The organism is Streptomyces sp. NPDC026589 (assembly GCF_040638385.1).
Classification (GTDB): domain Bacteria; phylum Actinomycetota; class Actinomycetes; order Streptomycetales; family Streptomycetaceae; genus Streptomyces.
This window is the reverse complement of the sequence record NZ_JBEZYG010000032.1, coordinates 1-57,671: the sequence shown is the minus strand read 5'-3', so window position 1 is coordinate 57,671 and position 57,671 is coordinate 1. Positions and strand designations below refer to the sequence as shown.

Sequence of the window (57,671 nt, the reverse complement as noted above, 5' to 3'; positions counted from 1 at the left end):
CGCCCGGGACTTCCTGCTGCGCTGACGCGGAGCGGTCGTCCGCGGACCACGGTGCGTGGATCAGGTGTGAGCGGCTCAGGCGTACCGGCTCAGGCGTACGTGGAGAGCACAGGGGGACAGGGAGGGGCCCGGGGACAGACGCCGGGCCCCTCCCGCACACCGGGCCACCGCTCCCCGTACCGCGCCCCCGCCTCACGGCGGCGCCGACCACAGCCTCAGCACGTCCAGCGCCAGCACCAGGTCGACCAGCTCACGCGGCCGGGACAGCGAGCGCGCGGTCAGCCGCTCCAGCCGCCGCAGCCGGTTGAACACCGTGTTGCGATGACACCGCAGCCGTACCGCGGCCCGCCCCACCGAACCCCCGCACTCCAGCCACACCTCCAACGTCCCCACCAGCACCGCACGCTCCGCCGGAACCAAGGCCAGCAGCGGACCGAACACCTCCGCGAGGAGCCGGGCCGACAGCTCCGGGCCGCTCACCAGCAGGGCCGTCGGCAGCCGCTCGTCGAGCCGTACGATCTCCCGGCTGCCGGGCGCGCACGTCAGCAGCGCCGTGCCCGCGAGCCGCCGTGCCGAGCCAAGCTGCCCCGGCGATCCCACCACCGGACTCATGCCTCCCGGCCCCGCACCGTGCTCACCGAGCCGCGCCACCGCCCCGGCCGGACCCGCCGCACCCAACAGCACCACCGCGACGTCCCCGTCCCCCGCGCCGCACCACCACCAGCGCGCCCCGTCCGCGTCCGCGCCCTCCGCCACCGCGGCCTCCGGCACGGGCGCGCCCAGCACCACCACCGCGTAACGCCCCCGTTCCGGCAGCCCGAGGCCGCGCGCCGCACGCTCCACCAGGTCCGGCGGCGCCCCGCCCGCCAGCAGCGGGCCGAGCAGCGCCCCGTACCGCGCCCCACACCGCATCCGCCGCTCCGTCCCCCGGTCCGGGCGTTCCTGATGACCGATGAGGATGCCAGCGGCCGGACGGGCGGGCGCCCGCCCGTCACCGCGTCTGTGCGCGTGCACAACGAGGTCCTTCGTTCGCTGGTCGTCCGCATCGAGTCGGTCCCGCGCCGTGGACGCACGTCCCACCCGGTGCTGGTCTGTGGCACCACCCCCACCAACCGGACGACACGACGAGCACGACACGACGAGCACGACAAGGCGGAAGGAGGAGGACGCATGGCAACGCTAGAGATCCGCGGGCTGTCCGTCGGCTACGGCCCGGTCCGGGCGCTGCGCGACATCTCCGTCGATGTGCCGGACGGCGGGATCACCGCCGTACTCGGCGGCAACGGCGCGGGCAAGACCACGCTGCTGCGGGCCGTTTCGCGGACCCTCGGCTTCCACCGGGGGACGGGCAGCGGAACCATCCGGTTCGACGGCCGCCCCCTGGAGGGGCTGCGGCCCGCCCAGGTGGTGGCCGCCGGAGTGGTCCAGGTGCCGGAGGGCCGGCAGGTCTTCGCCCGGATGACGGTGGCCGACAACCTGCGCGCGGGAGCCCTCGGGGCACGCGGCGGACGCAAGGGGGCGAGCACCGCGCTGGCCCGGGTCCACGAGCTGTTCCCGGTGCTCGCCGACCGCGCGCACCAGCGGGCCGGGCTGCTGTCCGGCGGCGAGCAGCAGATGCTGGCGATGGGCCGCGCCCTGATGGCGGGGCCCCGCATCCTTCTGCTGGACGAACCCTCGCTCGGCCTCGCCCCGCTGATGGCGGCCAGGATCGCCGAGACCGTGCAGGAGATCAACGCGGCCGGCACCTCCGTCATGCTCGTCGAGCAGAACGCGGCGATCGCGCTGCGGCTCGCCTCCACGGCGTACGTCCTCGACGTCGGCGAGGTCGCCCTGTCCGGGCCCGCCGACGAACTCGCCGCGTCCGACGAGGTCCGCCGCCGCTACCTCGGCGTCGTCGACGAGGACGCGGCGGCGGACGCCGACCCGGCCGCCCGGACCCGCCGCACCCTGAGCAGGTGGTCCGCGTGACCACCACCGCCACGGTCTCCGCGCACAGCACGACGGCCGCGCTCGCCGTCGAGGACGTCACCGTCCGATTCTCGGGGCTCACCGCCCTGGACGGCGTCTCCTTCACCGTCGAACCCGGCAGTGTGCACGCCGTCATCGGGCCCAACGGCGCGGGCAAGTCCACCTGCTTCAACGTCCTGTCCGGCGTCTACCGCGCCACCTCCGGACACGTCCGCCTCGGCGACACCGAACTCACCGGACTCCCGCCGCACACCATCGCGGGCCTCGGGGTCGCGCGCACCTTCCAGAACCTGGCGCTGCCCCCGCACGCGACCGTCGCCGACAGCCTCCTGCTCGGCCGCCACCGGCTGACCCGCTCCGGGTTCGTCGCCACCGGCCTGCGGCTGCCCTCCGCCGCCCGGGAGGAACGACGCCACCGCGACCGGGTCCGGGAGATCGCCGAATTCATCGGCCTGGAAAGGGAGTTGGAGCGCCCCGCCGGATCACTGCCGTACGGGCAGCAGAAGCTCGTCGAGCTGGGCCGCGCCCTGTGCATGGAGCCGAAGGTCCTGCTGCTGGACGAACCGATCGCCGGGATGACCGCGACCGAGCGCCGTCGCACCGCGGCCGTCGTGGCCGACGTACGCGACAGCCTCGGCATCTCCATCGTGCTGGTCGAGCACGACATGGGGGTGGTGATGCGGCTCGCGGACGCGGTGACCGTACTCGACTTCGGACGACGGATCGCCGGGGGCACCCCCGCCGAGGTCCAGAACGACCCGGCCGTCGTCCAGGCCTACTTGGGAGCACCTCAATGACCACCTTCGTCGAACTCCTCCTCGGCGGCCTGTCGATCGGCTCGGTCTACGCCCTCATCGCGCTCGGGTTCGTCGTCATCTTCAAAGCCACCGAAGTCGTCAACTTCGCCCACGCGTCCCTGTTGTTGGCGGGCGGTTACGTCACCGCCGTGCTCCACGACGACATCGGGTTCTGGCCCGCGCTGCTCGTCGGGATCGCGGGGGCGGCGACCGTCGGGGCCGGCATCGAGTTCTTCGTGATGCGCCGCTACCGGGGAAGCGACCACAGCGTCCTGGCCATCGTCACCATCGGCGTCGACATCCTCCTGATCACCGAACTCACCCGCCGGATGGGCACGGACGTGCTCGCCCTCGGAGACCCCTGGGACAACGAGGTCGTCACGGTCGGCGGCATCACCCTCGCCCAGACCCGGATCGCCGCGTTCCTCGCCGCCGGGCTGCTGATCACGGTGTTCCTGCTCGCCTTCCGCTACACCTCGTGGGGCGTGTCGATGCGGGCCGCCGCCGAGAACCCGCAGACGGCGGCGCTCATGGGCATCAAGCTGGGGCGGGTCTCGCTCGCCGCCTGGGCGGTCGCCGGAGCGCTCGCCGCCGTCGCCGCCCTCTTCCTCACCGTGTTCCCGACCCCGGGCCTGGAGCGCGCCACCTCGCTCGCCGCGCTCAAGGCGTTCCCCGCCGCGATCCTCGGCGGGCTCGACTCCACCACCGGGGCGCTCGCCGGGGGACTCATCGTCGGCGTCACCGAGTCGCTCGCCACCGGCTACCAGAGCGACCTCGCCTTCCTCGGCCGGGGCATCGGCGACCTGGCGCCCTACCTGGTGATGGTGGCGGTCCTGCTCATCCGGCCCGCAGGCCTCTTCGGCACGAAGGAGCTGGCCCGTGTCTGACACCACCGCCGAAGCCGCCGCCGCTCCCGAAGCCCCTGCCGCACCGGCCCCCGCGCCCATCCGCGCCGAGGGTCTCACCGACCGGCTGCGCCGCCCCCGTACGTACGCCGTCCTCATCGGCTCCCTGCTGCTCCTCGTCCTCCCCTTCTACCTGGACCGCTTCTGGCTCCAGGCCGGACTGTTCGCGATGGCGGCGGCGATCGGCGCCATCGGGCTCAACCTGCTCACCGGCGCCACCGGGCAGCTCTCCATGGGCCACGCGTTCTTCCTCGCCGTCGGCGCGTACGGCTACTGCGTCCTGGCGGGCGAGAGCAGCACGGAGAACGGCCACACGCTGACCGGGCTCGGGCTGCCCACCTGGCTGGCCGCGATCCTCGCCGTGCTGCTCGCCGGAGCGGCGGGCGGGCTCTTCAGCCCCATCGCCGGCCGGCTGCGCGGCGCCTACCTCGGTATCGCGACCCTCGCGCTGATCTTCATCGGGCAGCACGTCCTGTTCAACGCGGGCTCGCTGACCGGCGGTTACAACGGCCGGGCCGTACCACCGCTGTCCGTCTTCGGGTTCACCTTCGACGACACCGAACTCGTCGTCGCCGCCGTGCCGTTCGGCTCCTCGGAGAAGCTCTGGTACGCGGGCCTGGTCGTGCTCCTGCTGAGCGCGCTGTTCGCCCGGGGGGTGCTGCGCGGCCGGCCCGGACGGGCCATGAACGCCATCCGCGACCACCGGATCGCGGCCGGGGTGATGGGCGTGCCCGTGGCCCGCTACCGGGCCGGGGTCTTCGCCCTGTCCTCGATGTACGCGGGCCTCGCGGGCGTCCTGCTCGCCCTGGTCTTCCAGCGGACCGTGCCCGAGTACTTCGGCATGATCCTCTCCCTCGAATACCTCGCCATGATCGTCATCGGCGGGCTCGGCAGCGTCGGCGGAGCCGTGATCGGCGCGGCCTTCGTCACCCTGCTCCCGCAGGTGTTCACGCACTACAGCGACTCCCTGCCGCTGGTCTCCGCCCCCGGCACGGGCGGGCTGGCGCCCGGTGAGGCGTCCCGCTACCTGTACGGCGCCGCGGTGGTCGCGGTGGTCCTGTTCCTGCCCGGCGGCCTGGCCCGGCTCGGCCTCGTCCGCAAGAAGCCGGCGGCTCCGAAGAAGCCAGTGGCTCCGAAGAATCCAGGGGAGAAGTCATGAAACTCAGAGTGCTCACGGCCGTGGTCGCGACCCTCGCCGTCACCCTCGTCGGGTGCAGTGGCAAGGCGACCGACGGCAAGGCGACCGAGGAGGGCGAGGGCGGGATCAAGACGGGCCCCGGGGTCTCCTCCTCGACGATCTCCCTCGGCGTGCTGACCGACATGACCGGCGTCTACGCCTCACTGGGCAAGAGCGTCACCCAGGCGCAGCAGCTGTGGGTCGAGCAGACGAACAAGGAGGGCGGCATCTGCGACCGGAAGATCGAACTGACGGTCCGCGACCACGGCTACGACCCGCAGAAGGCGATCGCCGCGTACACCGAGCTGGAGCCGGAGGTGGTGGGCTTCGCCCAGTTCATCGGCTCCCCGTTCGTCGCCGCCGTCGAGCAGCGCGTCGACGGCCAGGACAAGGGCCTCGTGCTGCCGCAGGCCTGGTCGGCGAATCTGCTGGGCTCCCCGTACATCCGGGTCATCGGCGCCACCTACGACGTCGAGACGATCAACCTGATCGACTATCTCCTCGCCGAGAAGCGCATCGCCGAGGGCGACAGGATCGGTCATGTGTACTTCGAGGGCGACTACGGCGAGAACGCGCTCGTCGGCTCGAAGCACGCTGCGAAGGAGTCCGGTCTCACCGTCGTCGAGCAGAAGATCAAGCCGACCGACAACGACATGACGGCCCAGGTCGCCGCCCTCAAGCAGGCCGGGGTCAAGGCCGTGATCGTCAGCGCGGGCCCGCGCCAGGCGGCGTCGCTCGTCGGCGTCGCGGCGGCCACCGGCTTCGCCGTCCCGGTCGTCGGCAACAACTCGGCTTTCGCCCCGCAGCTGCTGAAGACCCAGGCGGCCCCCGCACTGCTCAAGGACTACTACGTCGCCGCCTCCACGCTCCCCATCGGGGACCCGGGAGACGGCCCCGCCAAGCTCGCGAAGGAGTACGCCGCCCAGTACCCGAAGGACGTGCTCGACAACGGCGTCGTCGCCGGGTACACGGCGGCCTCCCTGTTCGGCGAAGCCCTGTCGAAGGCCTGTGACGACAAGGACCTCACTCGCGAGGGCATCGGCAAGGCGCTGCTCACGATCAAGGGCTACGGAACCGAGTTCGGGGTCACCCACGACTTCTCCGACCCCGCGGCGCCGTCCACCCGGGAGAGCGTCATCATGAAGCCGGACGCCACGGCCCCCGGTGGTCTGAAGGTCATCCGCCCGGCGTCGGTCTCGCCGGCGGCGAAGTCCTTCCCCCTGAAGTGACACGCTGAGCACGGGCGTGGGTCGGACCGTCACCTCCTACACCGGTGACGGCCCGGCCCACACCCGTGTCCAGGAGGTGACGGATGTCCCCGTCCACCCCGCTGATCAGTGGCGCCGCCTCGTCGTACGAGACCGGCGCCTCGCGCGCCGCGTCCGTGCCGGTCGCGCCCAGGGCAGCCACCGGCAGCGGGTCCGGGTCCTCGGTGAACCGGCGCGCGGGAAGGTGAACGCCGGACATGAGGGACGACCGCGGATGGCCGGTTCTCGACCATCGGACGTGAGCGGGAATCGGTGGTGGCGCGGCGCCTGTGGGGGCTCCGGCTTCGGGCGGCCGCTCTTCCGGGACTCATGATCGGCGGAAAAATGGTCTGTACCACATGGATGGGCCGGTGATTAGCTCATTCCGGACCCCGCGCCTCCGGGCCAGGTCAGCCCAGCCTCCGAACCGTCCTGGCCCATACCACCCGCCCGCCGAGCCGCCCGCAACCCTCCGGAGGAACCGTGCCCACCGCCGCACCCCCGCCCTGGCGCACCGTCGTCATCTCACCGCACTTCGACGACGCCGCCCTCTCCCTCGCGGGACTGCTGCCCACCCTGCCCGGCCCCCTCGCGGTGGTCACCGTCCACGGCGGCTCCCCGGCCCCCGGCCTCCCGGTCTCGGGGTGGGACGCCTTCTGCGGGTTCAGCTCCGCCGTCGAGGCGTACCGGGCGCGGCGGGCCGAGGACGCCCGCTCCTGCGAGCTCCTGGGGGCCGAGCAGGTCCTCGTCGACCACCCCGACAACCCGTACGTCGGTGAGGGCGACGAGCCCGTCGGCCTCGACCCTCTGCTGCGCTCGCTGGCCCCCGGCACCCGGGTGCTCGTACCGCTCGCCACCAACCAGCCGGACCACGAGGCGGTCCGGCTGCGCACCCAGCGCGTCCTCGCCGCGGCCGGGGCCCCCGAGCCCTGGGTGTACGCCGACCTGCCCTACACCGGACACCTTCCCGAATGGGGCACCCCCGGGGCGGGCGAGGCACTGGCCGCGAGCGAGGACCGGGGGCGCGCCTACCAGGAGCTGAACCGCACCCACCGGCTCACCGTCCGCCATGAGCTGGTGCTCTCCGACGAGCAGTGGGCGGCCAAGCGCGAGGCGGTCCTGTGCCATGCCTCCCAGCTCGCCGCGCTCGCCCCCGTCCACGGAGCGGTCCTGTCCCGGACGGGCCCGCTGCGCGCCGAGCTGATCTGGAGCCTGGAGCCCCGCGACGACGGCTGACGCGGTGCCGGGGAACGCTCGCGGGCCCGACCGCCGCGTCAGCACCGGGGAACGCGCGAGGGCCCCGGATGCCGGGGAGCATCCGGGGCCCTCGCCCTGTTTCGCGTATCCGCCGCTACGGCAGCTGTGCCGCCCGCGCCTCGCGCCGGTTGTCACGGAACGTGTTCACCCGTCGCGCCGTGGCGAACAGCGGGATCACCGCGCCGAGCACCACCTGGAGCGCGCAGCCGGTCTGGAGCAGCAGCTGACCGCCGGGCGCGTCGAACGCCCATGCGGCGAGCAGCCCCATCGCGGCCACGATCCAGCCGAGCATGGCCACCGCGAGGACGCCCCGCGGCTTGGGGTACTCCACCCGGCTCACCATCAGCCACGCCACACCGACGATCGCCAGCAGGGTGGGCGGGAAGGGCAGCTCCAGGAGCACGATCGAGACGACCGTCAGCGCTCCGAAGGGGCTCGGCATGCCCTGGAACATGCCGTCCTTCAGCGTCACGCAGGAGAATCTCGCAAGCCTGAGCACCACCGCCAGCAACACGACGATCGCCGCCAGTGCCGACACCCGCTGATGGGCGTCGTCGGCGACCATGCCGTACACGAGCACGAAGTAGGCCGGTGCGAGCCCGAAGCTGATGAGGTCCGAGAGGTTGTCCAGCTCGGCGCCCATCGGCGAGGAGCGCAGCTTGCGCGCCACGAGACCGTCGAACAGGTCGAAGATCGCGGCCATCAGCATGAGGATCACGGCGGTGGCGGCCGAGTGCCGGGCCATGCCCGTCTCGTCGCTGCCCGTGAGGTGCGGGATCAGAATGCCCGTGGTGGTGAAGTACACCGCCATGAATCCGCACGTCGCGTTACCGAGCGTGAGCGTGTCCGCTATCGACAGCCGCATGGAGAGCGGCATGTCCTCCGCGCCGTCGACGTCGTTCTCGTCGTCGGCCTCCGGCACCCAGCCGGCCTTGGTATCAGGATCAATCACGGTCAATTCGAGTCACCCCCGCGGTGGTGGCCTGACCGACCTCGACCGCGACATCGATACCCTCCGGGAGGTAGATGTCCACGCGCGAGCCGAAGCGGATCAGGCCGATGCGCTCGCCCTGCTCCACCTTCGTGCCCTCGGGGAGGTACGGCACGATCCGACGGGCGACCGCTCCCGCGATCTGCACCATCTCGATGTCGCCGAGCTCGGTGTCGAAGTGCCAGACAACGCGCTCGTTGTTCTCGCTCTCCTTGTTGAACGCCGGAACGAAGCCGCCCGGGATGTGCTCGACCGACGTCACGGTGCCCGCCAGCGGAGCGCGGTTGACGTGAACGTTGAGAGGGCTCATGAAGATCGCGACGCGGGTGCGCCCGTCCTTCCACGGCATGATGCTCTGCACCACACCGTCGGCCGGGGAGATGACCCGGCCGTCAGTGATCTCGCGCTCGGGGTCACGGAAGAACCACAGCATGCCCGCCGCGAGCGCGGTGGTGGGCACGGCCACTGCTGCCCAGCGCCCCGACTTGCGGGCGCGGGCCAGGCTGAGGGCTGCGGTGGCGACGGTCGGCAGGAGCCACGGCGATGCTCCGCGGGCGATGCGGACCCCGCCGCGGGATGCGGAGGAAGTGCTGTCGGGCATGGATGACCTTCGTAGCGGATGATGCCGCGCTGGCAACGGGGGACGGCGGCTTTCCGGCGATGCTATCGGTTGCCGGGCGCAACTGGGCAAGCCAGCAGCCGAGTCGGACGGCGGAAAGGCACCCGTCGAGGGTGACCCGGTGTGACGTTCTTCGCCACCAAATCACCCTGAAAGGTACAATCAACCCTGGAATCGGTACTCCTCCAAGAGGCGCCGGCCAATGATCATTTTCTGGATCTCGGCGGTACCTTCACCGATCAGCAGCATCGGTGCCTCGCGGTAGAGGCGCTCGATCTCGTACTCCTTGGAGAAGCCGTAACCGCCGTGGATACGGAAGGCGTCCTCGACGACTTCCTTGCAGTACTCGGAGGCGAGGTACTTCGCCATCCCTGCCTCCAGGTCGTTTCGTTCCCCGGAGTCCTTTTTGCGTGCCGCATTGACCATCATCGCATGAGCGGCTTCGACCTTGGTGGCCATTTCGGCCAGTTTGAACTGGATCGCCTGGTGCTGGGCGATCGGTTTGCCGAAGGTGTGGCGCTGCTGTGCGTACGAGACGCCCAGCTCGAACGCACGTTGTGCGACACCGCAACCACGCGCGGCGACATTCACCCGCCCGACCTCGACGCCGTCCATCATTTGGTAAAACCCTCGGCCGGTCGTGCCCCCGAGGACGCGATTGGCCGGAATGCGCAGGTCGTCCATGATGAGCTCGGTCGTGTCGACGCCCTTGTAGCCCATCTTGTCGATCTTTCCGGGGATGGTCAGCCCGGGCCGGACCTCTCCGAAGCCGGGCTCCTTCTCGATGAGGAAGGTCGTCATCGACTTGTGGGGCGCGGTGCCCTCCGGGTGGCCTTCGTCACTTCGGCAGAGTACGGCCACCAGATTCGATGTTCCGCCGTTCGTCAGCCACATCTTCTGGCCGTTGAGAACGTAGGCGTCGCCGTCCCTGACGCCCTTCGACGAGATCGCCGAGACGTCCGAGCCGAGCGCCGGCTCCGACATCGAGAAGGCCCCGCGCACCTCGCCCAGCGCCATCCGCGGCAGGAAGGTGTCCTTCTGTTCCTGGGTGCCGTGCTGCTTGAGCATGTAGGCCACGATGAAATGCGTGTTGATGATGCCCGAGACGCTCATCCAGCCGCGCGCGATCTCCTCCACGCACAGCGCGTAGGTGAGCAGCGACTCACCCAGCCCCCCGTACTCCTCGGGGATCATCAGCCCGAACAGGCCGAGTTCCTTCAGCCCCTCGACGATCTCCGTGGGGTACTCGTCGCGGTGCTCCAGCTGGGTCGCGACCGGAATGATCTCCTTGTCGACGAAATCCCGGACCGTGGCAAGGATTTCCCGCTGGATGTCGTTCAGACCGGCGGTCTGGGCGAGTCGCGTCATGGCTGCTTCTCCTGTGGCTTCACGCGGATGGCCTTAAGGCTTCACACAGTTACTTGGCGGGCGTCGGGCGGCCGGGCTGCTCTCCGCCGCGCTCCTTGACGTACGTCTCGGTGGGGACCATCACCTTGCGCCGGAACACGCAGACGACGGTGCCGTCCTGCTTGTAGCCCTTGGTCTCCACGTACACGATGCCGCGGTCGTTCTTGGACTTCGACGGCGTCTTGTCCAGCACGGTCGTCTCGCCGTAGATCGTGTCGCCGTGGAAGGTCGGCGCGATGTGCTTCAGAGATTCGACCTCCAGGTTGGCGATCGCCTTTCCGGAGACGTCCGGCACCGACATGCCGAGCAGCAGTGAGTAGACGTAGTTGCCGACGACCACGTTCTTTCCGAAGTCGGTCGAGCTCTCCGCGTAGTTGCTGTCCATGTGCAGCGGGTGGTGATTCATGGTCAGCAGACAGAAGAGGTGGTCGTCGTATTCCGTGACCGTCTTTCCGGGCCAGTGTTTGTAGACTGCACCGACCTCGAACTCCTCAAAGGTGCGTCCGAACTGCATGATCAGGCCTCCGGGGCTTCGAACTTGGAGGTGCGCCGCATTCCGGCGGCCCGGCCCTTGCCCGCGACCACCAGCGCCATCTTGCGGCTCGCCTCGTCGATCATCTCGTCGCCGAGCATCGCGGAGCCCTTCTTGCCGCCCTCCTCGGAGGTGCACCAGTCGTAGGCGTCGAGGATCAGCTCGGCGTGGTCGTAGTCCTCCTGCGAGGGCGAGAACACCTCGTTCGCCGCGTCGACCTGACCCGGGTGCAGCACCCACTTGCCGTCGAAGCCGAGGGCGGCGGCGCGGCCGGCCACCTCGCGGTAGGCGTCCACGTCACGGATCTGGAGGAACGGGCCGTCGATCGCCTGGAGGTCGTGGGTACGGGCCGCCATCAGGATGCGCATCAGGATGTAGTGGTAGGCGTCCGCCGGGTAGCCGGGCGGCTGCTGGCCGACGACCAGGGTCTTCATGTTGATCGAGGCCATGAAGTCGGCCGGGCCGAAGATCAGCGTCTCCAGGCGGGGCGAGGCGGCGGCGATGTCGTCGATGTTCACCAGGCCCTTGGCGTTCTCGATCTGCGCCTCGATGCCGATCCTCCCGACCTCGAAGCCCATCGTCTTCTCGATCTGGGTCAGCAGCAGGTCCAGCGCCACGACCTGCTGGGCGTCCTGGACCTTCGGCAGCATGATGCAGTCGAGGTTCGGCCCCGCGCCCTCGACGACCGTGATGACGTCCCGGTACGTCCAGTGCGTCGTCCAGTCGTTGACCCGCACGGCCCGGGTCTTGCCGCTCCAGTCACCGTTGTTCAGCGCGTCCACGATGGTGTGGCGCGCGCCCTCCTTGGCGAGCGGCGCGCAGGCGTCCTCCAGGTCCAGGAAGACCTGGTCGGCGGGGAGGCCCTGGGCCTTCTCCAGGAAACGCGGGTTCGAGCCCGGGACCGCGAGACACGAACGGCGGGGGCGCAGCCGGTTCACGGACGGGGTAGGCGTGGTCATGCGGGGACCTCCAGAGGGTCGAGCTTGTTCGCTTTCCGGATCTCGTCGACGATACGGCCGATGATCTCGGTGATGCCGAAGTCCTTCGGGGTGAAGACGGCGGCCACACCGGCTTCGATGAGTGCGGCGGCGTCGGCCGGCGGGATGATGCCGCCCGCGATCACCGGGATGTCCGGGGCACCGGCCTCGCGGAGCCGGCGCAGGACGTCGGGCACCAGCTCGGCGTGCGAGCCGGAGAGGATCGACAGGCCCACGCAGTGCACGTCCTCGGCGATCGCCGCGTCGGTGATCTGCTCGGGGGTCAGCCGGATGCCCTGGTAGACGACCTCGAACCCGGCGTCCCTGGCCCGTACGGCGATCTGCTCGGCCCCGTTGGAGTGCCCGTCCAGGCCCGGCTTGCCGACCAGCAGCCGCAGCCGTCCCACGCCCAGGTCGGCGGAGGTGCGGGTGACCTTCTCGCGGACCAGGGCGAGCGTGCTGCCCGGTTCGGCGGTGACCGCCACCGGGGCCGAGGAGACCCCGGTGGGCGCGCGGAACTCGCCGAAGACGTCCCGCAGCGCCCAGGACCACTCGCCGGTGGTGACGCCCGCGCGGGCGCACGCGACGGTGGCCTCCATCATGTTCTCGGTGCCGGCCGCGGCCTTCTTCAGCGCGGCCAGCGCCTCGGAGGCGCGCGTCTCGTCGCGGTTGTCCCGCCACTCGTGCAGGGCGGCCACGACGCGGGCCTCGTTCTCGGGGTCGACCGTCATGATCGCGCCGTCGAGGTCGGCGGTGAGCGGGTTGGGCTCGGTGGACTCGTAGATGTTGACGCCGACGATCTTCTCCTCGCCGCCCTCGATCCGGGCCCGCCGTGCCGCGTGCGAGGAGACCAGCTCCGACTTGAGGTAGCCGGACTCGACGGCCGCCATCGCGCCGCCCATCTGCTGGATCCGGTCGATCTCCGCCAGCGACTCCTCGACCAGCGAGTCCACCTTGGCCTCGATGACGTGCGAACCGGCGAAGATGTCCTCGTACTCCAGCAGATCGCTCTCGTGCGCCAGTACCTGCTGGATCCGCAGCGACCACTGCTGGTCCCAGGGCCGGGGCAGCCCCAGCGCCTCGTTCCAGGCCGGCAGCTGCACGGCGCGGGCGCGGGCGTCCTTGGAGAGGGTGACGGCCAGCATCTCCAGGACGATGCGCTGGACGTTGTTCTCCGGTTGGGCCTCGGTCAGGCCGAGGGAGTTGACCTGGACGCCGTAGCGGAAACGGCGCTGCTTGGGGTCGGCGATGCCGTACCGCTCACGCGTGACGCGGTCCCAGATACGGCCGAAGGCGCGCATCTTGCACATCTCCTCGATGAAGCGGACGCCCGCGTTCACGAAGAACGAGATCCGGGCAACCACGTCCCCGAACTTCTCCTCGGGCACCTGGCCCGAGTCGCGGACCGCGTCGAGCACCGCGATGGCGGTGGACATGGCGTACGCGATCTCCTGGACCGGGGTGGCCCCCGCCTCCTGGAGGTGGTAGCTGCAGATGTTGATCGGGTTCCACTTGGGGATGCGGTCGACCGTGTACGTGATCATGTCCGTGGTCAGCCGCAGCGAGGGCACCGGCGGGAAGACGTGCGTCCCGCGCGAGAGGTACTCCTTCACGATGTCGTTCTGCGTGGTCCCCTGGAGCCTGTCGGGGTCGGCCCCCTGCTCCTCCGCGACCACCTGGTAGAGCGCCAGCAGCCACATGGCGGTCGCGTTGATCGTCATCGAGGTGTTCATCTGCTCCAGGGGGATGTCCTGGAACAGCCGCCGCATGTCACCGAGGTGCGAGACGGGAACACCGACACGGCCCACCTCGCCGCGGGCGAGAATGTGGTCCGGGTCGTATCCGGTCTGCGTGGGCAGATCGAAGGCGACCGAGAGACCCGTCTGGCCCTTGGCGAGGTTGCGGCGGTACAGCTCGTTGGACGCCTCGGCGGTCGAGTGACCGGCGTACGTCCGCATGAGCCAGGGCCGGTCCTTCTGACGTTCGTTCATCGGAGAACCTCAGACGTTGCGGAAGCGGTTGATGGCGTCGATGTGCTGCTCGCGCATGTCCTGGTCGCGCACGCCCAGGCCCTCGCGGGGGGCCAGGGCGAGGACGCCGACCTTGCCCTGGTGCAGGTTGCGGTGGACGTCGTACGCGGCCTGGCCGGTGTCTTCCAGGGAGTAGACCTTGGAGAGCGTGGGGTGGATCTTGCCCTTGGCGATCAGCCGGTTCGCCTCCCACGCCTCGCGGTAGTTGGCGAAGTGGGAGCCGATGATCCGCTTGAGCGACATCCACAGGTAGCGGTTGTCGTACTCGTGCATATAGCCCGAGGTGGAGGCGCAGGTGGTGATGGTGCCGCCCTTGCGGGTGACGTAGACCGAGGCGCCGAAGGTCTCGCGGCCGGGGTGCTCGAAGACGATGTCGATGTCCTCGCCGCCGGTGTACTCGCGGATGCGCTTGCCGAAACGCTTCCACTCCTTGGGGTCCTGGGTGTGCTCGTCCTTCCAGAACCTGTAGCCCTCGGCGTTGCGGTCGATGACCGCCTCGGCGCCCATGGCCCGGCAGATGTCGGCCTTCTCGGGGCTGGAGACGACACAGATCGGGTTGGCGCCGCCGGCCAGGGCGAACTGGGTGGCGTAGGAGCCGAGTCCGCCGCTGGCGCCCCAGATCAGCACGTTGTCGCCCTGCTTCATGCCCGCGCCGTTGCGCGAGACGAGCTGGCGGTACGCGGTCGAGTTGACCAGGCCCGGGGACGCGGCCTCCTCCCAGCTGAGGTGCTGGGGCTTGGGCATCAGCTGGTTGGACTTGACGAGCGCGATCTCGGCGAGGCCGCCGAAGTTGGTCTCGAAGCCCCAGATCCGCTGCTCGGGGTCGAGCATCGTGTCGTTGTGGCCGTCGGAGGACTCCAGCTCCACCGACAGACAGTGCGCGACGACCTCGTCGCCCGGGTTCCAGGCGTTCACGCCGGGGCCGGTGCGCAGGACGACGCCGGCCAGGTCGGAGCCGATGACGTGGTACGGCAGGTCATGGCGCTTGGTCAGCTCGCTGAGTCGCCCGTAGCGCTCCAGGAAGCTGAACGTCGACACCGGCTCGAAGATCGAGGTCCAGACGGAGTTGTAGTTCACCGAACTGGCCATCACGGCGACGAGGGCCTCGCCGGGGCCGAGTTCGGGGACCGGGACGTCGTCCAGGTGGATCGACTCGCGCGGGTCCTTGTCGCGGGTTTCGAGCCCCGCGAACATCTCCGCCTCGTCCTTGTGCACGGTGATCGCGCGGTAGGACTCGGGGAGGGACAGGGCCGCGAAGTCCGCGGCGGTGCTGTCCTCGGATTGGATCGCGTCCAGGATTTCCTTCACGGTGTTGCCTCCGGTGATGCGGCGTCGAGGGAACGCTTGAGGGGCCCTGCTGGCAGGGGGGGGGAGCGGTGTGGAGGTGGTTGCCGTCGGTTCGGCGGGTGGAGCTCGGCTTTGCCCGGTGGAGCAGAAGGGTGCCTGTGACGCAGGCGTCCGGGCGCGCAGCACGGTGGTTGCGGGGACAGCCGGCGTACGTGTGAGGTCTCAGCACGCCGACCGCCCGGACTCCTTCAACGTATGGCACTCCGTGACACCTGACAAGGCACCCAGTGCCAATAATTTCCCTCACTTGTCATCCCGTGGGCACGCATGAGCAACACGATGGGCGTTACGGGACGTTCTGTCCTGCTGGCAGGCGGTTACCCGGCCGGGCGGTACACATACGGCGTCGTCGTGCCGAGCGCCGCGAAGCCGAGCCGGACCAGGATCGGGGCCGACATGTCCGTCGCGTCGACCTGGAGGTAGCGGTAGCCGCGCTCGGCGGCCACGGCGGCCCGGTGGGCGACCAGGGCCCGGTACAGGCCCCTGCCGCGCCACTCGGCGACCGTTCCGCCGCCCCAGAGCCCGGCGAAACCCGTGCCCGGGTACAGCTCCATACGGGCCGAGCTGACCGGCTCCCCGCCGGCCATCGCCACCAGCGCCACGAAGTCGTCCGGAGCCCGCTCCAGCCGCGTCAGCACCTGGTGGCGCAACCGGCCCGCGTCCGTACCGAACGCCCGCTCGTGGGCCAGCGCCATCAGCTCGGCCCCGGCCGCGTCGGTCACCGGGCGCAGGGTGACGCCCTCCGGCAACCCGGCCCCGGGCATGGAGGTCAGCGTCTCGACCGGGGCGACCAGCAGGGTCTCCGGCGGATCCGGTACGAAACCGGCCGCCCGCAGCCGGTCGCCCAGGTCGGCCGGCCGGTCATGGGAGTAGAGCTTCCACTCGAACTCCCCGTGGCCGAGCGCGGTGTAGTGCCCGATCTGGGCCCTGATCGCCGCGTCGGCCCCCGTGGCGTCCAGCTCCGGGTCCGACCAGACGATCCCGTTCCAGTCGTCCGGGCCGCCGACCTGGCGCACCAGGGGCCCGGCGCGCTCCACGCGTACGCCGGGCCCGTCCGGGCGGGCGTGCTCGCGCATCGCGCGGTCGTACAGGTCGCGTACTTCGTCGGTTCGCATCCGCGCACCTCAGCACAGCGGCGATCGGCGAACCAACGGATTTCGGCCCCGCTCGCCCGGGCCGGTGTTCCCGGACGCGTCGAAAGCCCAGCTCGGGGCAGGTGTACGAGACCAAGTGATCTTGAAGTGGACAGAGAGCAGGGGTGGGGCGCCGATGGGGATACCGATACGCAGACGGAGCGACCGGCAGGGGGGTACTGCCTTCGACCTCCGGCGCACCACGTTCGGCTTCGCCCTGCTCGCCCTGGTCCTCGCGGGCGGGGGGCTGGCCCTGCGGGCGGCCTGGCGGAGCGCCGGCCGCCACCCGGTCGTCGCCGTGCTCCTGGCCGCCCTGGTCCTCGTCGCCGCCTTCGTGGTGCTGCGCCGCCGTCGTCGGGCGCGGCGGGTCGCGGAGACCGTCACGGATGCCGCTTACGGGATCGTCGACGCGGGTCTGGCGGAGCTGGACGCCGCGGAGGAGGCCCGCGCGGAAGCCCGCGAAGAGGGCCGGGCCCGGGATCGCGCGGCGCCCCCGGAGGCCGCCGAGCCGGTCGACCACGCGGAGCTGGACCCGTACGCCTTCGAGGAGGCCGTGGCCGCACTCTGCCGACGCGACGGCTGCGCGGACGCCGAAGTGGTGGGCGGCGCGGGCGACCTCGGCGCCGACGTCCTGGCCACCACCCCGGACGGTCGCCGCCTGGTCGTCCAGTGCAAGCGCTACGGGCCGGGGAACCGGGTCGGCTCCCAGGACCTCCAGCGCTTCGGCGGCACCTGCTACGCGGTCCACGAGGCGGATGTAGCACTCGTCGTGTCCACCGGAGGCTTCACCGAACCCGCGCTCGACTACGCGGAGCAGTGCGCCATCCTCTGCTACGGCCCCGAGGAACTGGCCGCCTGGAGTGAGGGCACCGCGCCGCCGCCCTGGGAGGCGGCGGCGGAGGTCGCCGCCGAGCAGGACGCCCGGCTCAGCGGTCCTTGAGCGCCTGCTGGATCGTCCGCATGACCTCGTCGAGGGGGGCGTCGGTGCGCGCCACCGCGACGAGCACCTCGCCGTCCGCGGCCACCGTCGCGGCCGGGGCGCGCTCGGGCTCGGCCCCTGCGGTCCGGCCCGCTCCGATGCCCGTGCCGAAGGTGTCGCGCACGATGGCGAAGGCGCGGTCGAGCTGGGCCTCCACATCGCCCTGCCCGCCCGCCCGCAGCCAGCGGCGCAGCACATGGTTGTGCGCGGTGACCACGGCGGACGCGGCGACCTCGGCGAGCAGCGGGTCGTCGTTGCCCACATGGTGGTCGCGCTCGTCGAAGTGGCCCAGGAGATAGCGGGTGAACAGCCGCTCGTAGCGGGCCACCGACGCGATCTCGGCCTCCCGGAGGGTCGGCACCTCACGGGTCAGTTTGTAGCGGGCCACGGAGACGGCGGGCTTGGCCGCGTACATCTTCATGACCTCTTTGATGCCCCGGCAGACGGTGTCGAGCGGGTGCTCGTGCGCGGGGGCGGCGTTGAGAACGGCCTCGGCCCTGACGAGGGTGTCGTCGTGGTCCGGGAAGATGGCCTCTTCCTTGGAGCGGAAGTGGCGGAAAAAGGTCCGCCGGGCGACGCCCGCGGCACCCGCGATCTCGTCGACGGTGGTCGCCTCGTAGCCCTTCGTCGCGAAGAGCTCCATCGCGGCGGCGGCCAGTTCACGGCGCATCTTGAGCCGTTGGGCGGCGGCGCGCGTCCCCGCGGTGGTGGTCTCCGGGGCGTCGGTCGCGGCGGTGGCACGGGGTGACTTGGCGGGCTGGGACATGGCATGAACGTAACGCATCGGTGCAGGAGAGTGCGCCTGCGGGGGCGGACCGCCGGAGGGTCCCAGCAGCCCGCCCCACCCGGCTCCCGGGTCAGCGACGGGCATATTCGCGGAAGCCGCGCCCCGTCTTGCGGCCGAGGCACCCTGCGGCGACCAGGTGCTCCAGCAGAGGGGCGGGGGCCAGGCCGGGATCGCGGAACTCCTTGTGGAGCACCTTCTCGATGGCCAGCGAGACGTCCAGGCCGACCACGTCGAGCAGTTCGAACGGGCCCATCGGGTAGCCGCCGCCCAGCTTCATCGCCGCGTCGATGTCGTCCAGCGAGGCGTAGTGCTGCTCGACCATCTTGATCGCGTTGTTGAGGTACGGGAACAGCAGCGCGTTCACGATGAAACCGGCCCGGTCCCCGCAGTCCACCGGATGCTTGCGGATCTTCGTGCACACCGCGCGGACCGTGGCGTGCACGTCGTCGGCCGTCAGGACGGTGCGGACCACCTCGACCAGCTTCATCGCGGGCGCCGGGTTGAAGAAGTGCATCCCGATCACGTCCTCGGGGCGCGCGGTCGCCCGGGCGATGGCGACGACCGGCAGCGAGGAGGTGGTGGTGGCGAGCACCGCGCCCGGCCGGCAGACCTTGTCCAGCGCGGCGAACAGCTGCCGCTTGACCTCCAGGTCCTCGGCGACGGCCTCGACGGCGAGGTCGACCCCGGCGAACGCGTCCAGCGAACCGGCGGCCGTGATCCGCGCCAGCGTCTCGTCCCGGGCCTCCGCTGTGAGCCGCCCCTTGGCCACCGAACGCTCCAGCGACTTCGCGATCCGGCCCCGGGCGACGTCGGCCTTCTCCTGGGACCTGGCGGCCAGCACCACGTCGTACCCGGCCTTCGCGAAGACCTCCGCGATCCCGGAGGCCATCGTCCCCGAGCCCGCGACGCCGACGGACGCCACATCGCGCCCGGCTCCGGAGACGGCGTCCGCCGCCGGGGTCAGCGCGTCGGGCACCACGTCCTGGCCGCCCGGGGCGTCGTACGTGTAGAAGCCGCGCCCGGCCTTGCGGCCGGTCAGGCCCGCGCTGCTGAGCTGGCCGAGGACGGGGGCCGGGGCGTGCAGCCGGTCGTGGGACTCGGCGTACATGGCCTCCAGGACGGTGCGGGCGGTGTCGATGCCGATCAGGTCCAGCAGGGCGAGGGGCCCCATCGGCAGCCCACAGCCCAGCTTCATCGCGGCGTCGATGTCCTCGCGGGAGGCGTAGTTCGCCTCGTACATCGCGGCGGCCTGGTTGAGGTAGCCGAAGAGCAGCCCGTCCGCGACGAACCCGGGCCGGTCGCCGACCGCGACGGGCTCCTTGCCCAGCTCCCGGGCGAGCGCGGTGACGGCCTCGACGGCGGGCGGCGCGGTCAGCACCGAGGAGACCACCTCGACCAGCTTCATCGCGGGCGCCGGGTTGAAGAAGTGCAGGCCGAGGACGCGCTCGGGGTGCTGGGACTCGGCGGCCAGCCGGGTCACCGACAGGGCGTTGGTGCCGGTGGCGAGGATCGCGGTGGGGGAGACGATCGCGTCGAGCTCCCGGAACACCAGCTGCTTGATCTCGTAGGTCTCGGGCACCACCTCGATGACCAGCTCGGCATGGGCGGCGGTGCCGAGGTCGTCGGACGTACGGAACCGGGCCAGCGCGTCGGTCCGCTCCTGCTCGGTGATCCGGCCTCGGCGCACGGCCCGCGCGGTGGACGCTTCGAGGGAGGCGACGGCCCCCAGGGCGGCCGCCTCGCTGATGTCGATGCCGATGACCTCGCGGCCCGCCAGGGCCAGGACCTCGGCGATGCCGGTGCCCATGGTGCCGAGGCCGACGACGGCGATGGTGGAGAGAGAGGTGTCCATCAGGGGACTCCAGGGTGAGTGACGACTGGGGGAGCACGGAACGCGCGACGATGAGGGAGCGGCGCGTGGCGTACGGAAGCTGCGTGTCGTGGAGCACGGGGCCGTCGCGCGGGGAGCGCGCCCGGCCGTGGGGTGACGGACCCTGTCCCGGGGTCGCGTCGCACGGAGAAGCCGAACCGACAAGCTCTCCGGATGGCTGCGTCACCAGGCCACCGGAGCCTGCGGGGAGTGTGTCCCGCTCAGATGAGAGTAACTGGCGAGTAACGAGCGCGCCACCCCTGGGTCGTTGTGCCCTGGGCCACATGAACTCCTCGATGCCACCCCGTACGGAGCGTGTCCGTCGATACGCTGAGCGTCATGGATGAGGAGTTCCGTTCACTCATGGATCGGCTGGAACCCGAGGCGGCCGGCTCGCCGCAGTACGCCCGGCTCGTCGCCGCCGAGGACCCCGAGGAGCTGGCCCGGGTCCTCGTGGAGCCGCACCGCCCCCTCTGGGCCCGCGAGATAGCCGCCTTCCGGCTCGGCTGCTCGGGCGACCGGCGGGCCTTCGAGGCGCTGGTGCTCCTGCTCAACCACCGCGACCCCGAACGCTGCGTCTCCGCCGCCCACGCCCTGGCCCGGCTGGACGACCCGCGCACCCCGAGGGCGGCCGCCGCCCTCGCCACGAACGCCCTGCGCACCGCCTACGCCCTGCACCCCGTGCGCCTGCTGGCAGACCTGCGGGCCCCCGAGTCGGTCCCCGCCCTGGTCGCCACCCTCCAGCGCCTGCTGGCCCCCGGCGATCCGCACTGGCGCGTCGCCCTCGCCTGCGTCGAGGGTCTCGGCCGCCTCGCCGCCGAAGAGGCCCGCCCGGTCCTCACGGCGGCCCTGCCGCACCCGCGCCTCGGCACGGCCGCGGCCCAGGCGCTGAGGCGGTTGCCGGGGGAGTGAGCGGGCGGACGGCCCGTTGCCGGCCGGACCGCCCGCGCACCCGGTTCTCGGCAGGTGCGCGGGCGCTTCGTACCGCTCAGCGGCGGAAGCCCAGCAGGCCGTGCAGGCGGCTGCCCCTGCTGTTGTCCACCGACTGGGCCGCCGCCTTCTCGGCCGGCAGCGGCTTCGGGTCCGGGAGGGCGGCGCAGACCGCGTCCGCCTCGCCCCGGCCGCGCGGGACGGTGCCGTCGGTGAGGTACGCCGCCAGGTGCTCGTCCAGGCAGTCGTTGCCGCTCAGCGTGATGCCGTGGTTGCCGCCGCCCTCCTCCACCACGAGGCTGGAGCCCTTGAGTTGGCGGTGCATGCTGACCGCACCGCCGTACGGGGTCGCCGCGTCGTCCGTGGCCTGGAGGATGAGCGCCGGGGGCAGCTGACGGTTGTTCACCGGGACCGGCTCCAGTGGCGCCACCGGCCAGCTCGCGCACGGTGCGTTGTACCAGGTGTTGTTCCAGGTCATGAACGGCGCCTTCTTGTGGATCCGGCGGCTGTCGTTGCGCCAGGTGCTCCAGTGCTCGGGCCAGCCGGCGTCGCGGCACTGGACGGCCGTGTAGACCGAGTAGCCGTTGTCGCCGCTCGCGTCCACCGCGCCGAAGTTCTCGTACACCTCGACCAGCGCCTCGGCGTCCCGCCTCTTCGCGTACGCGGCGAACGCCTCGGCGAGGTAGGGCCAGTAGCCGTTGTAGTACCCGCCGGGGATGAAGGTGTCCTCCAGCTCACTCGCGCCCACCGTGCCGCCCGCCGGCTCCCGCGCCACGTCCGCCCGCATCCGGTACCAGGCGGCCTCGACCTCGGCCGGGTCGCTGCCCAGGCCGTACGCGGCGTCGTGCTTCGCGACCCAGGCGGCGAACGCCTTGTGGCGGTCGTCGAACGCGTGGTTCTGGCCGAGGTTGCCCTCGTACCAGACGTCGTCCGGGTCGACGACCGAGTCCAGGACCAGACGCCGCACGCGCTCCGGGTACAGCTTGGCGTAGACCGCGCCGAGGTAGGTGCCGTAGGAGTAGCCGAAGTAGTTGATCTGCCGGGAGCCGAGCGCCCGGCGGATCACGTCGAGGTCCTTGGCGGCGCTGACCGTGTCCATGTACGGCAGTACGTCGCCGTGCTTCTCGCCACAGGCTCGCGCGAAGGACTCCGCCCGGTCGCGGTTGATCCGCTCCGAGCGGGCGGAGTCCGGCACCGCGTCGGGGCGCACCGGATCGAAGTGCCCCGGCAGGCAGTTCAGCGCCGGGGTGCTCCTGCCGACCCCGCGCGGGTCAAAACCGATCACGTCGTACTGGGCCGCGACCTTCTTCGGCAGCGAGGACGCCACGAACCCGGCCATCGACAGGCCGCTGCCGCCGGGGCCGCCCGGGTTGACCAGCAGCGGTCCCTGGAAGGTCTTCGCGGTGTGCGGGACGCGGGACAGGGCGAGCGTGATCTGACGGCCCGACGGGCGGCGGTGGTCCAGCGGGGCCTTGACCTTCGCGCACTGGAGCGTCGGATAGCTGTCGGTGGGGCAGTCCGTCCACTTCGGCTTCGGAGCGGGCGGCGTGCTCGCCGCGGTGGCGGCGGCCGGCGCGGGCGCGGCGGTCAGCAGACCGGCGACGGTCGCGCCGACGGCGACCAGAATTCCTGCACGTTTCGTCATGGTGCCTCCCGGGGTGACGGGACGCGGCGCCGGATCACCGGTCCCCGCCGCATGCTCCCCGAATACCCCTGCGGAAGGGCCTGTTCCGCGCGGAGTCGCCCCGTACGGTCACGCCATCGGCCCTGCGGGCGGTCGCCCGGGCTCCGTCGCGGACCTCACAGCAGGGTCAGCTGGGTGGGGCCCGGTTCCGGTGTGTCGGCCGGCGCCGGAGCCGGGCCGATCCGCCGGGCCTCGCCCCGGTGCGCCGGGCCGATCCCGAACTCGTCCGCCAGCTCATGCACCTGACGCGTGATCCGGCGCTGGTACCAGGTGGGGGCGTACGCCCCGTCCGCGTACATCCGCTCGTAGCGCTCCACCAGCTGCGGATGGTGCTGCCCCAGCCAGTGCAGGTACCACTCGCGCGCGCCGGGGCGCAGATGCAGCACCAGCGGGGTCACCGTCGCCGCCCCCGCGTCCGCGATGGCGGCGACGGTGGCGCGCAGCTGCTCCGGGCGGTCGCCCAGGAAGGGGATGACCGGGGCCATCAGGACCGAGCAGCCGATCCCCGCGTCGGTGAGCGCGCGCACCACGTCCAGCCGGCGTTCGGGGGAGGGGGTGCCCGGTTCGACCGTCCGCCACAGCTCCCGGTCGGTGAAGCCCACGGAGACCGAGACGCCTACCTCGGCGACCTCCGCGGCCTGCCGCAGCAGCTCCAGGTCCCGCAGGATCAGCGTGCCCTTGGTGAGGACGGAGAAGGGGTTCGCCCGGTCGCGCAGGGCGGCGATGATGCCCGGCATGAGGTGATATCGACCCTCCGCCCTCTGGTAGCAGTCGACGTTCGTGCCCATGGCGACGTGCTCGCCCCGCCAGTGCCGGGAGGCCAGCTCCCGCTGGAGCAGTTCGGCTGCGTTGATCTTGACGACGATCTGGGAGTCGAAGCCGATGCCGGTGTCCAGGTCCAGATAGCTGTGGGTCTTGCGGGCGAAGCAGTACACACAGGCGTGCGTACAGCCCCGATACGGGTTCACCGTCCATTCGAACGGCATCCGCGAGGCGCCGGGCACCCGGTTCAGGATCGACCGGGCCCGGATCTCGTGGAAGGTGATGCCCCGGAATTCCGGGGTGTCGAACGTGCGCGTGGTCACCGCGTCCGCGGCGAAGAGCGCGCTGTTCCCGGCCGTCGAGTTCTTCTCGACCAGATTGTCCCAGCGCATGGACGCCTCCTCGGTAGCACTCACCGCAGAATAGAACACTTGTTCCCTTGATCGTGCGAGGCGCCGCACGCGGCGCCCCACGACTACCGTGTCGCCCTGGCAGACCCGCTGTATCCGACCGACCGGGAGGTCCCGACCATGGCCAGTAAGTTCACCGAGCTCGCGATCGACTGCGCGGATCCCGTCGGCCTCGCCCGGTTCTGGTGCTCGGTCCTCGACTACGAGGTGCGGGACGGGGAAGCGGAGGAAGGCGTCGTCACCATCGGCCCGCCTGCGGCGCGTGGGGGAGCGGACCGCCCCGGCCCCGTGCCGCCGGTGCTGACCTTCGCGCGGGTGCCCGAGGGCAAGAGCGCCAAGAACCGGCTCCACATCGACGTCAGTCCCAGCGACCGGGAACAGGATGACGAGGTCCGCCGGCTGATCGGCCTGGGCGCCCGTCGCGCCGACGTCGGCCAGGGTGACGCGAGCTGGGTCGTGCTCGCCGACCCGGAGGGCAATGAGTTCTGCGTCCTCGGGGACCGCCGCCCCTGACCCCGGACGGCCCCGATTTTGAGCGGCTGCGCCCGAGGTGGTTGGCTCAGCTCACCCACCGAACAACCGACTGCTGGAGGAACAGCCATGGCGCAGGTCGAGGCCACGACGGAGCGGATCATCGCGGCGGACGCAGAGGCGGTGTTCGACGCGCTGGCCGACTACAAGGACGTCCGGGGCAAGGTGCTGACCGGGCACTTCAGCGAGTACGAGGTCCGGGAGGGCGGCGACGGCGAGGGCAGCCTCGTGCACTGGAAGCTCCAGGCGACCAGCAAGCGCGTCCGCGACTGCCTGCTGGAGGTCAGCGAGCCGACGGACGGGCAGCTCGTCGAGAAGGACCGCAACTCCTCCATGGTCACCACGTGGACCGTCACCCCGGCCGGTGAGGGGAAGTCCAAGGCCGTCGTGACCACGGTCTGGGACGGCGCGGGCGGCATCGGCGGCTTCTTCGAGCGGACCTTCGCGCCCAAGGGCCTCGGCCGGATCTACGACGAGCTGCTCCAGAACCTCGCCACCGAGGTCGAGAAGTAGGACCGGCCGGCAGGGGGCGTTCCGACTCCCCTCGCCGCACCGGAGGCCGGGCGAGGTCCGGCCTCCGCGGGACGTTCGGCCTCACCGGAACGGGTGGTTTTCCGGGGCGGCCGGTTGTGCGCCGTAGCACCTCCCACCGGCGCATAAGCCCTCCGTACGCGCCGCGTACGCCCCTCGTCACGTTTGCCCTGCCTTACCGCGCGATGCGAGAAATGGGCGGCGCAGGTGCGACGAGGGGAGCGTTACGTGGTGGGTGGTATCACGCTGGTGAAGGACGAGCCGGACGGCCCGGGACCGGACGGGCCGGTGCCGCAGGACGGCACGGCGGCCACGGTCGAACTCCCCGCCGCACCGCCCCCGCCACCCCCTCCGGCGGGGCCCGGCCCGGACGCGGCGGAGATCAGCCCCCGCAAGGTCCGCATGGTCTTCCTCGGGCTGATGCTCACCCTGCTGCTCGCGGCGCTCGACCAGATGATCGTCGCCACCGCCCTGCCCAGAATCGTCGGTGAGCTGCACGGCCTGGAGAAGATGTCCTGGGCCGTCACCGCCTACCTCCTCGCCTCCACCATCGTCCTGCCGCTCTACGGCAAGCTCGGCGACCTCTTCGGCCGCAAGGGCGTCTTCCAGTTCGCCATCGTGGTCTTCATCATCGGCTCCGCCCTGGCGGGCTGGTCGCGCACCATGGACGAGCTGATCGCCTTCCGCGCCCTCCAGGGCGTCGGCGGCGGCGGTCTCATGATCGGCGTCCAGGCGATCATCGCGGACATCGTCCCGGCCCGGGAGCGAGGCCGCTACATGGGCCTCATCGGCGCGGTCTTCGGACTCGCCTCGGTCGCCGGCCCCCTGCTGGGCGGGTTCTTCACCGACCACGTCTCCTGGCGCTGGTGCTTCTACATCAACGTCCCCTTCGGCCTGGTCACCCTGGCCGTCATCGCCGTCGTCCTCAAACTGCCCAAACCCGCCGTCCGGCCCCGGCTCGACGTCCTGGGAGCGGTGCTCCTGGCCGTCGCCTCCACCTGTCTGGTGCTGGTCACCAGCTGGGGCGGCACCGAGTACGCCTGGGGCTCGCGCACCATCCTGGGGCTCGCCGCCGGAGCGGTCGTCACGACGGTGCTCTTCGTCGCCGCCGAACACCGGGCCGCAGAACCGATCATTCCGCTGCGGCTGTTCCGCGACTCCGTCTTCAACGTCACCGGTCTGGTCGGCGCGGTCGTCGGCGTCGCGCTGTTCGGGGCGGCGAGCTACCTCCCGACCTACCTCCAGATGGTCGACGGGGTCAGCGCCACCGAGTCCGGTCTGCTGATGCTCCCGATGATGATGGGCATCGTCGGCGGTTCCATCGTCTCCGGCCAGCTCATCACCCGCACCGGCCGCTACCGGATCTACCCGATCATCGGCAGCGCCGTCTCGGTCGTCGGCATGGGGCTGCTGTCCCTGCTGGAGGCGGACACCTCCCCCCTGGCGTACAGCTTCTACCAGGCCGTCCTCGGCACCGGCATCGGACTGGTCATGTCCGTCCTCGTGCTCGCCGTGCAGAACTCCGTACGCCCCTCGGACCTCGGCACCGCGACCAGTGCCAACAACTACTTCCGGCAGATCGGCGGCAGCGTCGGCGCGGCGATCTTCGGCACGCTGTTCGCCGGGCGGCTCTCCGACGCGCTCGGGGCGCGCCTGCCCGCCGGCGCGGAGCTGCCCGACCCCGAGTCGATCACCCCGCAGATCGTCCACGCGATGGAGCCCGCGCTGCGCGACGCCTACATCCAGGCGTACGTCGACGCGATGCCGCGCATCTTCCTGTACCTCGTGCCGGTGCTCGTGCTCGGCCTGATCCTCGCCTTCTTCCTCAAGGAGAAACCGCTGGTGTCCCACCACAGCCCCGAAGCCGCCGCCGAGTCCATGGCCTCCGCGATTCCCGCCGCCCGCGCCGACTCGGGCCGGCCCGCCTCCGGCTACCTCTCCGGCGTCCCGGTCCACGGGAGCGTCCAGCACCCCGACGGCACCACCGTCCCCCGCGCCGCCCTCACCCTCATCGACGTCCAGGGGCGGCAGATCGGGCGCGGGGCCAGCGGCGAGGACGGGCGGTACGCGCTGAGCGTCCCCGGCGCCGGCTCCTACGTCCTGATCGCCGCCGCGGGCGGACACCAGCCGCAGGCCGTCAGCGTCACCGTGGGCGAGCGTCCCGTCGAGCTGGACGTGGTGCTCGGCGGCGCCGGACGCCTCGCCGGGTCCGTCCTCACCCCCGACGGGGCCCCCGTACGCGACGCCGCCGTCACCCTGACCGACGTACGCGGCGAGGTCGTCGCCTCCACCCGCACCGGTCACGAGGGCGGCTACGTCATCGGCGAACTGGTCGCCGGCGAGTACACCCTCGCCGCCAGCGCCCCCGCCTTCCGCCCCGCCGCCCTCCCGGTCAGCGTGCAGGCCGCCCGGGAGACCCGGCAGGACATCGAGCTGGCGGGCGGGGCCGTCCTGCGCGGCTCCGTCCGGGCCACCGGCGGACGCCCCGTCGAGGACGCCCGGGTCACCCTGCTCGACGCGGCGGGGAACGTGGTGGACACCCTCACCACCGGACCGGACGGATCGTTCCGGTTCGTCGACCTGTCGTCCGGCGAGTACACCGTGATCGCCGCCGGATACCCCCCGGTCGCCACCGTCCTCCAGGTCGCGGGCGGCGGCCGCACGGAACGCGATCTCCAACTCGGCCACGAGGACTGAGGCGTACGGGACCGAGACGTACGGGACCGAGGCGTACGGGACCGAGACGTACGGGAAGGGGGTACGGGAACGGGACGTACGGGAACGGGACGTCCCCCGGAGCCGGTCCGGTGCGGCTCCGGGGTTCAGCTCACCGCCGCCCCGCGGGAGCCGGCCCCGGCTCCCGCAGCGGGTCCTCCCGCACCAGCCGCAGCAGCGCGCGGGCCCCCGGGCTCAGGCACCGCGCCGCCGGAAGCACCACCACGCTCTCGTACACCGGCCGACGGGCACCCGTCAGCTCCACGGCGACCAGCCGGGACGCCTCCGGCTTGCGGGAGAAGTGGTGCGGCACCACCGCGATCCCCAGCCCCTCCTGCACCAGCTCCAGCAGGCTGTGCACATCGTTGACCTCCAGACCCACCGTCCGGCGCACCCCCGCCGCCGCGAACGCCCCGTCGGCGGCCCGCCGGGGACCCCAGTCCGGATGGAAGTCGATGAACGACGACCCCGACAGCTCCTCCCACCCCACCTCCGGCCGCCCGGCGAACGCGTGCCCCGCCGCGCACAGCAGCACCATAGGCTCCCGGGCCAGCGGCACCAGCTCCCCGCGCCACTCCGCCGGGCTCACCGTCGCGGCGAACGCCAGGTCGAGGCGCCCGCCCGCCACGCCGTCCAGCAGGCTGCTGGTGCCCTCCTGCCGCAGCCTCAGCTCCAGCTGCGGATGTTCCCGGTGGAACGCCGCCAGCAGCCGCGCCGGGCTCACCCCCGCCACGCACTGCTCGACCCCGACCGTCAACGTCCCGCGCAGCAGCCCCCGTACGGCGTCGACCGCGTCCCGCGCCGCCCGCGCGCCCGCCAGCGTGCGCTCCGCCTCCACCAGCAGCGCCCGCCCGGCCTCGGTGAGCCGGACCGTGCGCGTGGTGCGGCTGAACAAGGGGGTCCGCAGCTCCTGCTCCAGCGCCCGTACGGAGGCGGAGAGCCCGGACTGCGACACGGCGAGGCGCTCTGCGGCGCGGGTGAAGTGCCGCTCCTCGGCGACGGCGACGAAATGCTCCAGCTGACGCAGTTCCATGATTGAGCAATCTAGGCGATGAATGCGAGCGGAATCTCCTGTTGGACTGCTGGATCCATCTGCGGAAGCCTGGGCCGGGAGTGCGCCGGTCCCGACGCGCCACCCCCGTACCCACCCGCGGAGCCCGTATGTACCTCCCGTCCGCCGACCGCTACTCCGCCATGCCCTACCGGCGCACCGGACGCAGCGGTCTGAAGCTGCCCGCGCTCTCCCTCGGCCTCTGGCACAACTTCGGAGGCGACCGGACGCCCGAGACGCAGGGCGCCATCCTGCGCCGCGCCTTCGACCTCGGCATCACCCACTTCGACCTGGCCAACAACTACGGCCCGCCGCCCGGCTCCGCGGAACTCACCCTGGGCCGCGCCCTGGCGACCGACTTCGCCCGTCTGCGCGACGAGATCGTCATCTCCACCAAGGCCGGCTACCACATGTGGGACGGGCCGTACGGGGAGTGGGGCTCGCGGAAGTACCTGCGCTCCTCGCTCGACCAGAGCCTGCGGCGCCTGGGTGTCGAGTACGTCGACATCTTCTACTCCCACCGGCCGGACCCCGAGACCCCCCTCGAAGAGACGATGGGCGCGCTCGACTCCGCCGTCCGGCAGGGCAAGGCGCTGTACGTCGGTCTGTCCAACTACTCCGCCGCGCAGACCCGCGAGGCCGCCGCGATCCTGAAGGACCTCGGCACCCCGCTCCTCATCCACCAGCCCCGCTACTCGATGCTCGACCGCCGGATCGAGGACGACGGGCTGCCGGACGTCCTCGACGAGCTGGGCGCCGGATCCATCGCGTACTCGCCGCTGGAACAGGGGATTCTGACCGACCGCTATCTGAACGGCATTCCGGCCGGGTCCCGTGCGGCGGGCGCCAGCCCCTTCCTGAGCGCCGACGCCGTGACCCCGCAGCTGGTGGAGCGGCTGCGCGCGCTGGACGCGCTGGCGAAGGAGCGCGGCCAGTCGCTCGCGCAGCTGGCCCTGGCGTGGGTGCTGCGCGGCGGCCGGCTCACCTCCGCCGTCGTCGGCGCGAGCAGCGTCGCCCAGCTGGAGGACAGCGTCGAGGCCGCCCGGAACCTGGACTTCACCGAGGACGAGCTGTCCCGGATCGAGGAGCTGCTGCGGGACACGAAGACGGGCTGACGCCGGTCGGGCGCGCGAGAGAGGGCTGCGCCGTCGGCGAGGCCGGCAGGACGTGCGCGGCGCGGACGGCGCTGCTCAGCCGAAGATCGGGCTTTCGGTCGAGTAGAGGAAGCGGGTCCGGGAGCGGTCCAGGAAGTTCTCCTCGTCCGCCGTGACGGTGGTGGTGTAGGTGTCGGAGGTGAACCAGCGAGCGGCGTCCGCGATGGTGTCGACCCACACTTCGGCGACACCGTCGTAGTCGGCGGTGCTTATGCCGGGGATCTCGTCGTCGGTGGGCAGCAGTTGGACGTAGCGCCGGACCGGGACCTCTCCGGCGGGCAGAGTCGAGAGCAGAGGGGTGTGCTTCTGCGTCCAGTAGTCCACGAACTCGTCGTGGGAGAGGTCTGACCGCCGGGTCAGGAAGATGCTGAGCTTGATCACAGGGGACCCTTCGAGGCCGAGATTGACTTGCCTGGGCAAGTCATAAGATAGTCGCTTTGACTTGCCTGGTCAACGAAGATTTGTTGCCCAGGCAAGTGGAATGACTAGGTGACCGGCAGCGTAGGCAGAGACCCCGGGCTGCTCAGGGGGTGGCCACGGTGGGCCCGGCATGCGGAGGCGCCGTTCTGACCGCGATCAGGGCGACGTCGTCCGAGCCGCCCCCGGCCATACCTTCCAGGATCTCGTCGCAGAACGTCGTGAGCGGCTCGCGGGCCAGGGCCGCCGCGTGCTGCCGCAGGCGCGCCAGACCCCGGCCCAGGTCCTCCTCGCGCCGCTCGACGAGGCCGTCCGTGTAGAGCAGCACGGTCGAGTCGGGCGGCAGAGTGTCGGTCGTGGCGGGGCGATGGACCTCGGGCTCCACCCCGAGCATGACGCTGCGGCCACCGGTGAGGAAGCGGGTCTCCCCGTCGTGCGTCACGAGCAACGGGGCGGGATGGCCCGCGACCGCGTAGTGCAGCAGCCACGGCTCGTCCGCGCTCAGTCGCTCGACCAGCGCGTAGACGCATGTCAGCGTCTGCTGCGGATAGAGGATGTGATGGGCCGCGTCCAGCCGGGCGAGGATCTTGCCGGGCGGTTCCTTGCGGTCGCAGGCGATGCCGCGCAGCATGTTGCGGGTCTGGCTCATCATGACCGCGGCCCGCAGGTCATGCCCCGCGATGTCGCCGATGATCAGTGTCATCGCCCCGTCCGGCAGCACGAAGGCGTCGTACCAGTCGCCGCCGACGCGCGCGGTGGTGCTCGCGGGCTGGTAGCGGGCGGCCACTTCGAGCGGCCCGTCCGTGGGCAGCTCGGGCAGCAGGGAGCGCTGCAACCGCTCGGCCGTGTGCTGGGCCTCGGCGTGCAGGCGCGCGTTGTCGACGGCCAGCGCCACGCGGTGGGCGAGGTCCTCGACGAGGGAGAGGGTGTCCTCGGTCAGCCGGGCTTCCCTGCGGGTGCGGGCCAGGGTCAGCACGCCGAACACCTGCCGCCGGGCTCTCAGCGGGGCGACGACCGCCGTATCGGCCGCGAGCCGCTCGAAAAGCTGCTTCTCCCGGAGGCACAGGGGGTCATCCTCGCCCTTCGGCGGGGGAAAGTCCGTGAGAAGTACGGGGCCCACACCGAGCAGCGCCCGGGCGACCGAGGCCGCCGACCCTTCGGCCGGAGGCAGCAGTCCCTCGTCCAGGCCCGGGGACGTCACATCGGCGTCCCGGTGCTCGACGACGACCCTGCGCAGCCGTCCGTGGTCGTCCAGCAGATCGACCGCGCACCAGTCGGCGAGGCCGGGGACGAGCGTGCGGCAGAGCCGACGGAGCCCCTGGTCCACTTCGAGCGTGCTGGAAAGGGCCTCCGCCGCGTTGATGAGCAGCGTGAGCCGGTCCAGGGCGTGCTGGACCTCCTCGTCGACCTCGAAGCGGTCCGAGCGGTCCGTGTCCCGTTCCGTGCCGGGCCCGTGGTGAGGCGGGGCACCCGCGTCGTCCTGCTTCGCGCACATACTGGTTCCTCGCCTTTCTGGCCTTTCTTGCACGTGTGACGCCGGGGATGTGAGTCGTCAGACCCCTTCCAGTCTTCAGTACGCGGGGGCTGCGGGCATGCGGGCCACTCCTCAGTACGTGGGAGCAACGACGTGAGCGCCGGCGGGCGTACCGGCAGGACCGCTGGAGGGACCTTCGGCGGACTGGACCTCTGACGGGCCGCCCCTCCCTGGCCCGCGCCGCTCACGGCGCGTACGGTGTGGCGGCATGAAGATCCTCATCAGCGCGGACATGGAAGGCGCCACCGGAGTGACCTGGCCGGCCGACGTGCTGCCGGGGACGCCGCAGTGGGAGCGCTGCCGGTCGATGTTCACCTCCGACGTGAACGCGGCCGCGCTCGGCTTCTACGACGGCGGCGCCGACGAGGTCCTGATCAACGAAGCCCACTGGTCGATGCGCAACCTGCTGCTGGAGCACATGGACGAACGCGTCCAGATGCTCACCGGCAAACACAAATCTCTGTCCATGGTCGAGGGCATCCAGCACGGCGACGTGGACGCGGTGGCCTTCGTCGGCTACCACACCGGAGCCGGCACGGAGGGCGTCCTCGCCCACACCTACCTCGCCAACTCCATCACCGGCGTCTGGCTCAACGATGTCCGCGCGAGCGAGGGGCTGCTCAACGCGCAGGTCGCCGCCGAGTACGGCGTGCCCGTCGTCCTCGTCACCGGCGACGATCTGACCTGCGTGGACGCCGAGGGATACGCCCCCGGGGCCCGGAAGGTCGCTGTCAAGGACTACGTCTCCCGTTACGCCGCGGTGTGCCGCACCCCCGCCCGTACCGCCGCCGACATCAGGGCAGCGGCCAAAACGGCCACCGAGCTCGCGGGGCGACGGGATCCCGTCACCGGGAAGACGTTCACCATCGAGCTGGAGTTCGACGCCGAACATCTGGCAGCCGCGGCGACCGTGGTCCCCGGCGTGGGGCCGAGCGGGGAGAGGCGCGTCGCGTACACCAGCGCGACGATGTACGAAGGAATTCGCACGTTCAAGGCGGTGACGACGATCGTGTCGGCCGCTGTGGAGGAACAGTATGGCTGAGGCCCCCGACCTGCTCGGACCCGTCGACCGGCAGGCGCTCGACGAGGTGGTGACGTTCACCTCCGAACTCATCCGCATCGACACCACCAACCGGGGCGGCGGCGACTGCCGGGAGCGGCCGGCCGCCGAGTACGTCGCCCAGCGGCTCTCCGACGCCGGGATCGAGCCGACGCTGCTGGAGCGGACCCCCGGCCGGACCAACGTCGTCGCCCGGATCCCCGGCACCGACCCGTCGGCCGACGCGCTGCTCGTCCACGGCCACCTCGACGTGGTGCCCGCCGAGCCCGCCGACTGGAGCGTGCACCCCTTCTCCGGCGAGGTGAGCGACGGGGTCGTGTGGGGGAGGGGCGCCGTCGACATGAAGAACATGGACGCGATGGTCCTCTCCGTCGTACGCGGCTGGGCCCGCGAGGGCTTCCGGCCCCGGCGTGACATCGTCATCGCGTACACCGCCGACGAGGAGGACAGCGCCGCCGACGGCTCCGGCTTCCTCGCCGATCAGCATCCGGAGCTGTTCGAGGGCTGCACGGAGGGCATCAGCGAGTCGGGGGCCTTCACCTTCCACGCGGGCCCCGGTCTCTCGCTGTACCCGATCGCCGCGGGCGAGCGCGGCACCGGCTGGCTGAAGCTGACCGCCGAGGGCCGGGCCGGGCATGGCTCCAAGGTCAACCGGGAGAACGCGGTGAGCACCCTGGCCGCCGCCGTCGCCCGGATCGGCGAGCACGAGTGGCCCATCCGCCTCACCCCGACCGTCCGCGCCGCGATCACCGAGATCGCCGCCCTGCACGGCATCACCGCCGATCTGGACGACCCCGGCTTCGACGTCGCCCAACTCCTCGGCAAGCTCGGCCCGGCCGCATCCCTGGTCGAGAACACCGTCCGCAACAGCAGCAACCCGACGATGCTGGACGCCGGTTACAAGGTCAACGTCATCCCCGGCCACGCCGCCGCCTTCATCGACGGGCGCATGGTCCCCGGCGGCGACGACGAGTTCCACGCGACCCTGGACCGGCTCACCGGCCCGTCGGTCTCCTGGGAGTTCTACCACCGCGAGACGGCCCTTCAGGCCCCCGTGGACTCCCCGACGTACGCCAAGCTGCGCGCCGCCGTCGAGCGGTTCGACCCGGACGCGCACACCGTCCCGTACTGCATGTCGGGCGGCACCGACGCCAAGCAGTTCTCCCGCCTCGGCATCACCGGCTACGGCTTCACCCCGCTGAAGCTGCCCGTCGGCTTCGACTACCAGCGGCTCTTCCACGGCGTCGACGAGCGCGTCCCCGTCGACGCCCTCCACTTCGGCGTCCGCGTGCTCGACCACTACCTGCGCACCGCCTGACCGCCTGCCGACCCGATCCGCGCCCCGGGGGGACCGACCTACGTGAACACCGTGCCAGCAGCCCCGTACGGAACCTGGCCGTCTCCGGTCGACGCGGCACTCGCCGCCTCGCACGACGGCCGCCCCGACCACCTCGGCACCATCGGGGACGAGGTGTGGTGGACCGAGCCGCGCCCCGCCGAGGGCGGGCGGCGCGCCTTGATGCGCCGCCGCGCCGACGGCACCACCGCCCCCGTGCTGCCCGCCCCCTGGAACACCCGCAGCCGGGTGATCGAGTACGGCGGACAGCCCTGGGCGGGCACCGTGCGCGGGGACGGCGAACTCCTCGTGGTGTTCGTCCACTTCGCCGACCAGCGGCTGTACGCCTACGCCCCGGACGGGCCCGACGGGCCGTGGCCGCTCACCCCCGTCTCGGACGTCGGCGGCGGGCTGCGCTGGGTGGACCCGCAGGTCCGCCCGGAGCACGGGGCGGCGGGCGAGGTCTGGTGTGTGCTGGAGGAGTTCACCGGCCCCGCGCCCACCGACGTACGGCGCGTCGTCGCCGCCGTGCCGCTCGACGGCTCGGCGGCCGGCGACCGGGCGGCGGTCCGTGAACTCTCCGACGACCGGCACCGGTTCGTCACCGGCCCCAAGGTCTCCCACGACGGACGGCGGGCTGCCTGGATCGCCTGGGACCACCCCCGGATGCCGTGGGACGGCACGGTGGTCATGCTGGCGGACATCGACGACACGGGCGGGTTCACCGGCGTACGGCCTCTCGTCGGCGACCACGACGAATCGGTCTGCCAGGTGGAGTGGGACCGCGACGGCAGCCTCCTGTTCGTCTCCGACCTCGCCGACTGGTGGGAGCTCCAGCGCATCCGCCCCGACGCGCCTCCCGGCGGCGCGGTCCCCAGCAGCCGCCTCCTGCCGCCCCGGGGCGAGGAGTTCGGCGGAGCCCTCTGGAAGATCGGGCTGCGCTGGTTCCATCCGCTGGACAACGGGCTGATCGCCGTCCTGCACGGCAGGGGCGGGATGCGGCTCGGCATCCTCGACCCGGAGACCGGCGAACTCGCCGACGTGCCGGGCCCCTGGACCGCCTGGGCCGACACGCTCGCCGTCCACGGCAGCCGGGTCGTCGGCGTCGCGGCCGGCCCCCGCAGCGGCCCCGAGATTGTCGAGCTGGACACCGCGACCGGGCACACCCGCGTCATCGGCGCACCCCACCGGGACGCGGTCGACCCCGCGTACTACCCGGTGCCCGAGGACCGCACCTTCACCGGCCCCGACGGCCGCGAGATCCACGCCCACCTCTACCCGCCCCGCAGCCCCGACCGCACCGGACCCGAGGGCGAGAAGCCCCCGTACGTCGTCTGGGCGCACGGCGGGCCCACCGGCCACGCACCGCTCGTCCTCGATCTGGAGATCGCCTACTTCACCTCGCGCGGCATCGGGGTGGCCGAGGTCAACTACGGCGGCTCCACCGGCTACGGCCGCGGCTACCGCGAACTCCTGCGCGGCCAGTGGGGCGTGGTGGACGTGGCCGACTGCGCGGCCGTCGCCTCGGCCCTCGTCGAGGAGGGCGCCGCCCACCCGGACAAGCTCGCCATCCGGGGCGGCAGCGCGGGCGGCTGGACCACCGCCGCATCGCTGACCAGCACCGACATCTACGCCTGCGGGACGATCCTCTACCCGGTCCTGGACCTCGAAGGGTGGGCCACCGACGGGACCCACGACTTCGAGTCGCAGTACCTGGAGTCCCTCGTCGGCCCGTTCGCCGAGGTGCCCGAGCGTTACCGGGAACGCTCGCCGATCCACTGCGCCGACCGGCTGAACACGCCCTTCCTGCTGCTCCAGGGCCTGGACGATGTGATCTGCCCGCCCGCTCAGAGCGAGAGGTTCCTCGCCGCCCTCGCCGGCCGGGACGTCGCCCACGCCTACATCGCCTTCGAGGGGGAGAGTCACGGCTTCCGGCGCGTGGAGACCTTGGTCCGCGCGCTGGAGGCCGAACTCTCCCTCTACGCGCAGACGTTCGGTATCGACCGTCCCGACGTGCCGCCCCTGGAGCTGACCACGTGACCCGTGCGGACCACGGCCCGGCGATGCCCCTCGCCCGGCCTCCCCGGCTGCGCCGCGGCTCCCGGGTCGCCGTCGTCGCGCCCAGCGGCCCCGTCCCCGCCGACCGGCTGGAGGAGGGCCTCGCCGTCCTGCGCGACTGGGGACTCGAACCCGTCGTCGGCGCCCATGTCCGCACTACGCACCCGGAGCTGGACTACCTCGCCGGGTCGGACGCGGGCCGTGCGGAGGACCTCGAACAGGCGTGGTGCGACCCCACCGTGGAGGCCGTGCTCTGCGCCCGGGGCGGGTACGGCGCCCACCGGATGGTCGACCTGGTCGACTGGGCGGCTGTCCGGGCCGCCGGGCCCAAGGTGTTCGTCGGCTACAGCGACATCACGGTGCTGCACGAGGCGTTCGCCCTGCGCGCCGGGTTCGTGACCCTGCACGGGCCGATGATCGCCACCGATACGTTCCTCGGGGACGCGGTGACCCGCGAGCACCTGCGCGCCACGCTCTTCGCCCCGGAGACCGTCACCACCCTCGGCCTGGAGTCGGCCGGGGCCCTGGTCGCCGGCCGGGCGCGGGGCGTCCTGTACGGCGGTTGCGTCAGCCTGCTCGCCGCCGGGGCCGGCGCCCCGGGCGGCCGGGCCCACGCCCGGGGCGGACTGCTGGTGATCGAGGACACCGGGGAGGAGCCCTACCGGCTGGACGGCATCCTCACCCGGCTCCTGCGGTCCGGAGCCCTCGACGGAGTCGCCGGGGTGGCCTGCGGCTCCTGGCAGGAGTGCGGCCCGTACGAGAAGATTCGCGCCGTCCTCGCCGACCGGCTCGGCCCGCTGGGCATACCCGTGGTCGAGGAGCTGGGATTTGGTCACGGTCCCGCCGCGCTGACGATCCCCCTGGGCGTTCTGGCGGTGCTCGACGCCCCGGCGGACGGCGGCCGTTGCACGCTGACCGTCGAGGCCCCCGCCCTGCGCTGAGCCTCTCTGGCCTTCCGCCGCTGTTCGAGCCCGCGCCGCCGTCCGCGCGGGCACGAGGATGTGTGCGTCCTCCCGCGGAACGTGAACATCCGTCAAGAACCGCTGACCGATACGTTGACACGGCTATGAGCTGTGTCACAGCATGAGCGCGGCCCAGTACTTACCGGCCGGTAAGTAGTCCTCGGTGTGGAGGTCCTCGTGTCAGGTGCTGTTTCCAGGGTGCGCGGCCCGCTCGTGGCGGTCGCCGGGGCGGCCCTCGTCGCCCCCCTCGTCCTCGCCGGCCCGGCCCGTGCCGAGGCCGGCCCGTACACCGTCACCCCGCTGGAGTTCACCGTCGAGGCGGGCGGCCGCACCTGCACGGTGGACGCCGACCTCTACCGGCCCGCCGGGGCCGACGCGGACAGTCCCGCCCCCGCGGTCCTCGCCACCAACGGCTTCGGCGGCAGCAAGTCCGACGGTTCCACCGACACCATCGGGAAGGCCTTCGCCGAGCGCGGCTACGTCGGGCTCGTCTACTCGGGCCTCGGCTTCGGTGAGTCCGGCTGCCTGATCACCCTCGACGACCCGGCCATCGACGGAAAGGCCGCCAGTGAACTCCTGGACTTCCTCGGGGGAGTTCGGGCGGCCGACGACGGAACCGAGGCCGACTTCGTCACCAGGGACGCCGACGGCGACCCGCGGGTCGGCATGATCGGCGGCTCGTACGGCGGCGCGATCCAGCTGGCGACCGCCGCGGTCGACCCCCGGGTCGACGCCCTCGTCCCGCTGATCACCTGGAACGACCTCGGCTACGCACTGGCCCCCAACAACACCGGCGCGCGCACCGGCGTCACCTCCGACACCCCCGGCGTCTTCAAGTGGCAGTGGACCAACGGCTTCTACCTGATCGGCGAGGGCCAGCCGCTCCTCAACCCGAGCCTGGACCCCTCCCGCGTCAACCGGCTGGACTGCCTGCACTTCGCCACCCGCGCCTGCGAGACCATCCGGCTGCTCAACTCCGGCCGCTACCCCGCCGACCGCACCGCGAAGATGCTCGCCTACGCGCGCGGCGTCTCGCCCGTCTCCTACCTCGATCGGGTCAAGGCCCCCACGCTCATCGTCCAGGGCCAGGCCGACAGCCTCTTCAACCTCAACGAGGCCACCGCCACCTACCGGACGCTCAAGGAGCAGGGCACCGAGACCAAGATGATCTGGCAGTCCTGGGGACACAGCGGCGGCCAGGTTCCCGGCGAACTCGACCTGAGCCAGGGCAATCTGGAGACCAGCCACGTCGGGCAGCGGGTCCTGGCCTGGTTCGACCGCTACCTCCACAAGAAGACGGACACCGACACCGGACCCGCCTTCTCCTACTACCGCGACTGGCGGAGCGGCTACGGCTCCGCCGCCGACGTCCCCGCCCTCTCCCGGTCCCTGTATCTCTCCGGCGACGGCAAACTCGTCGACAACCGCTCCAAGGTGGCCGGCGGCAGCCGTCAGTACACCAACTGGCTCGTGCCGACGAGCCACTCCGAGAGCTCCATCGCCCCGCTGATCGGACTGCCCGACCCCGAGCCGTACGACACCAGGGGCACCTACCTCGGCTGGCGCGGCGAACCCCTCACCGAGCCCCTCGATGTCGTCGGCTCGCCGCGGGCCACCCTGAAGGTTCTCTCGCCGAAGGCGGAACGGGTCCAGAACAGCGGTGACGCCTCCGACAAGCTCGTCCTGTTCGCCAAGGTCTACGACATCGCGCCCGACGGCAGCCGTACGCTGGTGAACCGGCTCGTCTCCCCGGTCCGGGTCCCCGACGTCACCCGGCCCTTCACGGTGGAGCTGCCCGGCATCGTCCACCGGTACGAGAAGGGGCACCGCCTGGAGTTCGTGATCGCCGCCAGCGACACCGCCTACTTCGGCAACCGGGGCGTCAAGCCCGTCACCGTCGTCCACGCCCCCGAGGACACCGGCGTACTGGAACTCCCGGTCGTCCCGGCCGGCTGACGCCCGCCACCTCGTTCACCCGAACGGCCGTACAGCGCCGCCCCCCGAACCCGACAGCCGGACATGCTGGGACCCCGGGGGCGGTCGCGTGCACGACGGGCGGGCCGGACGGCGAGAAGCGAGCGGAAGGGCCGGAACATGAGCCCCAAGGACGTATCGAGCGGCAGCGGGCGCGGCACGGGGTGGCTGACTCCCGGGCGCATCGTGGTCGCCGTGGTGGTCGTGCTCGTCATCGTGTTCATCTGCGTGAACACGAACGACGTCACCATCCGGGTGCTGATCCCCGAGGTGACGATGCCCCTCTGGTTCGCGCTGCTGGCCATGTTCCTGATCGGCCTCGGCTGCGGCGGCTACCTCTTCCGCCGGAAGGGCAAGTGACAGCAGCCGCGCACCCTGTTCCTTTCGCACAGGGAAACCGGCACGGTGGACCCGCTTGAGGCCCCGGGTCACCGCGGCGAGTACGGGCCGTGTGCGCGCCACTCCGGCACTCCGGCAACAGCGACCGGATCGGCGCGGCCGGCGGCGAGCAGCCGGCCATCGCCACCGGCCGGGGCCAGGCGGACCTCGTCACCATCTACGACCCCGATCTCGACCTGGACGGCACGGCGGGCGCACTGCTCGCCGGCCGTAGCCGACGCGTTCACGGACACCGCCCCGGACGCCTGACGGCCCGGCCCCGGCCGTGCGGGTCCCGGGGCGGGCCCCGAGCCCGTGAGAATCCGGTCGGTGGGCCTCTGGCCCCCGCGGCCACCTGCGTGTTCCATGGTCACCGGGGCGCCCGGACCTGCGGCGGCCCGCCGCGAGGGAACGAGGGTGCCTTGGCCACGACCGTACGACGTGCCGTACTGAACCTGCCCGCAGCGCCGATCGGGCCGGAGAACCCGCTCCCGCCGCTGCGGACGCCCGCCACGCCGCCCGTGCTCGACCCCCGGGAACGGGCGGACCTGCCCCGCGACATGGCCCGGCAACTGGGCCACCGGCCGCTGCGCACCGTACTGCCCACCCGGCTGCTCGACGGTTACGGACGTGAGCGCACCCCCGCCGACATCGACGCCGTCGTCATCGAGAACGCCCGGCTGCGCGTCACCGTGCTGCCCGGACTCGGCGGCCGGATCCACTCCCTGCACCACAAGCCCACCGGTCGCGAACTGCTCCACCGCAACCCGGTCCTCCAGCCCGCCGCCTTCGCCCTCAACGGGGCCTGGTTCTCCGGCGGGATCGAGTGGAACATCGGCGCCACCGGCCACACCACCCTGTCCTGCGCACCGCTCCACGCCGCGCTCGTGCCCGCCCCCGACGGCGGGACGATGGTCCGGCTCTGGGAGTGGGAGCGGCTGCGCGACCTGCCCTTCCAGGTGGACCTCTGGCTCCCCGACGCATCCGACTTCCTCCATGTCGGCGTGCGGATACGCAACCCGCACGAACGGCCCGCACCGGTCTACTGGTGGTCCAACATCGCCGTCCCGGAGACCCCGGACACCCGCGTACTGGCCCCGGCCGACGAGGCCTGGCACTTCGGCTACGACCACGCCCTCACCCGGGTCGGCGTCCCGGAGTCGGGCGGCCTCGACCACACCTATCCGCTGCGTTCCGAGTACCCCGCCGACCACTTCTACGAGCTGTCCGACGGCGCCCGTCGCTGGATCGCCGCGCTCGACGAGGACGGCCACGGGCTCGCCCAGACCTCCACCGACCTGCTGCGCGGCCGCAAACTGTTCCGCTGGGGGCACGGGAGGGGCGGCCGCCGCTGGCAGGAGTGGCTGAACGGGCCCGGGAACGGCGGGTACGCGGAGATCCAGGCCGGGCTGTCCCGTACCCAGCTGGAGCACGTCCCGCTGGAGGCGGGCGCCGCGTTCAGCTGGCTGGAGTCCTACGGTCCGCTCTCCGCCGACCCGGCCGCCGTGCACGGCCGGGACTGGGCCGCGGCCACCGAGGAGGCCGCCGCACGGCTGGAGGAGGCTCTCCCGCGCGGCGTGGTGGACGAGACGTACGCGGCCTGGCTGCCGTACGCCGACGCCGAACCGGGCGAGGTGCTCGCCACCGGCTCCGGCTGGGGTGCGCTGGAGGTGCTGCGGGGCGGCCACCGGCTGCCCGGCACCCCGTTCCCCGCCGCCGCCATCGGCGCCCAGCAGGAACCCTGGCGGGGGCTGCTGGAGCACGGCACCCTGCCGAAGCCGGACCCGCACGGCATACCCGGCCCGACACCGGTCTCACGGCCCTGGCGGGACATGCTGGAGACCGCCGACGCCGACCCGCACACCGAGTACCACCTCGGCATCGCGCAGTGGCACGCGGATGACCGGGCGCAGGCCGTCCGCAGCTGGGAACGTGGCCTGGAGTGCGGCCCCACCCCGCGCTGGCCCCTGCTGCGCTGCCTCGCCGTCGCCGCCGAGGAGAGCGGCAGGCCGGACCACGCCGCCGAGCTGTACGCCGAGGCCTTCGCGGACCTCGGGGCCCCCGGAGCGGAGGACCTCACGGCGTCGGAGGCGGGCACAGCCCTCCTCGTCGCCCTGGCCCGCGAGACCGTCGAGGCACACCTGTCGGCCGGCCGGCCCGGGGCGGCCCGGGCGTTGCTCGTCGGACTGCCGGGGGAGATCCGTGCGCGCGGACGCTTCCGGCTGCTCCTCGCCCGGACGTTGGTCGCCGAGGGCGACACCGGGGCGGCCCGGGAGATCTTCGACGCCGGATTCGAGGTCGCCGACCTGCGCGAAGGGGCCGGAGTCCTCGGCGAGCTGTGGGCGTCCGTCAGCGACGAACCGCTGCCGGACGCCTATGACTTCCGCATGCGCCCGCCCCAGGAGTGACCAACGCGCCCCGGGCGGCCGGTCAGACGGTGACGTTGCGGTCCACGTACTCGAAGACCGAGCCGTCCGGGTGCAGCGCGATGAGGTTGCGGCCCGCCGGGGTCGGCACCGGTCCCGCGATGACCCGCGCGCCCGCCCGGGTCAGCGCCGTGTTCGCCTCGTCGACGTCCTTGACGGCGATGGTCGCGCTCACCTTGCGCAGCACCTCCAGCTCCGACTCGGGCCCGCTCATCAACAGGAAGCAGCCGATCGCGGCCACCGACACCCCACCGCGCTCGAAGCGCAGGGCCGACGTGCCCGTCAGCCCCTCGTAGAAGGCCACCGAGGCCTCCAGGTCGTCGACGCAGATACGCAGCGTGGTTCCGAGGATCTCCATGCCCACGAGGGTAGTTGGCGGCCGCCATCGGTGTGATCGGTTCCGGGCGGGCCGGGCCCCTCTCTTCGCCCGTACCGCACCGCCTCACCCCATGCCGGCCGCTCCTCGCCTCACGCCCGGCAGAGCACCTCGCCGTGCGGGACCATGAACCAGCCGTCGTCCTCCTCGCCCCAGGAGCGCCACGCCCCGGCGATGGCCGTGAGCTGCTCGGCGCTCGCGTGCCCGCCCCGTACCGCCAGCTCGGCGTAGACCGAGTCCGTCGTACGGTCCGCCCACAGGCCGCTCCACCAGGCGCGGCTCTCCGGGGTGGCGAAGCACCAGGCGGCCGCCGTGGGGGTGATGTCGGTGAACCCGGCCCGCCGCGCCCAGGAGAGGAGCCTGCGGCCGGCGTCGGGCTCGCCGCCGTTGCCGCGGGCCACCCGGCCGTACACCTCCAGCCACTCGCCGAGGCCGGGGGCCTCCGGGTACCAGGTCATCGCCGCGTAGTCGCTGTCCCGCGCCGCGACCACCCCGCCGGGTCGGCAGACGCGCCGCATCTCACGCAGAGCCTGGACGGGGTCGCCCACGTGCTGGAGCACCTGGTGGGCGTGGACCACGTCGAAGGAGTCGTCGGGGAAGTCCAGGGCGTGGACGTCGGCCACCGTGAACCCGACGTTGTCCAGGCCTCGTTCGGCGGCCACCGCGGCGGCCCGGCCGAGGATGTCCTCGGCGGTGTCCACCGCGGTGACCTGCCCCGGGGCGACCAGCGCGGCCAGATCGGCGGTGATGGTCCCGGGGCCGCAGCCGACGTCCAGCACGGCCAGACCGGGGCGGAGTTCGTCGAGGAGGTACGCCGCCGAGTTGGCGGCGGTCCGCCAGCGGTGCGAGCGCAGGACCGACTCGTGGTGGCCGTGCGTGTACACGGCGGTCTCCTTCGGCATGGCGTTGCTTCCTCTCCCGGAACCTCGCGCCGACGGGCGCGGCGAAGGAACCACCGTACGCCGCCATGCCGAATGATGAGATGGGCGTCTTGCTATGCGGACGACTGGTGGAACTGGTGGAACTGGTGGGAGGGGCCCGAGGGGCCGGCCTGGTTCCGCCCGGGGGAGGGTGTGGGTGGTCAGGTCGGCATCGGGCAGTAGACGGTCAGCGCCTCCGGCAGCTTGTCGATCGTCAGTTCCGTTCCGGAGTGGGCCACCTCACCGTCGTACGCGTACGGAGTCCCCGGCGCGAGGCCGCCGATCCGTACCCGGCGCCGCCGCACGGCGGCATGGGCGGGGGAGCGGGTCAGCGGTCCCGCCACCGCCGCCGCCAGCAGACGCAGCGCGGGCGTCCGGCCGCCGTGCACCACCCGGACGTCCAGCAGCCCGTCCGCCAGGTTGTGGCGGCGCCCCGGGGCGGGGCCCACCCGCTGGAAGAGTCCGTTGCCGACGAAGAGCAGCCACAACGGCCTCCTGCGTCCCTGGAGTTCGGCCTCCAGTGGGCGCCGGCCGCGCAGCACGTGGAAGGCCGCGAGCACGCCGGCCGGCCAGCCGCCGATCCGCGGCGACCAGTGTTCCCGGGTCCGCACCAGTTCCGGATAGACGCCCAGCGAGAAGGCGTTGAGGAAGTACCCGTCCGCCCCGTCCGCGCCCCTGGGCCCCGGCCGGAAGCGGCCGAGGTCCACCTTGATGGCATCGCCCGCGGTGAGGGCGGTGGCGGTGTCGTGGACGGTCTCGATGCCCAGGTCGTAGGCGAAGTGGTTCAGTGTGCCGCCGGGGAAGACCGCCAGCGGCATTCCGTGCGTCGCCGCCACGGAGGCCGCCAGATTCACCGTGCCGTCGCCTCCGCAGACACCCAGCGCCCGTCCCCGCCCCGCCTTCTCCATCGCGGCCGACAGCTCCTCCGGCGGCACCTCCACCACCTCCGCCGCGGGCAGCGCCTCGCGCACCAGCGACGCGGTCGCGGTGGCCGTGCCCGACTCCTGGTTCACCACCACGACGAGGTCCTTGCCGGCGGGCAGCGCCGGGGCCTCGCCGGGCGGGCGGCCGGGAGCGGGTAGCTGGCCCCGGGTGGGCACGACCCCGCGCAGCGCGAACGCGGCCCCTACGCCGAGCGCCGCACCCGCCAGCACATCGCTCGGATAGTGCACCCCGGTGTAGACGCGGGAGGCGGCCACGGCCAGCGCGACCGGGGCCACGACCGCGCCCCAGCCCTTGGACTCCAGGGCCACCCCGGTGGCGAAGGCCGCCGCCGACGCCGCGTGGCCCGAGGGGAAGGAGGTGGTGATCGGCTGCCGCTTGAGCTGCCGCACCACCGGCACCAGGTCCGCTATCGGCCGCTCGCGGCGCACCGCGCCCTTGCCGACCGTGTTGATCGCCGCCGAGGCCACGGCGAGGGACGCCACCCCGCGCAGCGCGGCCCGGCGTGAGCGCGCACTGCTGCCGAGGGCCGCGATCCCGGCCGCCGCCCCGAACCAGAGCAGCCCGTGGTTGGCGCTCCGGCTCAGTTTCGGCAGCAGCGGATCGGCGCCCGGCCAGTGCCGGTCCGCGACGCTCCGGAAGACTGCCAGGTCCCGCTCCTGCAGCCAGCCGCGCAAGCGGGCGACGGCGGGAGCGGTGGTGTTGACGGTGGCGGGTGAGGTTCTCGGTGAGGACAGTGAGGACATGGGTCAGCGAATACCCGGCCGGGCCACGCTGAACCAGCAGGCGCGCTGAGACCCCGGCCACGTGCCGCCACCGGTCGGCGGAACGGCCAAACCGGCGACGGCCCCCGGGAGCGGGCGCGCGACTGGGCGGGCGGGCCGTCCGGAACCTCCGTATAAAGAAGCCAGAGGCCGTTGAAGAAGCCAGAGGCCGTCGACCCGGAGAACGAGAAGCGAAACCGGAGCACCCGGACCCGGACCAGGACCCGATGCTCCGGGCGGCGCGGCGGCGCGCCGGAGACGCCGGAGACGCCGGAGACGCCGGAGACTCCGCGGGCGCGGAGCGAGGAAGCGAAGAGCGGCGGAGGAGGGCCGGATGCACGGGACCGAGGACCACGCACCCGCGCACGAGGACCACGGCCCCGTCCGCTACGGCCCGCCCGCCCCCGACCCCGGCCTCCCGGTCCTCCCGGAACTGGCCGCCGTCCTCGCCGCCGCCTCCGCCCGGACCCGCCCGGAACCCCCCGGCGGAGGGGCCCAGCTGCGCGAGGCGGCCCGCGGCTACTGGGGCCGGCGGGGACTGCACGGGGCGGCGGGCGGCATCGCCGCCGCCCCCGGCGCCCAGCCGCTCCTCCTGGCCCTGATCGGCGCCCACGGCGGTGACGTCCTCATGCCGCGACCCTGCCCGGCCGCCTGGATGCCACAGGCCCGCCTGCTGGGCCGTCCCGCGTACCACGTGCCGAGCCCGGCCGAATGCGGCGGCGTGCCCGACCCGTACGCCCTGCTGGAGACCGTCCGCCGGGTCCGTGCGGAGGGCGGCCGGCCGAAACTGCTGTTGCTCTCCTTCGTGGACGACCCCACGGCCACCGTCGCCCCGCCCGAGCTGGTCCACGAGGCGTGCGAGGCGGCGGTCGGCGAAGGGCTGCACATCATCAGCGACGAGACCTGGCGCGACACCGTGCACCGGCCCCGCGACACCGTCCTGCTCAGCCCCGCCGAGATGTGCCCGGACGACGTCACGGTGATCGCCGACCTGTCCGGAGCCCTCGTGCCGGCCGCCTGGCCGGTCGCCGTCGCCCGTTTCCCGGACACCGCCCGGGCCGCCGTCCGGCACGCCCGCACCCTGGACATCCTCACCGCGCTCGGCGCCCTCGTCGCGGCTCCGGTCGCCCAAGCGGCCGCCCATGCCCTGGGGGAACCGGAGTCCGTGCGCGAGCGGATCCGGAGCGCCGCGGCACTCCAGGCCCAGGTCGCCGCCGCCGCCCACCGTGGGGTCCTCGGCGCCGGCGCCCTGGCCCGCCCCCCGCAGGCGGGCCGCCACCTCTACGCCGACCTCGGGCCGCTGCGCTCGCGGCTGGCGGACGTGGGCGTGACGGACTCCATGGAGCTGGAGGAGTACCTCACCGACCGGCTCGGCGCACCGGCCCCGGGCGGACACCGCTTCGGGGACGAGCTGGGCGCCCTGCGCGTACGCCTGGGCACCGGACCGCTGCTGGGCGCCACGCAGGAGCAGCAGACGGAGTCCCTCACCGCGGCCGAGCCCCTGGAGCTCGCGCACGTGGCGCGGGCGCTGGACGGCTTCGCGGCGGTGTTCGGCGCGCTGCGCTGAGCGCGGCTGGGACCTGTTGTCAAAGTCCCGTCGTCGTCCGGAGGGCGGCCCTGCGGGGCAGACGGGAGTTCGACGACAGGCCTAGGACGGCTCGGGGCCGAACCGCGACCGCAGCCTGCGCCACACCGCCGGAGCCCCGCTGATCAGCAACGTCAGGGCGACCGCCGCGACCACTCCCTGCCACGGCTCCGGGAACAGCGAACCGCCAAGGACGCCGATCAACTGGTACGTCGCCGCCCAGGCGAGGCAGGCCGGAACATCGCCCCGGGCGAACCGCCGCAACGGCATCCTGCCCAGCAGGCATGCCAGCATCACGGGGATCCGCCCGGCGGGAACGAGACGGGACAGCACCAGCACCATCCCACCGTGCCGCGCCAGCTTCTCCTGCGCCTGGGCCAGCCGCTCCGGCGCTGCCCGGCGGGTGATCGCCTCCAGCCACTTCGAGCCGTTCCTCGACCGGACCCCGCGCTGCCCCAGCCAGTACAGGCAGACGTCCCCGAGGAACGCGGCGGTCGACGCCGTCAGGAACACGAAGAGCAGGGTGAGCGGCGACGTCTGGTGGAAGGCCACCACCGCCGCCGAACTCACCAGCGCCCCCGTCGGTACCACGGGCACCAAGGACCCCAGCGCCACCAGGGCGAACAGCGTCGGATAGCCGACCGCCTGCTGGGTCGACTCGGGGGGCAGTTCCCGCACCACCTGCTGGATCTCCTGGATCACGGGCCGGCCTCCGGTCTGACGCGTTCGCCGTGCCCCAGCAGATGCACGGTCACCTCGGGCGCACGCTTCGCCGCCTGCCGTACGAACTCGTCGCCCGGCGCGTGGAACTCGTGCGGGCGCACCCCGTCCAGACCGATCGGCCAGTACGTGCCGTAGTGCACCGGCACCGCTGACCTCGGCGCCAGACGGGTCAGCGCCTCGGCGGCGCGGGCCGGGTCCAGATGGCTGTGCCCCAGGTAGGGGCCCCAGCCGCCCACCGGCAGCAGCGCCACGTCCACCGGCCCCACCGCCTCGGCCATCCCGTCGAAGAGCCCGGTGTCCCCGGCGAAGTACGTCCGTGCCTCGCCCTCGACCACATAGCCGAGCGCCGGCGCGCGGTGCGGCCCGACCGGCAGCCGCCGCCCGTCGTGCAGGGCGGGGACCGCCCGCACCCGCACCTCGCCGACGCGTACCGTCCCGCCCGGTCCCACCTCGGTGACGTGCAGCCGCCGCGTCCGCCGCAGCGCCCGCAGACCCGGCACGGCCGCGATCGCGCCGCTCGGCACGACCAGCCGGCTGCCGGGAGCCAGCCGGGCCAGCGACGGCAGATGCAGGTGGTCGGAGTGCAGATGGGAGACCAGCACCACCTCGGCGACCGCGGCCTGCGGTGGCGGTACCTCGCCCCGGCGGCGGCGCAGATGCGCGAAGCGCCGTACGAACAAGGGGTCGGTCAGCACCCGCACCCCCGAGTCCTCGATCGTGCAGGTGGCATGACCCCACCAGGTGATCTCCACCGGCACCTCGGCCTCCTCGCTCGATCCTCGTCGTCAGTGGTCAGTGGTCTGTGATCTGTGTCCTGTGTTCTGCGATCCGTGAATTCCTGATCCCGGCGCGGCGCGGCGCGCGCGGCCGTGTCCGCCCGCGCTGCCGGTACGAGCCTATGCGCCCCCCGTGCCGTCCCGCCGTGCCTCGGCCGCTCCCACCGAAGCAGCTGACCGGCGGCGCCGCTGTGAAAAGCTGAAGGTCAGGCTTCGGACGACCGGGGCCCGGCGCGGAAGGACATGAGGTGGGCCGGCGTGGGTGACGGGAAGTGGCGTACGGCGGGCAGAGCCCTGATGCGGGTGACCGCGGTCTGGGCGGTGTCCACCCTCACCATGCTCGTACTGGCCGGAGCCCTGCCCGACTTCCAGCTGGAGGCCGACGACGGTGACACCACCACCAAGACGGCCTTCACCGCCGCCTGGGGCGCGGGCGCCTTCGGCCTCCTGTCTGCCCTGGTCTGGCCCGTCCTCGTGCGGGCCCTGCTCATCGTGCCCGCGCTCGTCCTGGGCGCCCTGGTCTTCTTCCTCAACGGCTCGCTGCTGCTGGTAGCGCTGCGCCTCATCCCGGACGGGCGCGGCGACGCCAACCCGGAGACGGCGGTCGTCGTCGCCGCCGTGATGTCCGCCGTCGCCTCCGCCACCTCCACCGCCCTCGCCGTCCGCGACGACGAGGCCTACCGCAGACGGCTGTCCCGGCTCGCCGACCGGCGCCGACGGCGCGGCCGCTCCCCGGGCCCGTCGGAACCGGGCCGCGACGGACCGCCCGGCACCGTCTTCCTCCAGCTCGACGGTGTCGGCCACGACGTCCTGGTGAAGGCCGCGGCCGACGGGCTCATGCCCACCGTCGCCTACTGGCTCGACGACTCGTCCGGACACCGGCTCACCCCCTGGCGCACCGACTGGTCCAGCCAGACCGGCGCCAGCCAGCTCGCCATCCTGCACGGCAGCAACCACGACGTGCCCGCGTTCCGCTGGTACGAGAAGGAGACCCGCACCGTCATGGTCTCCAGCCGTCCCGCGAGCGCCCTCGAAATGCAGCGCCGGGCCATCGAGCGCACCCGCGACGGCGGTCTGCTCACCGTCGACGGCGCGAGCCGGGGCAACCTCTTCAGCGGCGGAGCCGGACAGCTCGCCCTGGTGCTCTCGATGGCCGCCCGGCGCGGTAAGGGCCGTCGTTCCCGCGCCGGATACTTCGCTTACTTCTCCGACCCGGCCAACGCCACCCGTACGGCCCTGTCCTTCGTCGCCGAGGTCCTCCGCGAGATTGGCGAGTCGACCCGGGCCCGCGCCCGGAAGGTCACACCGCGGATCAAGCGCGGCGGGCTCTACCCCTTCATCCGTGCCTTCGCCACCGTCGTGGAGCGCGACGTGGTCGCCGCCGCCGTCCTCGGCGACATGTTCGCCGGACGCACCGCCGTCTACGCCGACCTCGTCGCCTACGACGAGGTCGCCCACCACTCGGGGCCCCACAGCCGCGACGCCGAGAAGGTCCTCGTACGCCTCGACCGGTCCCTCGCGCTGATCGCCAAGATCGCCGACCACACCCCGCGCGCCTACCGGATCGTGCTTCTCTCCGACCACGGGCAGAGCCCCGGGGAGACGTTCGCGGGGAAGTACGGGCTCACCCTCAAGGACCTCGTCCGGGCGGGCTGCGGGCTGCCCGTGCCCCGCCGGGCCCAGCGCACCCGCAGCGCCTCCGAGGCCCGCGACGCGGTGCGAATCGCCCTGCACCGCCCCGTCGAGGGGCAGGAGGCGGAGCACCCGGCCAAGCTCTCCGACCCGATCGTGCTGGCCTCCGGCAACCTCGGGCTGATCTCCTTCCCCGACATCGAGGGCCGCGCCTCCCGCGAACAGATCGAGCGCCGCCACCCGGCGCTGCTCTCCACGCTCGCCAACCATCCGGGGATCGGGTTCCTCCTCGTCCGCACCGGGGAACACGGCTCCGTGGTGCTCGGGCCCGGCGGGGCCGAAGTACCCGTCGCCGAACTGACCGACGGTGAGGGGCCGCTCGCGGTCTTCGGCGTCGGGGCGGCCGCCGCCGTACGGCGCACCGACACCTTTCCGCACGTCGCCGACGTGATGGTCAACTCCATGTACGACCCCGCCACCGGAACCGTGCACGCCTTCGAGGAGCAGGTCGGCTCGCACGGCGGTCTCGGCGGCGAACAGTCCCGGCCGTTCCTGCTCTGGCCGCGCGCGCTGACGGACCCGCTCGACATCGTGGCCGCCGAGACCGCGGAGGGCGCGCCCGCGCCGCCGGGCGGCGGGCTGGTGGGCGCCGAGGCCGTGCACCGGGTGCTGACCCGCTGGCTCCAGGAGTCCTCCGGGCCCCAGGTCCCGGTGCGGGCCGAGGGGTTCGGCGGGGCGGGCCTGGCGGACGAGCCGTTCCCGGGCGACACCCCGGTGCCGGAAGCGCCGGGTACGACGGCCTGACCGGCGGACGGCCTTCCGACAGACCGCTTCTCCGACAGGGGCGTCGCTCTCCGGCGATTCGCTCTCCGACGAGCCGTCCGAGCCGGCAAGCTGTCCGAGCCGGCAAGCTGTCCGAGCCGACGAACCGGCGAGCCGTCCGCTGCCCGATCAGGCCGCCTGTCGTCCGATCAGGCCGACTGCCGTCGTACCAGCGTCGGCGGGAAGAGCACGGAGGGTGAGGGGCCGCGCGGTTCGCCGATCTGCTTCAGGAGCAGCCGGGCCATCTCCGCGGCCATCTCCTCCACCGGCTGCCGCACCGTGGTCAGGGGCGGGTCGCAGGCGGCCGCCGCGCTGCTGTCGTCGAAGCCGACCACCGCCACGTCGGACGGCACGTCGCGCCCGGCCCGGAGCAGGACCGGGAGCGCGCCCAGGGCCATCAGGTCGGAGGCGATGAACACCCCGTCGAGGTCGGGGCGGTCCGCCAGCAGCCGCCGCATCGCCGCGGCCCCGCCCAGATGCGTGAAGTCCCCCTCGGCACAGGCCACGTCCTCGATGCCGTGGGCGGCGACGGCCTCCAGGAAACCGGTCAGCCGCACCTGCCCGGCCGGCATGTCCTGGGGGCCCGAGACGGTGCCGATGCGGCGTCGCCCCAGCGCGGCCAGGTGGTCGGCCGCCAGCCGCGCCCCGGCGTGCTGGTCCACCTCCACATAGGCCAGCGGGGACGGACGGTGGGGACGGCCCGCGAGGACGGCGGGCATCCTGGTGTCCTGGAGGAGCCCGGGAAGCGGGTCGTCGGCGTGCGTGGTGATCAGCACGACCCCGTCTACATGGCCGTGGCGCAGATAGGAGAGCAACTGGCCCCGGGACGCCTCGTCGTCGGCCAGCATGACGACCATCTGGATGCCCGCGGGGCGCAGCACCTCCAGCAGCCCGCTGACGACCCGCCCGAAGTACGGGTCCGAGAACATCCGGCCGACGAACGGCTCGGACATCGGCCGCCGTTCCCGCTCCGAGACCACCAGGGCCACGGAGTCGGTGCGCCGCGTCACCAGCGAGCGGGCGGCGCGGTTGGGCACGTAACCGGTGGTCGCCACCGCCTCCTCGACCACGGTGCGCAGGGCGGGGTCCACCGTGGTCGCCCCGTTGATCACCCGGGAGACCGTCGCCCGTGACACACCGGCCACGGCCGCCACGTCCTCCAAGGTCGCGGGGCGTACGGGCTGCGGCACTTCGGCTGTCATGCAGCCCTTTATACCCGGGGGCCGGCCGCCCTGTTCAGCCGAGGGCCCGCACCGCGCCCGGCAGCCGTTCCGGCTCGGCGAGGAAGGTCTCGCGCGCCGTCACGAGGGGCCTGGCCCCCGGCGCCGGGGGCGTTGTCAGTGGTGGGCGGAAGAATGGTGGCCATGACGAACTCAGCTGCTGTGCTCGCCGATGCCGCCGCCTATGCCGCCGCGGTGGAAGAGGCCTCCCTCGCCGCCGCCGCGTACTACGCCACGGGCGAGAGCGCGCTGGACGACGACGCCTACGACCGGCTGGCGCGCGGAATAGCCGCGTACGAGGCGGACCACCCGGAGGAGGTGCTCGCCGACTCGCCGACGGGCAAGGTCGCGGGCGGGGCCGCCGTCGGCGACGTGCCGCACACGGTGCCCATGCTCTCGCTGGACAACGTGTTCTCCGCGGAGCAGTTCGTGACCTGGACCGCGTCGCTGGAGCGGCGGATCGGCAGGCCGGTGACCGCGTGGAGCGTGGAGCCCAAGCTCGACGGCCTGGCGGTCGCCGCGCGCTACCGGGACGGCCGGTTCGAGCGCCTCATCACCCGGGGCGACGGCACGGCCGGCGAGGACGTCTCGCACGCGGCCGGCGCCGTCGTCGGCCTGCCGGAGCGGCTGGCCGCCCCGGTCACCATTGAGGTGCGCGGCGAGATCCTCATGACGAACGAGCAGTTCGAACAGGGCAACGCGATCCGTACGGAACACGGCGGCGCCCCCTTCGCCAACCCGCGCAACGGGGCCGCGGGCACCCTGCGCGCCAAGGACCGCGCCTACCGGGTGGAGACGACCTTCTTCGCCTACGGCGCGCTGCCGCTGCCCGATTCCGGGGAGGTCGCCGCGACCCTCGCCGAACTGCCCCACAGCGAGACCCTGGCGTACGTCGCCGATCTCGGCGTGCACACGGCCGCGGGCACCGACGTCGCGCCGCTCCGGGCCACCACGGTCGAGGAGGTCCAGGCTCGGGTGGACGCGATAGGCGCCCTGCGCGCCTCGCTGCCGTTCGGCATCGACGGGATCGTGATCAAGGCCGATCTGGCGGACGACCAGCGCGAGGCCGGCTCCGGCACCCGCGCGCCCCGCTGGGCCATCGCCTACAAGCTGCCCGCCGTGGAGAAGATCACCCGCCTGCTGGCCGTCGAGTGGAACGTCGGGCGCACGGGCATCATCGCGCCGCGCGCCGTCCTGGAGCCCGTGGAGATCGACGGCTCCACCGTCGGTTACGCCACCCTGCACAACCCGGCCGACATCACCCGCCGCGACCTGCGGCTGGGGGACCAGGTCATGGTCTACAAGGCCGGCGACATCATCCCGCGCATCGAGGCGCCCGTGGTGCACCTGCGCACCGGCGACGAGACGCCCATCGCCTTCCCCGAGTGCTGCCCGCAGTGCGGCTCCGACATCGACACGAGCGAGCAGCGCTGGCGCTGCACCCGGGGCCGTGACTGCCGTCTGGTCGCCTCCGTCTCGTATGCGGCGGGGCGCGATCAGCTCGATATCGAGGGCCTCGGCTCCACACGTGTCGTCCAGCTCGTCGACGCGGGCCTCGTCACGGACTTCGCGGACCTGTTCACCCTGGAGCGGGAGCAGTTGCTCGCCCTCGACCGGATGGGCGAGACCTCCACGGACAACCTCCTGGCGGCCATCGAAACCGCCCGGAGCAGGCCGCTGTCCCGGGTCTTCTGCGCCTTGGGCGTACGGGGCACGGGGCGCTCCATGTCGCGTCGCATCGCACGCTATTTCGCCACGATGGACCGGATCGTCGCCGCCGACGCGGAGACGCTCCAGCGGGTCGACGGCATCGGCAAGGAGAAGGCGGCCGCGGTGGTCGCCGAGCTGGTGGAGCTTGCGCCGCTGATCGACAAGCTCGTCGCGGCCGGGGTGTCCATGACGGAGCCGGGGGCCACCCCGCCCCCGGAGCCGGGGACGGAGGAGGAGGCCGCGGCGACAGGCGGGGACGCGGAGGCCGGTGGCGACACCGAAACAGGCTCCGCTCTGCCCCTGGCAGGGATGACCGTAGTGGTCACGGGTGCGATGTCCGGAGCGCTGGAGAAGCTGTCGCGCAACCAGATGAACGAGCTGATCGAGCGGGCCGGCGGCAAGTCGTCCTCCAGCGTCTCCAAGCGCACGAGTCTGCTGGTGGCCGGGGAGAAGGCCGGATCCAAGCGGACCAAGGCGGAGGACCTGGGGGTCCGGATCGCGGTGCCGGAGGAGTTCGCGGAGCTGGTCGGCGCCTTCCTGGCGGCGGGGGAGGAGGTCTGAGCCCGTCGGCTGCGGTGCGCGCCGCGCTGGTGCGCCTGTGAATCAGTGAGGAAGTGGCGTTCCACCACCCCGTATTGCATAGTGAGGGCTCGGTCGTGCCTCGCTATCAGTGGGGCCGACGGGTGCGTGGGCGGCTGCGATGGGCGGCCGGGGGTGAGGGACGATGCGTTCTGTGCACGACGGACAGCGACCGGGTCGCGCCGTCCCGCCGTCGTCCGAGGACGCCGGTCCGGGCCGGAGGCCTCCCGTCCCCGGCGGACCTGGAGCACCCGACGGGCCTCACGTACTTCACGGATCTCACGTACTTCACGGATCTCACGTACTTCACGGGCCTCACGTACTTCACGGGCCTCACGTACTTCACGGGCTCCACGCACCTGACCGGGTGGAACCTGCCCCGGCCGTCCCTGCCCCGACCGCTGTACTCCCGATCACTCCGGTCCCGGCCGTTCGCGGCCCGCTCACTTCCGCGCCCGGCGAGTGGCGAGGGCCGCTCCGCCCGGGTGCGGGCCCATGGGGGAAGGGCCCCGGACCGCTTCGTGACGGGAGCGGTGCCGGGGCGTTCGGGGCGGGGCGATCCCACGGGGGGCACCGGGCACGCCACCAGCAGCTGCGCGCCCCGGGCGCCCAGGGCGCACCGGGCGTTCCCCCGGCCGCCCGGGGACTGGCCCTGGACCTGGGCAGCTCCCGCACCCGGGCCTGGGTGCCCGGCCGGGGCCTGCTTCTCGACGCGTTTCCCGGCTCCGGCTCCCACGGGGGCGACGAGCGGCCGGTCCGGCGTGGTCGCATCGTCGACCCCGAGTCCTGCGGCCGGCTGCTCGGCCGCATCGCCGACGTGGCCCTGGGGCCCGACCGCAGCGACAGTGTGATCGTTCTCAGCCACCCCGTGCTCGCCGGGGCCGAACACCGCACCGCCGCGCGCGCACTGCTCGCCGGGCTCGGGACGTCGCGCGTCCTGGTCCTCAGCAGCGCCCGGGCCGCCGCCGCGTACGCCGGACCGAGGGAGACGGGCCCCCTTCTCGTCGTCGACATGGGAGCCGAGCTGACCGAGGTCACGCTCCTCGTCAACGGCCTGGTGGCCGACGCCCGGCAGGCCGAGAGCGGACTCGACGACCTCGACCGCGTCGATCCGGCGAAGCTGCCGGCCGTCCTCGTCCGCACGGTGCTCGACATGATCACGTCCATGTGGCGATACGACCGGCACGGCGCGGTCCGCGGAGCCCTGCGCAAGGGCCCCGTGCTCGCGGGCGGCGGCGCGCTGCGAGCCGACGTCACCGACCGCATCGCCCGCTGCCTCGGCACCCGGGTGCGCCTGGCCGACGACCCGTCGACCACGGTCGTCCGCGGCGCCGGACAGATCCTCAGCTCCGTGCTCCGCCATCCGACGGTGTCGCCCGAGCGACTCGGCCGACCGAGGTGACGCCGCACCCGGGACCGTCCCGGCCGAACGCGTCCCAGGTGCGGTCCCTGCTGGCCACGCTGCTCCTCACCGTCCTCACCCTGGTCGGCGGCGCCGCCTCGGCCACCGCGCTCGCCCCACCGACCTCCCGGAGCCTCGCGCCCGTCGTCGCCGCCGTCACCGCCGCCTCGGCCCCCACCGCACCGCAGCCCCACCACGCCGGGCACGACTCCCGGCACCGCGTCGGGCACCTCGGCGGATCCGACCGCTGGGGGCCGGGCCGCGGGAGCGGGGTCGTGGCCGAGGCGTACACGGGTGCGGGAGCCGGTGCGGTGGCGCAGGCCGGGCACGAGCAGCCCAGGGCGGCGGCCGATCCGGCGCAGGCCCCCCGGGCGGGCACCGGCCGGGCGTACCTGCTTCTTCACGCGCCACCGCCGCCGCACGACGCGCTGACGCCCGCCCCACCGGGGGCGGCCGAGCCGCGCGCCGGCGTACAGCACGTCGTCGCGGATTCCTCCGACGTACCCGGCGGCCGCAGAGGCGCGCTCCCCGACGTCCGGGGACCTCCGGGCAGGACCACCGGTCCCACGACCGGCCATCCGTCCTGTTCTGCCGATCCGGCGCCGCGTCCTCACTGAGGTGAGGGCGCTCGGCGCCCCACCGGAGGATTTCCATGACTCGCGCCACCGTGGTGCGAGCGGTTCTGGCTGTCGCCGTGCTGCTCGTCTCCGTCTACATCAGCCTGACCATGTCGCCCAGACTCGGCCTCGATCTCCAGGGCGGCACCCGTATCGTGCTCCAGGCCCGGGACACCGCCACCGTCGAGGCGGACCGGGAGACCACCGACCGCACTCTGGAGGTGCTGCGGCAGCGCATCGACTCGCTGGGCGTCTCCGAGCCGACCCTGACCCGGTCCGGCGAGGACCGGATCATCGTCGAACTGCCCGACGTCCAGGATCCGCGCCAGGCCGCCGAAGTAATCGGCCGGACGGCCCAGCTCACCTTCCACGCGGTCGAGGGTCCGGCGGCCGAGGAACCGGACGAGAAGCCCTCGGGCTCCGACCCCACCGCCGACCCGAGTCCCACCGCCGACCCCGGTTCCACCGCCGACCCCGGTTCCACCACCGACCCCGACGGGCTGACCCTCTCCGACGAGCAGGGCCGCGCCCTCGCCCTCGGCCCCGCCCGGCTCTCCGGCGCGGGCGTCGAGGACGCCACCGCGGGCTTCGACGCGCAGGGCGGTGCCGGCTGGAGCGTCTCGCTCGAATTCCGCAAGGACGCCGGTCAGGACTGGAAGCGGCTGACCGGCGAGGCCGCCTGCCATCCCGCCGGGGACGACCGCCGGAGGGTCGCCATTGTCCTCGACGAGAAGGTCATCTCCTCGCCGCAGGTCGACCCCTCGGTCGGCTGCCGGGCCGGACTGCCGTCCGGGGCCACCCAGATCACCGGCTCGTTCAGCGCGGACGAGGCGCGTGACCTGGCGCTGCTCATCAAGGGCGGGGCGCTGCCCGTGCCCGTCGAGATCGTCGAGCAGCGGACCGTCGGCCCGACACTCGGCGCGGCGGCCATCGACGCGAGCGCCCGGGCGGCGCTCATCGGCGCAGCCGCCACCGCACTCTTCATCACGTTCGTCTACCGACTCTTCGGCGCGCTCGCCGCCGTGGCGCTGGGCGCGTACGGGGTGATCTCCTACGCCGCGCTCGTCGCTCTCGGTGTCACGTTGACGCTCCCCGGGCTCGCCGGTTTCGTCCTCGCGATCGGGATGGCGGTCGACGCGAACGTCCTGGTCTTCGAACGGGCCAGGGAGGAGTGCGCCGATCGGCCGAAACGCTCCCTGCGCTCCGCGCTGACCACCGGATTCACGAAGGCGTGGAGCGCGGTCGCCGACTCCAACGCGACCACGCTGATCGCGGCCGGACTGCTCTTCTTCCTGGGCTCGGGTCCCGTCAAGGGCTTCGGGGTCACCCTCGCCATCGGGGTCATCGCCTCGATGTTCTCCGCGCTGGTCATCGCCCGCGCGCTCACCGAGATCGCCGCGAACTTCAGCTTCGTCGGCGACTACCGGAGCGTCAACGGCATCGCGCGCCCCGGCGCCGTGCGGACCTGGCTGGTCCGCAAGGACCCGAAGCTCTTCCGGAAGCCGGTCCGCTGGCTCGTCGTCTCGGCGGCCCTGGTCGCCGTCGCGGTGGCCGGGATCGTGGTGCGCGGCGTCGATCTGGGCGTGGAGTTCACCGGGGGGCGGCTGGTGGAGTACTCCACCAGCCAGGTAGGCGCCTTGCCAAGGGGCACAACGTAACGATTTAAG

At 72.6% G+C, this 57,671-nt stretch carries 48 protein-coding genes and 1 pseudogene (1 of these 49 running past the window's edge); 27 read left to right on the top strand and 22 right to left on the bottom strand.

The features are described from left to right. Window positions 1-25, top strand: partial view of a glycerate kinase gene (locus AB0F29_RS36720; protein WP_361881929.1) — the 3' end only. Its footprint begins 1,094 nt before the window's first position; only the last 25 of its 1,119 coding nucleotides appear in the window; the start codon falls outside the window, past its left edge; its stop codon occupies window positions 23-25. A 167-nt stretch (window positions 26-192) separates the two neighbouring features. Here the strand turns inward: AB0F29_RS36720 and AB0F29_RS36715 are convergent, their stop codons facing one another. After that, a complete protein-coding gene (locus AB0F29_RS36715; protein ID WP_361881926.1) occupies window positions 193-912 on the bottom strand; it encodes a helix-turn-helix domain-containing protein in 720 nt (239 codons plus the stop codon). 258 nt (window positions 913-1,170) lie between these two features. On the opposite strand from AB0F29_RS36715, the gene AB0F29_RS36710 reads away from it, so the two are divergent. The 7 genes from AB0F29_RS36710 (at window position 1,171) to AB0F29_RS36680 (ending at window position 7,330) form a co-directional block, all read left to right on the top strand. Further along, window positions 1,171-1,968, top strand: a complete 798-nt coding sequence (locus AB0F29_RS36710; protein ID WP_361881854.1) for an ABC transporter ATP-binding protein — start codon at window positions 1,171-1,173, stop codon at window positions 1,966-1,968. Further along, window positions 1,965-2,765, top strand: a complete 801-nt coding sequence (locus AB0F29_RS36705) for an ABC transporter ATP-binding protein (RefSeq protein ID WP_361881851.1) — start codon at window positions 1,965-1,967, stop codon at window positions 2,763-2,765. Before AB0F29_RS36710 ends, AB0F29_RS36705 begins: the two co-directional genes overlap by 4 nt. Continuing rightward, window positions 2,762-3,652: a branched-chain amino acid ABC transporter permease gene (locus AB0F29_RS36700; protein WP_361881848.1), complete on the top strand. Its 891-nt coding sequence runs from the start codon at window positions 2,762-2,764 to the stop codon at window positions 3,650-3,652. Before AB0F29_RS36705 ends, AB0F29_RS36700 begins: the two co-directional genes overlap by 4 nt. Then, window positions 3,645-4,829, top strand: coding sequence for a branched-chain amino acid ABC transporter permease (locus AB0F29_RS36695; RefSeq protein WP_361881845.1), 1,185 nt, complete (start codon window positions 3,645-3,647; stop codon window positions 4,827-4,829). Before AB0F29_RS36700 ends, AB0F29_RS36695 begins: the two co-directional genes overlap by 8 nt. Continuing rightward, window positions 4,826-6,076 carry an ABC transporter substrate-binding protein gene (locus AB0F29_RS36690; protein WP_361881842.1) on the top strand — a complete coding sequence of 417 codons (1,251 nt, stop codon included), beginning with the start codon at window positions 4,826-4,828 and terminating at the stop codon, window positions 6,074-6,076. Before AB0F29_RS36695 ends, AB0F29_RS36690 begins: the two co-directional genes overlap by 4 nt. Before the next feature lie 83 nt (window positions 6,077-6,159). After that, window positions 6,160-6,303: a hypothetical protein gene (locus AB0F29_RS36685; RefSeq protein ID WP_361881941.1), complete on the top strand. Its 144-nt coding sequence runs from the start codon at window positions 6,160-6,162 to the stop codon at window positions 6,301-6,303. 274 nt (window positions 6,304-6,577) lie between these two features. Then, window positions 6,578-7,330, top strand: a complete 753-nt coding sequence (locus tag AB0F29_RS36680; RefSeq protein WP_361881839.1) for a PIG-L family deacetylase — start codon at window positions 6,578-6,580, stop codon at window positions 7,328-7,330. A 115-nt stretch (window positions 7,331-7,445) separates the two neighbouring features. Here the strand turns inward: AB0F29_RS36680 and pssA are convergent, their stop codons facing one another. The 8 genes from pssA to AB0F29_RS36640 all read right to left on the bottom strand — a co-directional run bounded on the left by pssA (window position 7,446) and on the right by AB0F29_RS36640 (window position 16,369). Then, window positions 7,446-8,273 carry a CDP-diacylglycerol--serine O-phosphatidyltransferase gene (pssA, locus tag AB0F29_RS36675; RefSeq protein WP_361881923.1) on the bottom strand — a complete coding sequence of 276 codons (828 nt, stop codon included), beginning with the start codon at window positions 8,271-8,273 and terminating at the stop codon, window positions 7,446-7,448. A gap of 22 nt (window positions 8,274-8,295) precedes the next feature. After that, window positions 8,296-8,943: a phosphatidylserine decarboxylase gene (locus AB0F29_RS36670; protein ID WP_003965076.1), complete on the bottom strand. Its 648-nt coding sequence runs from the start codon at window positions 8,941-8,943 to the stop codon at window positions 8,296-8,298. 180 nt (window positions 8,944-9,123) lie between these two features. Next, entirely contained in the window at window positions 9,124-10,329 is a 1,206-nt protein-coding gene (locus AB0F29_RS36665; protein WP_361881836.1) for an acyl-CoA dehydrogenase family protein, read from the bottom strand. Window positions 10,330-10,378: 49 nt separating this feature from the next. Further along, the gene (locus tag AB0F29_RS36660; protein ID WP_361881832.1) at window positions 10,379-10,882 is read right to left on the bottom strand and encodes a MaoC family dehydratase; all 504 of its coding nucleotides are present in this window, start codon (window positions 10,880-10,882) and stop codon (window positions 10,379-10,381) included. A gap of 2 nt (window positions 10,883-10,884) precedes the next feature. Beyond that, entirely contained in the window at window positions 10,885-11,859 is a 975-nt protein-coding gene (locus AB0F29_RS36655) for a CoA ester lyase (RefSeq protein ID WP_361881829.1), read from the bottom strand. Then, entirely contained in the window at window positions 11,856-13,868 is a 2,013-nt protein-coding gene (locus AB0F29_RS36650; RefSeq protein WP_361881826.1) for a protein meaA, read from the bottom strand. Before AB0F29_RS36650 ends, AB0F29_RS36655 begins: the two co-directional genes overlap by 4 nt. 9 nt (window positions 13,869-13,877) lie before the next feature. Further along, the gene (gene ccrA / locus AB0F29_RS36645; RefSeq protein WP_361881823.1) at window positions 13,878-15,215 is read right to left on the bottom strand and encodes a crotonyl-CoA carboxylase/reductase; all 1,338 of its coding nucleotides are present in this window, start codon (window positions 15,213-15,215) and stop codon (window positions 13,878-13,880) included. Between the two features lie 356 nt (window positions 15,216-15,571). Further along, window positions 15,572-16,369 (bottom strand): GNAT family N-acetyltransferase, encoded by a 798-nt coding sequence (locus tag AB0F29_RS36640; protein WP_361881820.1) that lies wholly within the window; start codon window positions 16,367-16,369, stop codon window positions 15,572-15,574. Window positions 16,370-16,523: 154 nt separating this feature from the next. Here AB0F29_RS36640 and AB0F29_RS36635 point away from each other — a divergent pair, with 154 nt between their 5' ends. After that, entirely contained in the window at window positions 16,524-17,327 is an 804-nt protein-coding gene (locus tag AB0F29_RS36635; protein ID WP_361881817.1) for a restriction endonuclease, read from the top strand. On the opposite strand, the gene AB0F29_RS36630 is transcribed toward AB0F29_RS36635, so the two are convergent. After that, complete coding sequence (locus tag AB0F29_RS36630; RefSeq protein ID WP_069752978.1) at window positions 17,314-18,132, bottom strand: TetR family transcriptional regulator; 819 nt, start codon at window positions 18,130-18,132, stop codon at window positions 17,314-17,316. The two genes, AB0F29_RS36635 and AB0F29_RS36630, sit on opposite strands and share 14 nt — an antisense overlap. Window positions 18,133-18,223: 91 nt before the next feature. Continuing rightward, the gene (locus AB0F29_RS36625) at window positions 18,224-20,005 is read right to left on the bottom strand and encodes a 3-hydroxybutyryl-CoA dehydrogenase (RefSeq protein ID WP_361881814.1); all 1,782 of its coding nucleotides are present in this window, start codon (window positions 20,003-20,005) and stop codon (window positions 18,224-18,226) included. 333 nt (window positions 20,006-20,338) lie between these two features. Between AB0F29_RS36625 and AB0F29_RS36620 the strand changes: the two genes are divergently transcribed. Further along, complete coding sequence (locus AB0F29_RS36620; RefSeq protein ID WP_361881811.1) at window positions 20,339-20,935, top strand: adenylosuccinate lyase; 597 nt, start codon at window positions 20,339-20,341, stop codon at window positions 20,933-20,935. A gap of 76 nt (window positions 20,936-21,011) precedes the next feature. Here the strand turns inward: AB0F29_RS36620 and AB0F29_RS36615 are convergent, their stop codons facing one another. Together AB0F29_RS36615 and AB0F29_RS36610 are read right to left on the bottom strand one after the other, a co-directional pair. Next, window positions 21,012-22,598: an alpha/beta hydrolase gene (locus AB0F29_RS36615; protein WP_361881808.1), complete on the bottom strand. Its 1,587-nt coding sequence runs from the start codon at window positions 22,596-22,598 to the stop codon at window positions 21,012-21,014. A gap of 155 nt (window positions 22,599-22,753) precedes the next feature. Further along, window positions 22,754-23,791, bottom strand: coding sequence for an Rv2578c family radical SAM protein (locus AB0F29_RS36610; protein WP_361881805.1), 1,038 nt, complete (start codon window positions 23,789-23,791; stop codon window positions 22,754-22,756). A gap of 138 nt (window positions 23,792-23,929) precedes the next feature. On the opposite strand from AB0F29_RS36610, the gene AB0F29_RS36605 reads away from it, so the two are divergent. The 3 genes from AB0F29_RS36605 (at window position 23,930) to AB0F29_RS36595 (ending at window position 27,568) form a co-directional block, all read left to right on the top strand. Continuing rightward, complete coding sequence (locus AB0F29_RS36605) at window positions 23,930-24,322, top strand: VOC family protein (protein ID WP_361881803.1); 393 nt, start codon at window positions 23,930-23,932, stop codon at window positions 24,320-24,322. Window positions 24,323-24,409: 87 nt separating this feature from the next. Next, window positions 24,410-24,853 (top strand): SRPBCC family protein, encoded by a 444-nt coding sequence (locus AB0F29_RS36600; RefSeq protein WP_007459791.1) that lies wholly within the window; start codon window positions 24,410-24,412, stop codon window positions 24,851-24,853. Window positions 24,854-25,099: 246 nt separating this feature from the next. After that, on the top strand, window positions 25,100-27,568 hold the full coding sequence (locus AB0F29_RS36595) for an MFS transporter (protein WP_361881800.1): 2,469 nt from the start codon (window positions 25,100-25,102) through the stop codon (window positions 27,566-27,568). Window positions 27,569-27,698: 130 nt separating this feature from the next. On the opposite strand, the gene AB0F29_RS36590 is transcribed toward AB0F29_RS36595, so the two are convergent. Next, entirely contained in the window at window positions 27,699-28,619 is a 921-nt protein-coding gene (locus AB0F29_RS36590) for a LysR family transcriptional regulator (protein ID WP_361881797.1), read from the bottom strand. 128 nt (window positions 28,620-28,747) lie between these two features. Here AB0F29_RS36590 and AB0F29_RS36585 point away from each other — a divergent pair, with 128 nt between their 5' ends. Next, the gene (locus AB0F29_RS36585; protein ID WP_361881794.1) at window positions 28,748-29,752 is read left to right on the top strand and encodes an aldo/keto reductase; all 1,005 of its coding nucleotides are present in this window, start codon (window positions 28,748-28,750) and stop codon (window positions 29,750-29,752) included. A 75-nt stretch (window positions 29,753-29,827) separates the two neighbouring features. Here the strand turns inward: AB0F29_RS36585 and AB0F29_RS36580 are convergent, their stop codons facing one another. Both AB0F29_RS36580 and AB0F29_RS36575 read right to left on the bottom strand, forming a co-directional pair. Beyond that, window positions 29,828-30,172 carry an EthD domain-containing protein gene (locus AB0F29_RS36580; protein WP_361881791.1) on the bottom strand — a complete coding sequence of 115 codons (345 nt, stop codon included), beginning with the start codon at window positions 30,170-30,172 and terminating at the stop codon, window positions 29,828-29,830. A gap of 142 nt (window positions 30,173-30,314) precedes the next feature. Then, entirely contained in the window at window positions 30,315-31,703 is a 1,389-nt protein-coding gene (locus AB0F29_RS36575) for a GAF domain-containing SpoIIE family protein phosphatase (protein WP_361881788.1), read from the bottom strand. A 247-nt stretch (window positions 31,704-31,950) separates the two neighbouring features. Between AB0F29_RS36575 and AB0F29_RS36570 the strand changes: the two genes are divergently transcribed. The 7 genes from AB0F29_RS36570 to AB0F29_RS36540 all read left to right on the top strand — a co-directional run bounded on the left by AB0F29_RS36570 (window position 31,951) and on the right by AB0F29_RS36540 (window position 41,918). Beyond that, window positions 31,951-32,784, top strand: coding sequence for a M55 family metallopeptidase (locus AB0F29_RS36570; protein ID WP_361881786.1), 834 nt, complete (start codon window positions 31,951-31,953; stop codon window positions 32,782-32,784). Next, complete coding sequence (locus tag AB0F29_RS36565) at window positions 32,777-34,120, top strand: M20/M25/M40 family metallo-hydrolase (RefSeq protein WP_361881783.1); 1,344 nt, start codon at window positions 32,777-32,779, stop codon at window positions 34,118-34,120. The genes AB0F29_RS36570 and AB0F29_RS36565 overlap by 8 nt, the downstream gene beginning before the upstream one ends. 42 nt (window positions 34,121-34,162) lie before the next feature. After that, a complete protein-coding gene (locus tag AB0F29_RS36560; protein ID WP_361881780.1) occupies window positions 34,163-36,178 on the top strand; it encodes a prolyl oligopeptidase family serine peptidase in 2,016 nt (671 codons plus the stop codon). Beyond that, complete coding sequence (locus AB0F29_RS36555; protein WP_361881777.1) at window positions 36,175-37,137, top strand: LD-carboxypeptidase; 963 nt, start codon at window positions 36,175-36,177, stop codon at window positions 37,135-37,137. The genes AB0F29_RS36560 and AB0F29_RS36555 overlap by 4 nt, the downstream gene beginning before the upstream one ends. A gap of 219 nt (window positions 37,138-37,356) precedes the next feature. Then, on the top strand, window positions 37,357-39,114 hold the full coding sequence (locus tag AB0F29_RS36550) for a CocE/NonD family hydrolase (protein ID WP_361881920.1): 1,758 nt from the start codon (window positions 37,357-37,359) through the stop codon (window positions 39,112-39,114). A gap of 138 nt (window positions 39,115-39,252) precedes the next feature. Next, window positions 39,253-39,492, top strand: coding sequence for a LapA family protein (locus tag AB0F29_RS36545; RefSeq protein ID WP_018955215.1), 240 nt, complete (start codon window positions 39,253-39,255; stop codon window positions 39,490-39,492). A gap of 440 nt (window positions 39,493-39,932) precedes the next feature. Beyond that, on the top strand, window positions 39,933-41,918 hold the full coding sequence (locus AB0F29_RS36540; RefSeq protein WP_361881917.1) for a DUF5107 domain-containing protein: 1,986 nt from the start codon (window positions 39,933-39,935) through the stop codon (window positions 41,916-41,918). A gap of 22 nt (window positions 41,919-41,940) precedes the next feature. Here AB0F29_RS36540 and AB0F29_RS36535 read toward each other — a convergent pair whose 3' ends face one another. The 3 genes from AB0F29_RS36535 to AB0F29_RS36525 form a co-directional block, all read right to left on the bottom strand. Further along, window positions 41,941-42,294 carry a VOC family protein gene (locus AB0F29_RS36535; RefSeq protein WP_361881774.1) on the bottom strand — a complete coding sequence of 118 codons (354 nt, stop codon included), beginning with the start codon at window positions 42,292-42,294 and terminating at the stop codon, window positions 41,941-41,943. Between the two features lie 110 nt (window positions 42,295-42,404). Further along, a complete protein-coding gene (locus tag AB0F29_RS36530; RefSeq protein ID WP_361881771.1) occupies window positions 42,405-43,214 on the bottom strand; it encodes a methyltransferase domain-containing protein in 810 nt (269 codons plus the stop codon). 179 nt (window positions 43,215-43,393) lie between these two features. Continuing rightward, the gene (locus AB0F29_RS36525) at window positions 43,394-44,911 is read right to left on the bottom strand and encodes a phosphatase PAP2 family protein (protein ID WP_361881914.1); all 1,518 of its coding nucleotides are present in this window, start codon (window positions 44,909-44,911) and stop codon (window positions 43,394-43,396) included. A gap of 361 nt (window positions 44,912-45,272) precedes the next feature. On the opposite strand from AB0F29_RS36525, the gene AB0F29_RS36520 reads away from it, so the two are divergent. Further along, a complete protein-coding gene (locus tag AB0F29_RS36520) occupies window positions 45,273-46,505 on the top strand; it encodes an aminotransferase class I/II-fold pyridoxal phosphate-dependent enzyme (RefSeq protein ID WP_361881768.1) in 1,233 nt (410 codons plus the stop codon). Window positions 46,506-46,586: 81 nt separating this feature from the next. On the opposite strand, the gene AB0F29_RS36515 is transcribed toward AB0F29_RS36520, so the two are convergent. Beyond that, window positions 46,587-47,225 carry a DedA family protein gene (locus tag AB0F29_RS36515; protein ID WP_361881765.1) on the bottom strand — a complete coding sequence of 213 codons (639 nt, stop codon included), beginning with the start codon at window positions 47,223-47,225 and terminating at the stop codon, window positions 46,587-46,589. Then, on the bottom strand, window positions 47,222-48,004 hold the full coding sequence (locus AB0F29_RS36510; RefSeq protein WP_361881762.1) for an MBL fold metallo-hydrolase: 783 nt from the start codon (window positions 48,002-48,004) through the stop codon (window positions 47,222-47,224). Before AB0F29_RS36510 ends, AB0F29_RS36515 begins: the two co-directional genes overlap by 4 nt. Before the next feature lie 276 nt (window positions 48,005-48,280). Between AB0F29_RS36510 and AB0F29_RS36505 the strand changes: the two genes are divergently transcribed. Beyond that, window positions 48,281-50,458: a phage holin family protein gene (locus AB0F29_RS36505; RefSeq protein WP_361881759.1), complete on the top strand. Its 2,178-nt coding sequence runs from the start codon at window positions 48,281-48,283 to the stop codon at window positions 50,456-50,458. Between the two features lie 167 nt (window positions 50,459-50,625). Here the strand turns inward: AB0F29_RS36505 and AB0F29_RS36500 are convergent, their stop codons facing one another. Then, a complete protein-coding gene (locus AB0F29_RS36500) occupies window positions 50,626-51,678 on the bottom strand; it encodes a LacI family DNA-binding transcriptional regulator (protein ID WP_018955225.1) in 1,053 nt (350 codons plus the stop codon). Between the two features lie 153 nt (window positions 51,679-51,831). Between AB0F29_RS36500 and ligA the strand changes: the two genes are divergently transcribed. The 4 genes and pseudogenes from ligA to secD form a co-directional block, all read left to right on the top strand. Further along, complete coding sequence (gene ligA / locus AB0F29_RS36495; RefSeq protein ID WP_361881756.1) at window positions 51,832-53,967, top strand: NAD-dependent DNA ligase LigA; 2,136 nt, start codon at window positions 51,832-51,834, stop codon at window positions 53,965-53,967. Between the two features lie 703 nt (window positions 53,968-54,670). Then, the gene (locus AB0F29_RS36490; RefSeq protein ID WP_361881753.1) at window positions 54,671-55,387 is read left to right on the top strand and encodes a rod shape-determining protein MreC; all 717 of its coding nucleotides are present in this window, start codon (window positions 54,671-54,673) and stop codon (window positions 55,385-55,387) included. A 38-nt stretch (window positions 55,388-55,425) separates the two neighbouring features. Further along, the gene (locus tag AB0F29_RS36485) at window positions 55,426-56,004 is read left to right on the top strand and encodes a hypothetical protein (RefSeq protein WP_361881749.1); all 579 of its coding nucleotides are present in this window, start codon (window positions 55,426-55,428) and stop codon (window positions 56,002-56,004) included. Window positions 56,005-56,039: 35 nt separating this feature from the next. Beyond that, window positions 56,040-57,632 (top strand): annotated as a pseudogene (gene secD, locus AB0F29_RS36480) (protein translocase subunit SecD); the annotation flags it as partial. Between the last annotated feature and the right edge of the window lie 39 nt (window positions 57,633-57,671).

Bases quoted from the DNA above. Each gene is read 5' to 3' on its own strand.
- AB0F29_RS36710 (WP_361881854.1), top strand. From the start codon at position 1,171: ATGGCAACGCTAGAGATCCGCGGGCTGTCCGTCGGCTACGGCCCGGTC.
- AB0F29_RS36690 (WP_361881842.1), top strand. From the start codon at position 4,826: ATGAAACTCAGAGTGCTCACGGCCGTGGTCGCGACCCTCGCCGTCACC.
- AB0F29_RS36565 (WP_361881783.1), top strand. From the start codon at position 32,777: ATGGCTGAGGCCCCCGACCTGCTCGGACCCGTCGACCGGCAGGCGCTC.
- AB0F29_RS36655 (WP_361881829.1), bottom strand. From the start codon at position 11,859: ATGACCACGCCTACCCCGTCCGTGAACCGGCTGCGCCCCCGCCGTTCG.
- AB0F29_RS36685 (WP_361881941.1), top strand. From the start codon at position 6,160: ATGTCCCCGTCCACCCCGCTGATCAGTGGCGCCGCCTCGTCGTACGAG.
- AB0F29_RS36605 (WP_361881803.1), top strand. From the start codon at position 23,930: ATGGCCAGTAAGTTCACCGAGCTCGCGATCGACTGCGCGGATCCCGTC.
- AB0F29_RS36715 (WP_361881926.1), bottom strand. From the start codon at position 912: ATGCGGTGTGGGGCGCGGTACGGGGCGCTGCTCGGCCCGCTGCTGGCG.
- AB0F29_RS36615 (WP_361881808.1), bottom strand. From the start codon at position 22,598: ATGACGAAACGTGCAGGAATTCTGGTCGCCGTCGGCGCGACCGTCGCC.
- AB0F29_RS36610 (WP_361881805.1), bottom strand. From the start codon at position 23,791: ATGCGCTGGGACAATCTGGTCGAGAAGAACTCGACGGCCGGGAACAGC.
- AB0F29_RS36625 (WP_361881814.1), bottom strand. From the start codon at position 20,005: ATGGACACCTCTCTCTCCACCATCGCCGTCGTCGGCCTCGGCACCATG.
- AB0F29_RS36630 (WP_069752978.1), bottom strand. From the start codon at position 18,132: ATGTCCCAGCCCGCCAAGTCACCCCGTGCCACCGCCGCGACCGACGCC.
- AB0F29_RS36530 (WP_361881771.1), bottom strand. From the start codon at position 43,214: ATGCCGAAGGAGACCGCCGTGTACACGCACGGCCACCACGAGTCGGTC.
- AB0F29_RS36650 (WP_361881826.1), bottom strand. From the start codon at position 13,868: ATGAACGAACGTCAGAAGGACCGGCCCTGGCTCATGCGGACGTACGCC.
- AB0F29_RS36700 (WP_361881848.1), top strand. From the start codon at position 2,762: ATGACCACCTTCGTCGAACTCCTCCTCGGCGGCCTGTCGATCGGCTCG.
- AB0F29_RS36665 (WP_361881836.1), bottom strand. From the start codon at position 10,329: ATGACGCGACTCGCCCAGACCGCCGGTCTGAACGACATCCAGCGGGAA.
- AB0F29_RS36500 (WP_018955225.1), bottom strand. From the start codon at position 51,678: ATGACAGCCGAAGTGCCGCAGCCCGTACGCCCCGCGACCTTGGAGGAC.
- AB0F29_RS36600 (WP_007459791.1), top strand. From the start codon at position 24,410: ATGGCGCAGGTCGAGGCCACGACGGAGCGGATCATCGCGGCGGACGCA.
- AB0F29_RS36635 (WP_361881817.1), top strand. From the start codon at position 16,524: ATGGGGATACCGATACGCAGACGGAGCGACCGGCAGGGGGGTACTGCC.
- AB0F29_RS36535 (WP_361881774.1), bottom strand. From the start codon at position 42,294: ATGGAGATCCTCGGAACCACGCTGCGTATCTGCGTCGACGACCTGGAG.
- ligA (WP_361881756.1), top strand. From the start codon at position 51,832: ATGGTGGCCATGACGAACTCAGCTGCTGTGCTCGCCGATGCCGCCGCC.
- AB0F29_RS36585 (WP_361881794.1), top strand. From the start codon at position 28,748: ATGTACCTCCCGTCCGCCGACCGCTACTCCGCCATGCCCTACCGGCGC.
- AB0F29_RS36660 (WP_361881832.1), bottom strand. From the start codon at position 10,882: ATGCAGTTCGGACGCACCTTTGAGGAGTTCGAGGTCGGTGCAGTCTAC.
- AB0F29_RS36520 (WP_361881768.1), top strand. From the start codon at position 45,273: ATGCACGGGACCGAGGACCACGCACCCGCGCACGAGGACCACGGCCCC.
- AB0F29_RS36575 (WP_361881788.1), bottom strand. From the start codon at position 31,703: ATGTGCGCGAAGCAGGACGACGCGGGTGCCCCGCCTCACCACGGGCCC.
- AB0F29_RS36545 (WP_018955215.1), top strand. From the start codon at position 39,253: ATGAGCCCCAAGGACGTATCGAGCGGCAGCGGGCGCGGCACGGGGTGG.
- AB0F29_RS36670 (WP_003965076.1), bottom strand. From the start codon at position 8,943: ATGCCCGACAGCACTTCCTCCGCATCCCGCGGCGGGGTCCGCATCGCC.
- AB0F29_RS36640 (WP_361881820.1), bottom strand. From the start codon at position 16,369: ATGCGAACCGACGAAGTACGCGACCTGTACGACCGCGCGATGCGCGAG.
- AB0F29_RS36570 (WP_361881786.1), top strand. From the start codon at position 31,951: ATGAAGATCCTCATCAGCGCGGACATGGAAGGCGCCACCGGAGTGACC.
- AB0F29_RS36590 (WP_361881797.1), bottom strand. From the start codon at position 28,619: ATGGAACTGCGTCAGCTGGAGCATTTCGTCGCCGTCGCCGAGGAGCGG.